The sequence below is a fragment of the uncultured Streptococcus sp. genome, assembly GCF_963536705.1.
Classification (GTDB): Bacteria; Bacillota; Bacilli; order Lactobacillales; family Streptococcaceae; genus Streptococcus.
This window is the reverse complement of record NZ_CAUTAP010000002.1, coordinates 57,672-115,132: the sequence shown is the minus strand read 5'-3', so window position 1 is coordinate 115,132 and position 57,461 is coordinate 57,672. Positions and strand designations below refer to the sequence as shown.

General features: G+C 42.0%; 58 protein-coding genes and 2 riboswitches (2 of these 60 cut by a window edge). Of the genes, 14 read left to right on the top strand and 44 right to left on the bottom strand.

The window, feature by feature from the left end; genetic code table 11:
- On the bottom strand, positions 1 to 163 hold the 5' end (the start) of the coding sequence (locus RWX26_RS01855) for a DNA polymerase III subunit delta' (protein WP_314578609.1). Its footprint begins 728 nt before the window's first position; only the first 163 of its 891 coding nucleotides appear in the window; it begins with the start codon at positions 161 to 163; its stop codon lies off the left edge, out of view.
- Positions 160 to 798 (bottom strand): dTMP kinase, encoded by a 639-nt coding sequence (gene tmk / locus RWX26_RS01850; RefSeq protein ID WP_314578606.1) that lies wholly within the window; start codon positions 796 to 798, stop codon positions 160 to 162. The genes RWX26_RS01855 and tmk overlap by 4 nt, the downstream gene beginning before the upstream one ends.
- Positions 799 to 1,111: 313 nt before the next feature.
- On the opposite strand from tmk, the gene RWX26_RS01845 reads away from it, so the two are divergent.
- A complete protein-coding gene (locus RWX26_RS01845) occupies positions 1,112 to 1,999 on the top strand; it encodes a YitT family protein (RefSeq protein WP_060976684.1) in 888 nt (295 codons plus the stop codon).
- 33 nt (positions 2,000 to 2,032) lie between these two features.
- Here the strand turns inward: RWX26_RS01845 and RWX26_RS01840 are convergent, their stop codons facing one another.
- The 14 genes from RWX26_RS01840 to RWX26_RS01775 form a co-directional block, all read right to left on the bottom strand.
- The gene (locus RWX26_RS01840) at positions 2,033 to 2,689 is read right to left on the bottom strand and encodes a CBS domain-containing protein (RefSeq protein ID WP_314578602.1); all 657 of its coding nucleotides are present in this window, start codon (positions 2,687 to 2,689) and stop codon (positions 2,033 to 2,035) included.
- Positions 2,690 to 3,065: 376 nt separating this feature from the next.
- Entirely contained in the window at positions 3,066 to 3,776 is a 711-nt protein-coding gene (locus RWX26_RS01835) for an ABC transporter ATP-binding protein (RefSeq protein ID WP_002894681.1), read from the bottom strand.
- Positions 3,776 to 4,540 (bottom strand): ABC transporter ATP-binding protein, encoded by a 765-nt coding sequence (locus tag RWX26_RS01830; RefSeq protein WP_314578600.1) that lies wholly within the window; start codon positions 4,538 to 4,540, stop codon positions 3,776 to 3,778. Before RWX26_RS01830 ends, RWX26_RS01835 begins: the two co-directional genes overlap by 1 nt.
- The gene (locus RWX26_RS01825; RefSeq protein ID WP_002913099.1) at positions 4,540 to 5,493 is read right to left on the bottom strand and encodes a branched-chain amino acid ABC transporter permease; all 954 of its coding nucleotides are present in this window, start codon (positions 5,491 to 5,493) and stop codon (positions 4,540 to 4,542) included. Before RWX26_RS01825 ends, RWX26_RS01830 begins: the two co-directional genes overlap by 1 nt.
- A gap of 3 nt (positions 5,494 to 5,496) precedes the next feature.
- Complete coding sequence (locus RWX26_RS01820; RefSeq protein WP_002897070.1) at positions 5,497 to 6,366, bottom strand: branched-chain amino acid ABC transporter permease; 870 nt, start codon at positions 6,364 to 6,366, stop codon at positions 5,497 to 5,499.
- Between the two features lie 245 nt (positions 6,367 to 6,611).
- Positions 6,612 to 7,772, bottom strand: a complete 1,161-nt coding sequence (locus RWX26_RS01815; RefSeq protein ID WP_002894677.1) for an ABC transporter substrate-binding protein — start codon at positions 7,770 to 7,772, stop codon at positions 6,612 to 6,614.
- An 88-nt stretch (positions 7,773 to 7,860) separates the two neighbouring features.
- Positions 7,861 to 8,130, bottom strand: coding sequence for a YlbG family protein (locus RWX26_RS01810; RefSeq protein ID WP_009659102.1), 270 nt, complete (start codon positions 8,128 to 8,130; stop codon positions 7,861 to 7,863).
- Between the two features lie 160 nt (positions 8,131 to 8,290).
- Complete coding sequence (locus RWX26_RS01805) at positions 8,291 to 8,908, bottom strand: ATP-dependent Clp protease proteolytic subunit (protein ID WP_223312420.1); 618 nt, start codon at positions 8,906 to 8,908, stop codon at positions 8,291 to 8,293.
- Positions 8,909 to 8,988: 80 nt separating this feature from the next.
- Positions 8,989 to 9,618 (bottom strand): uracil phosphoribosyltransferase, encoded by a 630-nt coding sequence (gene upp, locus RWX26_RS01800; RefSeq protein WP_002894672.1) that lies wholly within the window; start codon positions 9,616 to 9,618, stop codon positions 8,989 to 8,991.
- A 97-nt stretch (positions 9,619 to 9,715) separates the two neighbouring features.
- Entirely contained in the window at positions 9,716 to 12,376 is a 2,661-nt protein-coding gene (gene mgtA, locus RWX26_RS01795) for a magnesium-translocating P-type ATPase (protein WP_314578592.1), read from the bottom strand.
- A gap of 157 nt (positions 12,377 to 12,533) precedes the next feature.
- A complete protein-coding gene (locus RWX26_RS01790) occupies positions 12,534 to 13,145 on the bottom strand; it encodes a glutathione S-transferase family protein (protein WP_227963839.1) in 612 nt (203 codons plus the stop codon).
- A gap of 150 nt (positions 13,146 to 13,295) precedes the next feature.
- Positions 13,296 to 13,451, bottom strand: a riboswitch (M-box (ykoK) riboswitch).
- A 75-nt stretch (positions 13,452 to 13,526) separates the two neighbouring features.
- Positions 13,527 to 14,702 (bottom strand): MalY/PatB family protein, encoded by a 1,176-nt coding sequence (locus RWX26_RS01785; protein WP_314578587.1) that lies wholly within the window; start codon positions 14,700 to 14,702, stop codon positions 13,527 to 13,529.
- Positions 14,695 to 15,852 (bottom strand): cystathionine gamma-synthase, encoded by a 1,158-nt coding sequence (locus RWX26_RS01780; protein ID WP_111675463.1) that lies wholly within the window; start codon positions 15,850 to 15,852, stop codon positions 14,695 to 14,697. Before RWX26_RS01780 ends, RWX26_RS01785 begins: the two co-directional genes overlap by 8 nt.
- A 96-nt stretch (positions 15,853 to 15,948) precedes the next feature.
- The gene (locus RWX26_RS01775) at positions 15,949 to 17,577 is read right to left on the bottom strand and encodes a polysaccharide biosynthesis protein (protein WP_314578583.1); all 1,629 of its coding nucleotides are present in this window, start codon (positions 17,575 to 17,577) and stop codon (positions 15,949 to 15,951) included.
- Between the two features lie 86 nt (positions 17,578 to 17,663).
- Here RWX26_RS01775 and RWX26_RS01770 point away from each other — a divergent pair, with 86 nt between their 5' ends.
- A complete protein-coding gene (locus RWX26_RS01770; protein WP_002899784.1) occupies positions 17,664 to 19,109 on the top strand; it encodes a UDP-N-acetylmuramoyl-L-alanyl-D-glutamate--L-lysine ligase in 1,446 nt (481 codons plus the stop codon).
- Between the two features lie 45 nt (positions 19,110 to 19,154).
- On the opposite strand, the gene RWX26_RS01765 is transcribed toward RWX26_RS01770, so the two are convergent.
- A complete protein-coding gene (locus tag RWX26_RS01765; RefSeq protein ID WP_231909459.1) occupies positions 19,155 to 19,910 on the bottom strand; it encodes a CPBP family intramembrane glutamic endopeptidase in 756 nt (251 codons plus the stop codon).
- Positions 19,911 to 20,130: 220 nt separating this feature from the next.
- Between RWX26_RS01765 and RWX26_RS01760 the strand changes: the two genes are divergently transcribed.
- The 4 genes from RWX26_RS01760 to RWX26_RS01745 all read left to right on the top strand — a co-directional run bounded on the left by RWX26_RS01760 (position 20,131) and on the right by RWX26_RS01745 (position 24,044).
- On the top strand, positions 20,131 to 20,916 hold the full coding sequence (locus tag RWX26_RS01760) for an ABC transporter ATP-binding protein (RefSeq protein ID WP_111675459.1): 786 nt from the start codon (positions 20,131 to 20,133) through the stop codon (positions 20,914 to 20,916).
- Between the two features lie 79 nt (positions 20,917 to 20,995).
- Positions 20,996 to 21,931, top strand: coding sequence for an iron-hydroxamate ABC transporter substrate-binding protein (locus tag RWX26_RS01755; protein WP_314578573.1), 936 nt, complete (start codon positions 20,996 to 20,998; stop codon positions 21,929 to 21,931).
- 99 nt (positions 21,932 to 22,030) lie between these two features.
- Positions 22,031 to 23,050, top strand: a complete 1,020-nt coding sequence (locus RWX26_RS01750; protein ID WP_314578571.1) for an iron ABC transporter permease — start codon at positions 22,031 to 22,033, stop codon at positions 23,048 to 23,050.
- On the top strand, positions 23,040 to 24,044 hold the full coding sequence (locus RWX26_RS01745) for an iron ABC transporter permease (protein WP_314578568.1): 1,005 nt from the start codon (positions 23,040 to 23,042) through the stop codon (positions 24,042 to 24,044). The genes RWX26_RS01750 and RWX26_RS01745 overlap by 11 nt, the downstream gene beginning before the upstream one ends.
- Positions 24,045 to 24,071: 27 nt before the next feature.
- On the opposite strand, the gene RWX26_RS01740 is transcribed toward RWX26_RS01745, so the two are convergent.
- From RWX26_RS01740 to treP, 8 genes are all read right to left on the bottom strand, one after another.
- Positions 24,072 to 24,266 carry a CsbD family protein gene (locus RWX26_RS01740; protein WP_002894655.1) on the bottom strand — a complete coding sequence of 65 codons (195 nt, stop codon included), beginning with the start codon at positions 24,264 to 24,266 and terminating at the stop codon, positions 24,072 to 24,074.
- Between the two features lie 100 nt (positions 24,267 to 24,366).
- The gene (locus RWX26_RS01735) at positions 24,367 to 25,020 is read right to left on the bottom strand and encodes a DUF1803 domain-containing protein (RefSeq protein ID WP_314578566.1); all 654 of its coding nucleotides are present in this window, start codon (positions 25,018 to 25,020) and stop codon (positions 24,367 to 24,369) included.
- Positions 25,013 to 25,525, bottom strand: a complete 513-nt coding sequence (locus RWX26_RS01730) for a YiiX/YebB-like N1pC/P60 family cysteine hydrolase (RefSeq protein WP_314578563.1) — start codon at positions 25,523 to 25,525, stop codon at positions 25,013 to 25,015. Before RWX26_RS01730 ends, RWX26_RS01735 begins: the two co-directional genes overlap by 8 nt.
- Before the next feature lie 90 nt (positions 25,526 to 25,615).
- Positions 25,616 to 26,551 (bottom strand): manganese-dependent inorganic pyrophosphatase, encoded by a 936-nt coding sequence (locus RWX26_RS01725; protein ID WP_002909135.1) that lies wholly within the window; start codon positions 26,549 to 26,551, stop codon positions 25,616 to 25,618.
- A 139-nt stretch (positions 26,552 to 26,690) separates the two neighbouring features.
- Positions 26,691 to 27,500, bottom strand: a complete 810-nt coding sequence (gene pflA / locus RWX26_RS01720) for a pyruvate formate-lyase-activating protein (protein WP_002905907.1) — start codon at positions 27,498 to 27,500, stop codon at positions 26,691 to 26,693.
- A gap of 246 nt (positions 27,501 to 27,746) precedes the next feature.
- The gene (locus RWX26_RS01715; protein WP_314578559.1) at positions 27,747 to 29,996 is read right to left on the bottom strand and encodes an endonuclease/exonuclease/phosphatase family protein; all 2,250 of its coding nucleotides are present in this window, start codon (positions 29,994 to 29,996) and stop codon (positions 27,747 to 27,749) included.
- Positions 29,997 to 30,183: 187 nt separating this feature from the next.
- A complete protein-coding gene (treC, locus tag RWX26_RS01710) occupies positions 30,184 to 31,815 on the bottom strand; it encodes an alpha,alpha-phosphotrehalase (protein WP_314578556.1) in 1,632 nt (543 codons plus the stop codon).
- A 72-nt stretch (positions 31,816 to 31,887) separates the two neighbouring features.
- Positions 31,888 to 33,885 (bottom strand): PTS system trehalose-specific EIIBC component, encoded by a 1,998-nt coding sequence (gene treP / locus RWX26_RS01705; RefSeq protein ID WP_314578821.1) that lies wholly within the window; start codon positions 33,883 to 33,885, stop codon positions 31,888 to 31,890.
- A gap of 187 nt (positions 33,886 to 34,072) precedes the next feature.
- Here treP and treR point away from each other — a divergent pair, with 187 nt between their 5' ends.
- Entirely contained in the window at positions 34,073 to 34,786 is a 714-nt protein-coding gene (gene treR / locus RWX26_RS01700; protein WP_032911868.1) for a trehalose operon repressor, read from the top strand.
- A gap of 414 nt (positions 34,787 to 35,200) precedes the next feature.
- Here the strand turns inward: treR and RWX26_RS01695 are convergent, their stop codons facing one another.
- From RWX26_RS01695 to RWX26_RS01650, 10 genes are all read right to left on the bottom strand, one after another.
- Positions 35,201 to 35,542 carry a hypothetical protein gene (locus tag RWX26_RS01695; protein ID WP_314578553.1) on the bottom strand — a complete coding sequence of 114 codons (342 nt, stop codon included), beginning with the start codon at positions 35,540 to 35,542 and terminating at the stop codon, positions 35,201 to 35,203.
- Between the two features lie 8 nt (positions 35,543 to 35,550).
- Entirely contained in the window at positions 35,551 to 35,844 is a 294-nt protein-coding gene (locus RWX26_RS01690; RefSeq protein ID WP_002914579.1) for a hypothetical protein, read from the bottom strand.
- Between the two features lie 8 nt (positions 35,845 to 35,852).
- Positions 35,853 to 37,364 (bottom strand): hypothetical protein, encoded by a 1,512-nt coding sequence (locus tag RWX26_RS01685; RefSeq protein ID WP_314578548.1) that lies wholly within the window; start codon positions 37,362 to 37,364, stop codon positions 35,853 to 35,855.
- A complete protein-coding gene (locus tag RWX26_RS01680) occupies positions 37,355 to 37,963 on the bottom strand; it encodes a hypothetical protein (protein ID WP_314578543.1) in 609 nt (202 codons plus the stop codon). Before RWX26_RS01680 ends, RWX26_RS01685 begins: the two co-directional genes overlap by 10 nt.
- A gap of 119 nt (positions 37,964 to 38,082) precedes the next feature.
- Complete coding sequence (locus RWX26_RS01675; protein WP_314578541.1) at positions 38,083 to 38,688, bottom strand: hypothetical protein; 606 nt, start codon at positions 38,686 to 38,688, stop codon at positions 38,083 to 38,085.
- Positions 38,689 to 38,731: 43 nt separating this feature from the next.
- Entirely contained in the window at positions 38,732 to 39,340 is a 609-nt protein-coding gene (locus RWX26_RS01670) for a hypothetical protein (RefSeq protein ID WP_314578539.1), read from the bottom strand.
- A gap of 44 nt (positions 39,341 to 39,384) precedes the next feature.
- Positions 39,385 to 39,993, bottom strand: coding sequence for a hypothetical protein (locus tag RWX26_RS01665; protein ID WP_314578536.1), 609 nt, complete (start codon positions 39,991 to 39,993; stop codon positions 39,385 to 39,387).
- A gap of 44 nt (positions 39,994 to 40,037) precedes the next feature.
- A complete protein-coding gene (locus RWX26_RS01660; protein ID WP_314578533.1) occupies positions 40,038 to 40,646 on the bottom strand; it encodes a hypothetical protein in 609 nt (202 codons plus the stop codon).
- A gap of 181 nt (positions 40,647 to 40,827) precedes the next feature.
- Complete coding sequence (locus RWX26_RS01655) at positions 40,828 to 42,168, bottom strand: hemolysin family protein (protein WP_314578530.1); 1,341 nt, start codon at positions 42,166 to 42,168, stop codon at positions 40,828 to 40,830.
- A gap of 151 nt (positions 42,169 to 42,319) precedes the next feature.
- A complete protein-coding gene (locus RWX26_RS01650) occupies positions 42,320 to 43,444 on the bottom strand; it encodes an AI-2E family transporter (protein WP_002894636.1) in 1,125 nt (374 codons plus the stop codon).
- A gap of 74 nt (positions 43,445 to 43,518) precedes the next feature.
- On the opposite strand from RWX26_RS01650, the gene RWX26_RS01645 reads away from it, so the two are divergent.
- The 5 genes from RWX26_RS01645 (at position 43,519) to RWX26_RS01625 (ending at position 48,749) form a co-directional block, all read left to right on the top strand.
- Positions 43,519 to 44,313: an ABC transporter ATP-binding protein gene (locus tag RWX26_RS01645; RefSeq protein WP_314578528.1), complete on the top strand. Its 795-nt coding sequence runs from the start codon at positions 43,519 to 43,521 to the stop codon at positions 44,311 to 44,313.
- Positions 44,310 to 45,872, top strand: a complete 1,563-nt coding sequence (locus RWX26_RS01640) for a beta-carotene 15,15'-monooxygenase (RefSeq protein ID WP_314578526.1) — start codon at positions 44,310 to 44,312, stop codon at positions 45,870 to 45,872. Before RWX26_RS01645 ends, RWX26_RS01640 begins: the two co-directional genes overlap by 4 nt.
- Positions 45,873 to 45,983: 111 nt before the next feature.
- Positions 45,984 to 46,358, top strand: a complete 375-nt coding sequence (locus tag RWX26_RS01635) for a hypothetical protein (RefSeq protein ID WP_002931360.1) — start codon at positions 45,984 to 45,986, stop codon at positions 46,356 to 46,358.
- Between the two features lie 118 nt (positions 46,359 to 46,476).
- Positions 46,477 to 47,241, top strand: coding sequence for a class I SAM-dependent methyltransferase (locus RWX26_RS01630; protein ID WP_314578524.1), 765 nt, complete (start codon positions 46,477 to 46,479; stop codon positions 47,239 to 47,241).
- Between the two features lie 449 nt (positions 47,242 to 47,690).
- Positions 47,691 to 48,749, top strand: coding sequence for a DMT family transporter (locus RWX26_RS01625; protein WP_002894631.1), 1,059 nt, complete (start codon positions 47,691 to 47,693; stop codon positions 48,747 to 48,749).
- Between the two features lie 367 nt (positions 48,750 to 49,116).
- Here RWX26_RS01625 and RWX26_RS01620 read toward each other — a convergent pair whose 3' ends face one another.
- The 9 genes from RWX26_RS01620 to RWX26_RS01580 all read right to left on the bottom strand — a co-directional run bounded on the left by RWX26_RS01620 (position 49,117) and on the right by RWX26_RS01580 (position 55,725).
- On the bottom strand, positions 49,117 to 49,893 hold the full coding sequence (locus RWX26_RS01620; RefSeq protein WP_314578521.1) for an ABC transporter permease: 777 nt from the start codon (positions 49,891 to 49,893) through the stop codon (positions 49,117 to 49,119).
- Entirely contained in the window at positions 49,880 to 50,833 is a 954-nt protein-coding gene (locus RWX26_RS01615) for an ABC transporter ATP-binding protein (protein ID WP_314578518.1), read from the bottom strand. The genes RWX26_RS01620 and RWX26_RS01615 overlap by 14 nt, the downstream gene beginning before the upstream one ends.
- A complete protein-coding gene (locus RWX26_RS01610; protein ID WP_399558156.1) occupies positions 50,833 to 51,429 on the bottom strand; it encodes a TetR/AcrR family transcriptional regulator in 597 nt (198 codons plus the stop codon). The genes RWX26_RS01615 and RWX26_RS01610 overlap by 1 nt, the downstream gene beginning before the upstream one ends.
- Positions 51,430 to 51,669: 240 nt before the next feature.
- Positions 51,670 to 52,221, bottom strand: a complete 552-nt coding sequence (locus RWX26_RS01605; RefSeq protein WP_314578516.1) for a class I SAM-dependent methyltransferase — start codon at positions 52,219 to 52,221, stop codon at positions 51,670 to 51,672.
- Entirely contained in the window at positions 52,215 to 53,162 is a 948-nt protein-coding gene (locus RWX26_RS01600) for a TIGR01212 family radical SAM protein (protein WP_314578514.1), read from the bottom strand. The genes RWX26_RS01605 and RWX26_RS01600 overlap by 7 nt, the downstream gene beginning before the upstream one ends.
- A 59-nt stretch (positions 53,163 to 53,221) precedes the next feature.
- Entirely contained in the window at positions 53,222 to 53,530 is a 309-nt protein-coding gene (locus RWX26_RS01595) for a methylated-DNA--[protein]-cysteine S-methyltransferase (RefSeq protein WP_314578512.1), read from the bottom strand.
- Positions 53,531 to 53,625: 95 nt separating this feature from the next.
- Positions 53,626 to 54,276, bottom strand: coding sequence for a phosphatase PAP2 family protein (locus tag RWX26_RS01590; RefSeq protein WP_314578510.1), 651 nt, complete (start codon positions 54,274 to 54,276; stop codon positions 53,626 to 53,628).
- On the bottom strand, positions 54,266 to 54,823 hold the full coding sequence (locus tag RWX26_RS01585; RefSeq protein ID WP_314578818.1) for an ECF transporter S component: 558 nt from the start codon (positions 54,821 to 54,823) through the stop codon (positions 54,266 to 54,268). The genes RWX26_RS01590 and RWX26_RS01585 overlap by 11 nt, the downstream gene beginning before the upstream one ends.
- Positions 54,824 to 54,954: 131 nt before the next feature.
- Positions 54,955 to 55,105, bottom strand: a riboswitch (FMN riboswitch).
- A 116-nt stretch (positions 55,106 to 55,221) separates the two neighbouring features.
- Positions 55,222 to 55,725 carry a tRNA (cytidine(34)-2'-O)-methyltransferase gene (locus RWX26_RS01580; protein WP_009659168.1) on the bottom strand — a complete coding sequence of 168 codons (504 nt, stop codon included), beginning with the start codon at positions 55,723 to 55,725 and terminating at the stop codon, positions 55,222 to 55,224.
- A 341-nt stretch (positions 55,726 to 56,066) separates the two neighbouring features.
- Here RWX26_RS01580 and trkA point away from each other — a divergent pair, with 341 nt between their 5' ends.
- Entirely contained in the window at positions 56,067 to 57,416 is a 1,350-nt protein-coding gene (gene trkA, locus RWX26_RS01575) for a Trk system potassium transporter TrkA (RefSeq protein ID WP_002931386.1), read from the top strand.
- A gap of 4 nt (positions 57,417 to 57,420) precedes the next feature.
- Positions 57,421 to 57,461, top strand: partial view of a TrkH family potassium uptake protein gene (locus RWX26_RS01570; RefSeq protein ID WP_002931387.1) — the 5' end (the start) only. It continues 1,399 nt past the right edge of the window; 41 of the gene's 1,440 nt are visible here — the first part of the coding sequence; its start codon is at positions 57,421 to 57,423; its stop codon lies off the right edge, out of view.

Genomic DNA, 57,461 nt, shown 5'->3' with positions numbered 1-57,461 from the left:
GCTTATTCTTGCAAAAGAGACTTTGGGACAGGATTTGGGCCATTTCAAAACTGCCAAAAGCTCCGGTAAACAAGTAGGCATGGCTTAGCCGCCTCTGTTCCAGAATATGCTGAAACTGCTCAAATAAGCTGGGCTGGCTTTGCTGTAAATCTTTTATCTTCATAACGGATTCCCAAATCGTTCCTGAATGATGGCCAAACTATCAGCCACTACCTTATCTAGTGGTTGACTGGCATCCACCTTGACAAAGCGCTCAGGCTCCTTGTCAAGAATCGCCAAATAGCCCTGGCGAACCCGCTGGTGCAAGTCCAAACCTTCCATATCAAGCCGATTCACCTCTCGACTCTCGCTCCTAGCAATCCGCGCCAGCCCTTCTTCCACATCAATATCAAAATAGAGGGTCAAATCAGGCTTGAGTCCATCTGTTGCAAACTGATTGAGCCATTCAATATCTGCCACATCCAGACCCCGTCCGTAGCCCTGATAGGCCACTGAACTATCAATAAAACGGTCCATCAAGACAAGCTTTCCTTGCTCCAAAGCTGGCAAAACCCGCTCAGCCAAGTGCTGACGGCGGCTGGCAATGTACAGCAGAAGCTCAGTCTTAGCATCCATAGCTGTATGACTAGGTTCCAAAATCACTTCGCGAATGGCCTCCGCAATCTGGACGCCGCCCGGCTCCCGCGTCGTAATCAGGCCAGTGCCATAATTTTTCAAAAAAGGAAGCAAGGCTTCCAACACACTCGACTTTCCAGCCCCTTCTGGACCTTCCAGCGAAATCAAAATACCATTTTTCATCTTTACTTTTAATCTCTAACTTCTAATTTCTTAATCTTTATAAGAAAATGCAGATGAGACTTGCTCTAAAACTTGATATAAGCTACTTTTCAGAGTCCGTCCACATTACTGAGCAGCCTGATAAGAGCCGATTCCGTCAACTCATTATTTTCATCCCACTCTTTTTTATCTATTGTTTATTTTACCAAAAAAAAAGCTAAAAGCCCATCATAAGAAAAAACTTTAAATATTTTTTCAAAGTGTTTCATAAAGGCTAGATTTTTGGTAAAATATATTCAGAATAACTTTCTGGAAATAGATTTAGGAGGATGTTATGTTTAAATTAAAAAACGTACTGGCCATCATTTTTGGGGCTGGAATTTTTTCTTTTGGGATTCATTATTTGGTCATTCCTTTTCATTTATATGAAGGTGGTGCGACGGGTCTGACCTTGATTGCCTACTATCTGTTCAAAATCCCTGTCTCGACGACCAACCTGATTATTAACATTCCTCTCTTTATTATTGCTTGGAAGCTACTGGGCTCGCGAACCCTCTATCTCAGCATTCTAGGGACCTTCTCCGTGTCTGCTTGGCTCAAGATTTTTGAAATCCTACCTGCCTCCAAACACTTGCAAAACTATTTTCTCTCAGCTCTGGACGGGGACGTTTTACTAGCCTGTCTTGGAACAGGGATTGTTTTAGGGATTGGACTAGGCATCATCTTCAATGCTGGTGGAACGACGGGCGGTACTGACATTGTAGCCCGCATCTTTAATAAATACACGAGCATTTCCATGGGCAAACTCATGCTGACAGTTGACTTTGTAGTCATTACCTTGGTTCTCCTTGTTTTCAAAGACCTACGCATGGTGTCTTATACCCTAATGTTTGTCTTTATCACCTCGCGCGTCATTGACCTGATTGCAGAAGGAGGCTTTGCCGGCAAGGGATTCCTTATCGTTACCAGCAAACCGGCAGAACTTGCTGAAGCTATCAATAACAAGCTAGATCGTGGAGTGACCTTCCTCAAGGGCCAAGGCTTCTATAGCAAGCAGGATCTCCAGATTGTCTACTGTGTTGTTTCCCGTAATGAAATGCAGCAAATGAAGAAACTCATTAACCAAGTCGATCCATTTGCCTTTACTACTATTACCGAAGCCCATGAGATTTTGGGTGAAGGCTTCACTTTAGATGCCAACAAACAACCTATTGTACGTTAAAAACCTCATCCAATGATGAGGCTTTTTTATCGCTTATAAAGCTTTCGCTGAAGTATGTGTAATCTCAGCCAGCTCAATCGCATGCTCGTCAAATTTTTTCTTGAGAAGGGCCGTATCTATATTACCAGCTAATTGTACTTCAATGACAACTTTGCCATCCTTGCGCGGGATATTGACGGTATTGGATATGTTGAGATTTTCTTCCACCAGAAGACGGATAATCTGCTCAAGAACCCCCACCTTATTCTCAGTGACAAAGCGCAGACGGACTCCCTCTTCACCGTAGCCAGAAACTTCTAAGAAGGCCTTGAAAATATCGCGATCTGTGATAACTCCGTAAATCTGCTCATTGTCCACGACAGGCAGGATGCCAATCTTATTTTTCAGCATCAGATAGGTCGCATCTTCCAGACTGGCAAACTGAGAAATCGTGACCACATCACGAATCATAACATCACCAACCTTGGTTTTGTTGAGAAGATAGTTCATCTCATAAATGGACAGGCTTGTTGCCTTAGATGGACTAGCTTCTGCAATCGTTCCTTCTGTCACCAGTCCCACTAATTGGTCATTCTCAATCACCGGCAGACGGTGGAGTTTCTGCTCACGCATCATATCTGCCGCATGAGCAATCGTTGTATTTGGGCTGATATAAACCACCTTACGCGTCATAAAATCTTTAACTGCCATAAAAGTTCCCTCTACTTCCTATCCATAATTCTTATACTTATTATACTTTATTTTGAAGCTGATTTCAAACGCTTCCAAGGCCTTTGCCTAAGTTTTCAAAATTTAGAAAAATCCCGCGATTGGAAAAATTGAAGATGGACAATGGCTAGATATACTATTTTAAGCATCTAAGAGAAGAAAAAAGGTCCAATGGACCTTTTCTAACTGTTAAGTTAATATCGTAACTTTCTATCAACAACCTAAAAATGTCTCCCAGACATTTTAAAGAAAACTCGCTCTCGCGAGTTCCCATCTGCAACCTGAAACAATCCCCCGGGCATCTTGACGAAAACCTTGTTTTCTTTATCTGCAACTTAAAAAGGTCCATTGGACCTTTTTAACCACCTAGATATGCTTTGCGGACTTCGTCAGAAGCGAGGAGCTCTTGGCCTGTTCCAGACAGAACAATTTTACCTGTTTCAAGGACATAACCACGGTCAGCGATAGAGAGAGCCTTATTTGCATTTTGCTCAATCAAAAGAACTGTTGTACCTTGCCGCTGGATATCTTGGATAATATCGAAGATTTCCTGGATAAAGATTGGCGCCAAGCCCATAGAAGGCTCATCCAAGAGCAACAGCTTAGGCGTAGACATCAGAGCCCGTCCCATAGCCAGCATCTGCTGCTCACCACCTGAAAGGGTAGCAGCATCTTGGTTTTTACGCTCTTCCAAGCGTGGGAAACGAGAGAAGACTTTTTTGAGATTGGCTTGATTTTCTTCGCGATTTGTTTTGAGAAAGGCGCCCATTTCCAAATTCTCCAAAACGGTCAAACCTGGAAAGACATGACGACCTTCTGGTACTTGCGAAAGTCCAGCTGCTACGATTTTTTGAGCAGGAACTTTTTGAATTTCATTGCCGACAAATTCAATTTTACCAGCACTTGGACGAACCAAGCCTGAAATAGTCCGGAGAATGGTCGTTTTCCCAGCGCCATTGGCACCAATCAGGGAAACGACTTCTCCTTCGTTTACTTCAAAGCTGACATCACGGACAGCCTGAATCATGCCATAATGGACAGAGAGATTCTCAACTTTAAGCATGGACATTAGGCTTCACCTCCTAGATATGCTTCAATAACGCGTTTGTCATTCTTGATTTCATCAGGTGTTCCGTGCGCAATCAAGCGGCCGTACTCCAGCACATAGATGCGCTCAGTGACTTCCATTACCAGACTCATATCATGCTCAATTAGCATGATGGTAATGTTAAATTCGTTTTTAATCCGTCGAATCAATGCAGTCAACTCTGCTGTCTCCTGAGGGTTCATTCCTGCAGCTGGCTCATCCAAGAAGAGGATCTTTGGCTCCGTTGCCAAGGCCCGAACAATCTCCAAGCGGCGCTGCTGACCATAAGCTAAGTTCTTAGCCAAGGTTTCTGCTTCCTTATCCAAGTCAAAAATTTTCAGCAACTCCAAAGCCTTAGCTTTGAATTCTTCTTCGTTTTTGTAGTAAGCTGGCAGGCGGAGGAAAGAAGCCAACACATGAGCCTTATGATGATTACCAAAGGCGATCAGAACATTATCCAAAACACTAAGGTCCTTAAAGAGCCGGATGTTCTGGAAGGTCCGCCCTAGCCCTAAAGAAGCAATCTTGTAAGGTACCTTACCATTGAGCAAATGACCATCTAGTGTCACTGTCCCTTCACTAGGCTCATAAACACCGGTTAGGAGGTTGAAAAGAGTCGTTTTTCCTGCACCATTAGGGCCAATCAGACCAACCAGCTCGCCCTCGTTGAGTTCCAAGGTCACATCGCTAACAGCAGTCAAGCCACCAAAGTTTTTAGTTAGATTTTTCACATCAAGAAGTGCCATTATTCTTTGACCTCCTTATTCTTTTTGAAGAGCTTAGACAAGCTCAGCTCCCAAGTTCCTAAGAGTCCGCCTGGACGGAAAATCATGACCAAGATTAAAGCCAAAGAATAGACAATCATCCGAATGCTGGATACATCCTGCAGCAACATATTGAGAACTCCCAATACCACTGCAGCTACAATGGTTCCAGTCATAGAGCCTAGGCCACCAAAAACGACAATAATCAAGATATTGATAGTGTTGGTAAATGAATAGTCCTTAGGAACGACTGATCCAACAAAGCCAGCTTGAAGAGAACCAGCAATAGAAGCCGTGATAGCTCCCAAGACAAAGGCTGTCACTTTGATTCTAGTAGTATTAACCCCAACAGACTCGGCAGCAATCTCATCCTCACGGACTGACAGAGTACTGCGGCCAATAGGACTGCGCAGGAAATTCAAGGTCAAAATAGTTGTGATAACAACAAAGACATAGACCATCTGCCAAGAGGTAAAGGGCGGAATGGATAGGATACCAGCTGCGCCATTCGTCAAAGTACCGCCATTAATAATCAGAATCCGGATAATCTCTGAGACACCAAGAGTCGCAATCGCGAGATAGTCTCCTTTAAGACGAAGCGTTGGCAAACCGACTGCCAAAGCCACAATACCAGCAATGATAGCTCCAGCCAACATAGCAATAAAGAAAGCTCCATAAGTTGGCGATTTAGAGCCAATAATGGCTACTGCGTAGGCACCGATTGCCATAAAACCAGCATGGCCAAGAGAGAATTGACCTGAGAATCCGACAATGAGATTGAGCCCGACCGCCAGAATAATATTAATCCCAATCTGTTCTAAGATTTGAATGTAAAAAGCATTAAGAACACCGGCACTAACCAATACTGTCATCAGCAAGTAGCCGATTAAGACAAGGCCAAGCCAGAAAATATTTACCTTTAAATTCTTTTTCATACCTTACACCTTCTCTTTCACATTTTTACCGAGGATACCAGCTGGACGGATCAGAAGAATGACAATCAAAATCGCATAGACAATGGCATCACGGAAATCAGATAGTCCAAGCGCTGTCGCAAAAGTTTCCAAAAGACCGATAACAAAGCCACCAAGCGCGGCACCAGGAATGATTCCAATACCACCGAGAACGGCTGCTACAAAGGATTTAATCCCTGGAGTCATTCCCATCAGAGGCTCCAATGAATTATAGTAAAGGGCAATTAGAACACCAGCAGCTCCTGCAAGAGCTGACCCCAAAGCAAAGGTGAAGCTGATTGTTCGATTGACATTGATTCCCATCAGCTGAGCAGCATCACTGTCTACGGACACAGCACGCATAGCCTTGCCCATCTTTGTCTTCTGCACGATGAACTGCAAAGCCACCATGAGGAAAATCGAAATTCCCAAAATCAGCAACTGAATATTTGAAATAGAAATCGGCCCTAAGTTAAAGCGTACTGTTTTAATAACCTGTGGGAAGGAACGAGTATTGGCACCGACAAAGAAAATCATGCCATACTCGAGGAGAAAGGAGACCCCAATGGCTGTAATCAAAGCCGCAATCCGAGTCGAATTACGCAGAGGACGATAGGCTAAAAACTCAATAACCACACCGAGAATCGCTGTCCCAATCATCGCTAAAATGAGAGAAAGGAAGAAATTAAACTTCAAGATATTAATCAAGTAATAACCCATAAAGGCACCAATCATATAGATATCGCCATGAGCAAAGTTAATCAGCTTAATAATCCCATAAACCATGGTATAACCCAAAGCCAGAAGCGCATAAACACTACCCAGGATTAGACCGTTGACTAATTGTTGGAGCATTAGACACCACTCTTTCTATAATAAAATAAGGAATGGGAGAAAAATCAGCAGACTAGGTCGTGATTTTATCATCCCACTCCCAAAATACGAATAATAGTTGATTGAGAAACGAAGAAGAATAGATTATAAAACAATACTCTTTCAAATCCGTAGATTTATAAAGAAAGAAATCATCTACTAACTTGCTCAAGCAACTAGAAATAGAAAACAAGTCAAAGACTGGGATAGCCCCAGCCTCATAACTCTTATTCCGCTTTAACTGTTTCTACAGTATCTACTTGACCGTCTTTCAAGCCAATCATCAGAGCTGTTTTCACTGGATTGTGGTCTTTATCAATAGTGATTGAACCAGTTACTCCATCGAAATCTTTAAGCTTAGCCAAGTTGTCTTTGATATCTACAGAAGTTTTAGCACCTTTGGCTGCTTCTGCTGCCATATAAACAGAGTCATATGCCAGAGCTGCAAACATAGAAGGCTCTTCTTTGTACTTAGCTTTGTATGCTTCAATAAACTTCTTAGCTTTTTCTGACATTTCACCAGAAGTTGTAAAGCCAGATACATAGTAAACATTTGTAGCTGCAGCTGGAGTTGCTTGCTCAACAAACTTAGCATCACCAAAGCCATCAGGACCAACGATTGTTTGGTCGATACCCAAACCACGCGCTTGATTGACAATTTTACCAGCTTCTGTATAGTAACCTGGAACAACCAGAGCGTCAAATTCTTTACCCTTAATCTTTGTCAAAGCAGCTTGGAAGTCTGTATCCTTGGATTGGAAAGTTTCTGTTGCTACAATCTCACCCTTGAATTCCTTCTTGAAGGCATCCGCCATTCCTTTAGCGTAGTCACTAGATTGGTCGTAGTAAAGAACGACTTTCTTAGCTTTCAAGTTATCAGTAACATACTTAGAAATGATTTTACCTTGGTAGCTATCAATGAAAGTTGCACGGTAAAGATAATCTTGCTTGTTGGTCAGATCATCCTGTGTCGCACTTGGTGTAATGATTGGTACACCTGCTTTAGCAGCATTTGCAGTAGCTGAAGCTGTAGCTCCAGAAGTCGCAGGGCCAATGATTGCATTTACCTTGCTTTGGGTAACCAAGCTAGTAGTGATGGTAGATGCTTCAGCTGTTTCTGATTTGTTATCCTTATCAGTAACTTCAATCTTCTTGCCATCCACACCGCCAGCAGCGTTGATTTCATCAACTGCCAACTGAGCACCATGTTGTTCAGCTGTACCGTAGGCTGCTACTTCACCTGATTCTTCAAAGTTAAAACCAAATTTAATCGTATCGCCAATTTCTGTACCAGTTGCTGTTGAGTTGTTATTGGATACTTCTCCACAAGCTGCGAGAAGGGCCGCACTAGCAAAAGCTACTAGGGATAGTGCAAATTTTTTCTTCATTAGGAAATCTCCTTAAGTGATTTGATTGATGATATAGTAAGAATATATCGAATTATCTGACAATTGTCAACCCTTTATAGAAATTTTATCAAATGATAACGTTTTCTTGCTCTCTATACAGGCTTCCAACAAAGTTTTGATCCAGTTCTTTTATGTGAGAAATCCGAACTTGCTTAACATAGCGCTCCTTGGGCAGATTCTCATGTAGGTTCTGGGCGTCCTCTTGATTGACATAGAGATGCAAATAACGATGCTTCTTAGAATGATAAATAATATCCCCAAAGTTTGCCAGCTTTTTGGCATCTCGATTATAGTAAAGATAGACAATCAAGCCCACTCTTTCTTCTCTTTCTATCATAAAACTCCTTTCCGGTTCATGTAGTTCTTAGTTGATTATAGCAAAGATAGGATAAAAAAACTAGCCCTGAAAAGCTTTATCATTAGCTTAAAACACTTAGTGTTGACAGACTAACAAATTTAAAACAGCAAAAAAGGAACCGCTTTTGGCTCCTCTTGTGTTAGTTCAGATTGCTATTTTCCATGATTTCGTCAATAAAGCCGTATTCCAAGGTTTCCTGAGCACTCATCCAGTAATCGCGTTCCGCATCCTTATGGATTTGCTCAACGGACTTGCCAGAGTTTTCTGCCAAGATTTTTTCCAAGGTATTCCGAGTTCTAAGCAAGTGTTCAGCTACAATGGCCATATCCGTTTGCTGAGTACCACTTCCAGCTCCTCCCATTGGCTGGTGAATCAGATATTCTGCATTTGGCAGCATGAAGCGTTTGCCTTTGGCACCACTGGAAGCAATGATCGTTCCCATGCTGGCAGCTACACCCATAACAATGGTTTGAACATCAGACTTGATGAAGTTCATAGTGTCCACAATGGCCAAACCTGCTGAGACAGATCCACCCGGCGTATTTACATAGAGGTAAATATCTTTAGTATTGTCCTGCGCATCCAAGAAAAGGAGCTGAGCAATGACAGAATTAGCCATATTGTCCTCTACTGGACCAGTCAGCATGATAATACGGTCTTTTAATAGCCGAGAGTATATGTCATAGGAGCGTTCTCCTCGGCTGGTTTGTTCAATAACTACAGGAATCATAGTTTTCTCTCTTTCTCTTTTTAAAATTTTCTATCAAACTAGGGAATAGAATTTCAAATTACGAGACTATTATATCCTTTTGGTCAAAAAAGGTCAAATAGAAACTTTTACTTGGTCCCGAAAAGACGATCTCCTGCATCTCCTAGTCCTGGTACGATATAACCATGGTCATTGAGATGGTCATCCAGAGCCGCTGTAAAAATATCAACATCTGGATGAGCTTCTTGCAAGGCTTTTACTCCTTCAGGTGCAGAAACCAAACACACAAATGTAATATGGCTAGCACCACGTTTCTTCAGAGAATCCACAGCCAAGATAGCAGAACCACCCGTAGCCAACATTGGATCTACAACGAAAATCTGACGTTGGTCAATATCTTCTGGTAACTTGACCAAATATTCAACCGGCTTCAGGGTTTCTTCATCACGGTACATGCCGATATGCCCAACTTTAGCTGCTGGAACCAAGCTCAGAAGTCCATCCACCATGCCAATACCAGCCCGCAGGATGGGTACAATAGCTAATTTTTTCCCTGCAATCTGCTTTTGAACTGTTTTCGTAATCGGTGTTTCAATTTCTACATCTTCAAGTGGTAAATCGCGCAAAACTTCATATCCCATGAGCATTGCGATTTCATCAACTAATTCACGAAAAGCCTTGGTAGAGGTATCTGTACGACGCAAGATAGACAATTTATGTTGAATTAGTGGATGAGCGATAACTTCAAGTTTTCCCATGATTGGATTTCCTTCTTTCAATTTATTCTTCTTATTATATCAAAAAAAGAGTGAAAAGGCTTGCCATAAGCAAGCCTTTTCAAAGATTTTCTTCACCTCACAGCCATTCTCTATAGCGCTTGATATAAAGGTGTTTAACAAGAGTTACACTAACCATATAAAGCACAATAATCAAGAAAAGAAAAAGGAAATAAGTGCCGTTCAGCGGAGCCGTCTTCAGAACTGACGCAAAGAGGCTGTATGGCAAGGAAGTAACAAAGAGTGCTGCTGCCATAGTGGTAACAATGACAGACAAAGCAGGACGGCTCTGCACAAATGGCAGCTTAGGTGAGCGTAGCATGTAGATAACCATGGTCTGGGTCCACATGGACTCAATGAACCAGCCTGTTTGAAAAAGAGTGATAAAGGTCTCTGCCTGTCCACTACCTGCTTGATAGCTACCTCCTGTTATCATAGGCACAATAATAAAGTAGAGCACCAGATAGGTCAAAACATCAAAAACGGATGAAATCGGTCCAATCCAAGCCATAAATCGGGTAATGGAACTGGCTGACCAGATATGAGGTCTCTTGAGAAATTCACTATCCACATTATCAAAGGGCAGAGCGATACAAGACAAGTCATAAACTAGATTGAGGACAATCAGATGAACTGGTGCCATAGGCAGAAAAGGCAGAAAGATACTGGCAAAGAGGAGAGAAAAGATATTCCCAAAATTGGAACTGACTGTCATCTTGATATACTTGGTCATATTGGCATAGACCTTGCGTCCTTCTACCAGACCTTTCTCTAGAACCATGAGGTCCTTGTCAAGCAGAATGACATCTGCTGTTTCCTTAGCAATATCGACAGCTGAATCAACAGAAATACCAACATCTGCTACCTTCATAGAAGGTGCATCATTGATACCATCACCCATGTAGCCAACCTTGTGGCCATTGGCCTTGAGTTGGAGAATGATCCGAGCTTTTTGGTCAGGTGAGAGCTTGGCAAAAACCGTTGTATGCTCTACTGCTTGGCTCAATTCCTCATCTGATAAAGCATCTACCTCTACACCCAGCAAGATATTGTCTACATTTAACCCAACCTTTTCACAGACTGCCTGGGTTACCTTATCATTATCACCCGTCAAAATCTTAGTGGCAACTCCGTACTCAGCCAAGGTTTCAATAGCTGGAGCCGCAGATGACTTAGGAGGATCTAGAAAGGCCAGATAGCCCGTCAAAACCATGTCGGACTCATCCTTCACTTCATAGTCGTAATCTTCTTCTAAGTCTGACTTGTAGCTAACACCAAGCACGCGCAGCCCTTGCTCATTGAGTTGAGCCACTTCCGCAAGGATTTCCTGACGAATCTCCTCAGTCAATTCCGTAATGCGTTTCTTGTATTCTACATGGCTAGAGATAGCCAGCATTTCCTCCAAGGCCCCCTTGGTCACCATGCTGATAACATCCTCATCATCCTTAACGATAACGCTCATACGACGACGCTCGAAATCAAAGGGCAGTTCATCAATTTTCTTAAAGGTTTGGTCTAGATTACGGACAATCTCATGCTTTTCTGCTTCTTTCTCCGTCCGGTTGATAATAGCTCGATCCATGAGGTTTTTGAGACCAGTTTGATAGTAGGAATTGAGAAAGGCACGACGGAGCACTGCTAAGTCCAAATCACCATGAATATCCAGCGGGTATTCTAACACAATCTCGTCTTGAGTCAGTGTGCCTGTCTTATCCGTACAAAGGATATCAATAGCTCCTAGGTCCTGAATAGCGTTCAGCTTCTTAATCACGACCTTTTCCTGAGCCATAATAATGGAACCTTTAGCCAGGCTCGCTGTGATAATCATAGGCAGCATTTCTGGAGTCAGGCCGACCCCAACGCTGAGGGCAAAGACACCTGCTTCCAGCCAGTCGCCATCTGTCAAACCGTTGATGAAGAACACGACCGGCACCATGACGAGCATCAGACGAATCAAGAGCCAGGAAATGCTATTCATCTCGCGCTCAAAAGAGGTTGGCTCATCGTAGGTGTTCAGTGTCTGCTCAATGGCTCCCATCATGGTCTCATCACCAACCACCAGCACTAGAGCCGTAGCTCTTCCGGAAATAACATTGGTTCCCATAAAGGCTAGCGACTCTGTTTCTAAAAGGCTATCGAGATTTTGTTCATCTGACTTGGCCAAACAGACCTTTTCTACTGCATCACTTTCCCCTGTCAGGCCGGACTGCTGAACAAAGAAATCACGCGAATCCAGTAGCAGCACATCTGCAGGAATCATGTCTCCGGCACTAAGCTTGATGATATCTCCTACAACAAGCTCATCAATCGGCAGTTCCTGCTCTGCTCCTTCACGGATAACCGTAGCAGTGTTGACAATCAACCGAGACAGATTGCTAGCAGCGCGGTCACTCCGCAATTCCTGAACAAAACGAATGCCTCCAGAAATCAGCACCAGAACAACAATGATGATGGAAGTCGTCGGATCTTCCTCACCAGGCTTAGCCAGCCAAACATTGGTCACTAAGGACACGAGGGCAATCACCAATAGGATGACTGTAAAGGGGTTAATGATAGACTCGTAAATTTTCTTTAGAATAGAGTCTTCCTGACCCTTTGTGATGATATTTTCACCATAGAGGTCACGATTTTCTTCGACCTGCTCTTCTGTCAGGCCACGAAAGGAACTCTTGTAAAATGCCAGAGTTTCTGTTACAGGAAGCTGCAGGGCAGCAACTAATCTTTCTTTTACTGTTTTCATTGGTTTCTCCTTGATGTATGATTGTTAAATTTCATACACAGGGACCAATCACTTTATGAGGACAGAACGACACAAATCAGCGATTGGCTGTGTATGTGCGGTTCCGGATAATCGTCAATTTGCATCGCATGTCTCCTTTCTTAATTTATAAAAACAATTAAAAGTCCCAAGATGCCTGCAAGACGTCAAAAGTGGCATTCATCTTCTGTGTCCAATCTTGCAATTCTGGAAAATTTTCTTTTAAAGATAATCCAATAACTTCTTCACGTAAATTCCACCAATCTACAAGAGCAACTACTTGGATTGTTGCAATATTTAAAGAGAGCCCTTGCTCAGTAGCCAGTTTCTCTAACAAAGACAAACTCCGTATATTTCTCTCTTCAATTTGCTGATGTCTGTCTTTCCACCAATGTTCTTTTTCATGGAAAAATTTTTCCGCAACAATCGGCATTGTATTTTCCAAAATTCCTTCAGCAATGGACAGTATATTTAAAACATGCCATTTATCCATTCCATTGGGGAAAAGTGAGATTTCCTGACCTAGTTCGTCTAAATATTGAGAAATTAAATCACTACCATATAACCATTCTCCACTGGAAGCTTGAAAAGCAGGAATTCTACCTAAAGGATTATCTTGATTGTGCGGTGAATTTCTATCAAAAGCCACCTGAACTTTCTGAATATCCACTTGCTCCTCTAAATGATGATGTAAAATTGTAACATATACTTTACGCGCAAAAGGACTGGTACTAGAATACCAAAATTTCATCACTATTCCTCCTTCTTTTTTCTTGAGAGGCAAGCAATCAACTATTTACTCTCTTGAAATATTTTCAGCAAAAAAGAATACCCTGCCAATTTCTCAGCAGGGTTGTTTGCATGTCAGGTTATTCGCTTCATTGTTTTAAGCACAGATAAAGCAAGCATTCACCGTTCAAGCTTTAACTCCATAAGGCGATGAAATGAGCTTAGTCTTGACCTTGGCGATCAGGACTGTTAACCAACGAGTAGTGTCTCCACTGCTTTGCGGTAGTCATCCGTATCCTTATGGTAGCCTCACCTACCGATTTTCCACTATTACTATACTCCTCTTTCAAAGGATTGTCAATCATTTTTTCTCGCTTGAGACAAATTTCAAAAAATTCTTGATTTATTTTGGCAATACCTCTGCAATACGGGAGCAGATTTCTTCAATCATCGTCTCTGGAGCAGCAACATTTAGGCGGGCATGGCCTTTGCCTTCTTGACCAAAATCACTTCCTCTATTCAGCACAACCTTAGCCTCTTCTCGCAGAAGCTGGAAGAGCTGGTCATCTGTTAGGCCATAATCTGAAAAGTCCAGCCAAATCAGATAAGTCCCTTGAGGCTTCATGACCCGCAGGCGCGGTGCCTCTTTGGCAAAATAAGCAACTACAAAATTCACATTCTTCTCAAGAACTTCCTTGAGCTCCATCAACCAAGTCCAACCGTAACGATAGGCTGCTTCTGTCGCTAAAAAACCAAGGCCAGGAATTTCATGCTGGTTGTTGGCCAGCTGGCGTTTTTTAAACTGATGTCGTAAGCTTGGATTCTCAATCACAGCATAGGAATTTTTAGTCCCAGCAATATTAAAGGTCTTAGTTGCACTGGCTAAAATCAAGCTAAAGTCCTTAAAGTCAGGCGAAACAGTATTGAAAGACTGATGTTCATGGCCAAACAGCGTCAAGTCTTGGTGGATTTCGTCTGAGACCAGGAGGACGCCGTACTTTTGGCAGAGGCGGCCAATTTTCTCTAACACTTCCCGTTCCCAAACTCGACCTCCGGGATTATGCGGATTGCACAGAACATAAATCTTGACTTCATTATCTGCAATGTCCCGCTCTAGCTGATCAAAGTCAATCTGAAAGAGACCGTCCTGCTCTATCAGAGAATTGGTAATAAGCTGACGATTATTGAGCTTGACACTGCGGGCAAAAGGTGGGTAAACAGGAGTGTTTATTAGAACGGCATCACCTTCCTTGGTATAGGCTTGGATAGCCGTCGAAATAGCAGGGACAACTCCTTCTATAAATACCAAGGCATCCCGATCAAAGGTATAGTCGTGCTCATCCCGCTCCCAATCTAGAACGGCATTGATTAGCTCTTCACTGGCATAGGTATAGCCATAGACTAACTGATTAGCGTAGTCATGAACGGTTTGCTGGATTTCAGGCAGGACTTCAAAATCCATGTCTGCAATCCAGGCTGGCAGAACTTCTTTGTCCTTCTCCACTTCTTTCCATTTATAAGTATGATGCCCTACACGACAGGGGGCTTTTTCAAAATTATATCTTCCCATATTATTCATTCTCCAAGGCTGCACGTAAATCGTCTACCAAATCTCGGCTATCCTCAATTCCAATCGACAGGCGCAGCAAATCATCAGTTAAGCCATAAGAATGACGCACTTCAACTGGAATGTCAGCGTGAGTCTGGGTAGTCGGATAGGTAATCAAGCTCTCTACTCCACCCAAACTTTCCGCAAAGGTAAAGACTTTCAGGCTATTTAGGAGATGAGGAATCTTCCCTTCGTCCACAACTTTAAAGGAAATCATACCACCCTTTCCTGGATAGAGAACTTCCTTTACCGCAGAAGATTTTTTCAGAAAAGCGACTACTTCTTGTGCATTCTGAGTAGAGCGCTCCATACGGAGAGCCAGTGTCTTGAGACCGCGCAAAAGCAGATAGCTGTCAAAAGGAGACAGGACTGGCCCAGTTGTATTGAGGTTATAGAATAGCTTGTCATAAATAGCAGCATCATTAGTCATGATGGCTCCAGCCAAGACATCATTGTGCCCGCCCAGATACTTGGTTGCAGAGTGCAGAACAATATCAGCTCCATCCTCCAGCGGTCTTTGATAAATGGGACTGTAGAAGGTATTGTCCACAATGACAGCTGCTCCTCGCTCATGAGCCGCTTGGGAAATGCGGGCAATGTCAAACTCTACCATAAGAGGATTGGTCGGTGTCTCGATATAGACAATATCTATATCCTCTGTTAGACTATTCAGAAGTTCTTCTTCTGTATTGGCATAGCTAAAGGCAAAACGCCCTTCTGCTTCAGCTTGGGCAAACCAACGGAAAGATCCGCCATAGAGATCCCGAACAGCCAAAACCTTGCTGCCGACCGGAAAGGCACTAAAGGCCAGCACAATAGCCGACATACCAGAACTAGTCGCTAGAGCATAATTTGCACTTTCGATAGCAGCCAGAGTCTCTTCCAAGCTAACCCGCGTTGGATTCTTGGTTCGAGTATAGTCATAACCTGTTGACTGGCCAAACTCAGGGTGCTGGTAGGTCGTTGAAAAATGCAGGGGTGTTGTTAAAGCACCAGTTGTTTCATCTTTTTTAACCCCAGCCTGAGCCAGTAGTGTATTTAATTTTACGTCCTTACTCATATTAACCTTCCAATCCTTCGCTAATATTTCACCCTCTATTGTAACATCTTTTGAAAACATTTTTCTTTTTTCTTTTCAAGAGCTAGCTATAGTTTGAAACTATAATGTTAAAGTTTTAGAAAAACAAATCTAAAAATTAAAAAGCCCTGCGGCTTTTTAATAGATATGAAAGCGTCGGCGCAGACTAGCCGCTTTTGAACCGATAAAGCGATCCATAAGGCGAACTTTGAGCGCCAGACCGCCATAGACAGCAAGACCGATACCGCCAATCAGAGCTATATAGACAAAGCTGGAAACTCGGCCGCTAGGATGAAGGAAGAGACCGATAAGAAGCTCTGCTACCAAGACAAAGATAGTCATCAGAACCGTCAGAATCACTGACAGGAGACTCCGTTTAAAGAGGTTCTTAGGATTCAGACCAGTTACCTGACGGATTTCCCGATACATGAGCAGGATTGGGATAATCAGACCAATCGTCGTCGCAAGAAGAGGTCCATAAGCTTTGAAAATATAAATCAAGGGTACTTGCAGCACCAGCTTGACTCCTACTCCATACAGGAAGTAAATAATCGCCTTTCTATTCTGGAAGAGGGCCTGAATCATCGGAGCCAACACCGTATATAGACTGAGGATAATGGTCTGCAGCATAGCAAAGATGAAAAGTCCCAGTGCTAAGCCGTCTGGCTTACCATAGAAAACGGTATATAGAGGTTCCGCTACCAAAACAGCACCAATGGTTGCTGGCAAGATAAAGAAAATCAGCATGCTGAGATTGTCCTGCACCAAGCGTGCAGCCGATCGGAAATCACCTTTGACATAGTTCTCGGTCAAGAGAGGAATCCCAACACCACCGATAGAAGTAGCCACTGCAATTAAAATCATGGTAATTTTATTAGGATTTGCTGAGAAGTAGGCAAACTGAACCAGCAGCTCGGACTTGCTGTACTTGCTGATCCAGCCCATGACATGGATAAAGGTATTTTGGTCAATAATCTGAAAAAGCTGAATGGCAGATCCTGTGATAATGAAAGGAATGGCTTCTCGGATTGTATCCCAGAGGAGGGCACGGCTATTGATCTCCCCTGCATTGGCAGACTTATGAAGGATAGAAGTCAGCATACCTGTCTTCCAGAGATAGAAGGCTAAGACAGCCATGCTAGCCAGCATACCGATAAATGCTGCAAATGTTGACTGTGTAACCGCTTCTACATAGTTGCCAGAACCGATTTTCATGATGAAAAAGGCTGTCAGCAGCATCCAGATAACCCGAATGACCTGCTCCGCAATCTGACTGATGGCATAAGGCTTGAGATTGTTAAAACCTTGGAAAAAACCTCGGATAACACTCATGGATGGGAATATCAAAACGGCCAGAGACAGACTCTGCATGACTGGCACCAAGTCTGAACCACCGCCAGACATAGAAGCGAAAACTGGTGAGAGCAGGTACATCATCACTGCAAAGACAGCTCCCAAAAGCAGCATAAACTTGAGAAACTCTCGGATGAGAGTGAAACTGTGCTCTTCCTTGTCAATTGTATTGTACTTAGCTACCTGTTTGGCTACTGCCACTGGCACGCCGGCTGTAGAAATCAGTAAAAACCAGGCATAGATATTGTAGCCCATAGTAAAAAGGCCGTTGGCCTCGGCGCCGTGCTTGCCCATCCAAATATACCAAGGAATGATATAGATGGCACCCAGAAGACGACTGATAAAATTGCTGGCAGTTAGCCAGGCAGTTCCCCGCAGCATCTGCTGCTGCTGGCTTGTTGTTTCTTGGCTCATAGAAAACCTCTTCTATTTATTCTTCTTTTATTATAAACTTTTCCTTGCCTCTTGTAAAACCCAGCCATAAGGTTTACAATAGATTTATGATTAAAATTGAAACCGTATTAAATATTTTAAAAGAAGACCATAATTTTCGTGATATTGTCAAAGACGGAGAATACTTTTTCTCCTACAGCGGCTTGACTTTCGATAGTATCAGTTATGACAGCAGGGAAGCGGATGCCTCTACCCTCTTTTTTGTCAAGGGTGAGGCTTTTAAGAAAGAATTTCTAGAAAAAGCCGTCTCAGCTGGCCTGCGCTTTTATATCAGCGAGACAGACTTTCAAGTGGGCATTCCGGTCCTCTTGGTCAACGATGTCAAGCAAGCCATGAGTCTCTTAGCCATGGAATTTTACGGCCATCCTGAGAAAAAGCTCAAACTACTTGCCTTTACTGGAACCAAGGGCAAGACAACTACAGCTTATTTTGCCTATCAAACCCTTTCTCAAAGTCATCGTCCTGCCCTACTCTCGACTATGAACACTACTTTGGATGGCGAGACTTTCTTCAAGTCAACTCTGACCACACCAGAGAGTCTGGATCTTATCAAAATGATGGCCCAAGCCCTTGCTAATAATCGGACTCATCTCATCATGGAAGTTTCCAGTCAGGCTTATCTCAAGAAAAGAGTCTACGGCCTAACCTTTGATGTGGGTGTCTTTCTTAATATCAGCCCAGACCATATCGGCCCTATCGAGCATCCGACTTTTGAGGATTACTTCTACAATAAACGGCTTTTGATGGATAATAGCCGAGCAGTTATCGTAAATAGCGATATGGATCATTTCCAAATCGTGAAAGAGCAAGTCGCTTCTATGGAACATGATTTCTATGGAGCAGGCTCAAGCAATACCATCATAGATTCTCAGGCCTTCAGCTTTGAAGTTGCTGGTAAGTTAGCTGGCCGCTACGATATCCAGCTCATCGGCCACTTCAATCAGGAAAATGCAGTAGCTGCTGGTCTTGCCTGTCTGCGACTGGGTGCTAGCCTCGAAGACATCAAAAAAGGAATTGCCGCAACCCGAGTCCCAGGCCGTATGGAAGTCCTGACTCAAAAAAACGGCGCCAAGGTCTTCGTTGACTACGCTCACAATGGCGTCAGCCTAAGCAACCTGCTTTCTGTGGTAGAGGAACACCAAAAGGGCAAGATTATTCTCCTCTTGGGTGCTACAGGCAACAAGGGTGAAAGCCGCCGCAAAGACTTCGGTCTCTTACTCAATCAGCATCCTGAGCTGACTGTTATCTTAACTGCTGACGACCCTAACTATGAAGATCCTCTAGCCATTGCGGAGGAAATCGCATCCTACATCTCCTATCCAGTGGAAAAAATAGCCGACCGAGAAGAAGCCATCAAAAAAGCTCTCAGTCTGACAGACCGAGAGGGAGATGCCGTCATTCTGGCCGGTAAAGGAGCAGATGCTTACCAAATCATAGAAGGAGAAAAAGTAGCCTATTCAGGAGACTATGCCTTAGCAGAAAAGTATTTATAAGAAAAAAGGCGAGAATATCGCCTTTTTATTCTTGTTTAGTAGAGATTAACGCCATTTAATCAGAACGTACATCAAGCTGGAGCCAAACATATCCGCCAAGGCGTGCATGAGAAAGAAAGGCAAGAGGTTCTTGACCTTGTACTTGTAAAGGAAATAGTAAAAGAGACCGTACACCACTCCGATAACCAAGGCCCACAGCATGCCCTGATAGGTGTGGAAAGAAATCCGAATGATAGTAGAGTAGGCCAGAGCCCACCACTTATACTTATCCCTAACAGAGGTCATAAGCCCCAGAAAGAAGAATTCCTCATAGAAACCATTGAGAAGTCCGTAGAGGATGGCCATAGGTGTCAGTTCAGCAAATTTCCGGAAGATTTCCAGAACATCTACATAAGACCAGAGAGTTGGATCAAAGTAATTATACTCGCCGCTCAGTGTCGTCACAATGTCACCAAAGAACCCTACTGCTACAAAAATAAGTGGAGTCCAGAGGAGAACCGACCAGCTCATACGGATGGGAAGCTGCTTAAAGTCAAAGCGCCGAAGCAATAGATAAAGAATGGTCAAGACCAGCATCAGTAGCTGAAAATTGAAATTGCTAGAAAAAGCTGCTCCCTCGCTGGCTGTATTGGTCACCGTTTCAGTCGCTCCTGAGCTGGAAGCTGGCGCAAAGCTAGCTAAATAAAGCTCCGTTGAGCGGTAAATAAACTGCCCAAACATGAGCAGAGTAATCACAGCAATATCAAACCACCTCAGCTCTTTCAAAGGCTTAGAGGGGCGTAGGTTTGTCAATAATTTCATCATTTTTCCTTTCACCACCTGTAAATTCATATCATCATTGCAGGTCCTTTTTAATATTTCTATCTTAGCATGAAAAGCTTAAATTTTTATTATTTACAATTTTATAAAACTTTTTTATTTTATTTTTATTAAATTGTCAGAAAACTCTTTTTTTAGAAAAATTTTTATGGTATAATAAAAGGCGTAATTCTGATAGAAGAATCAGCCAGAAAGGAAGTCTATGTCCACTATCTCTGCAGCAAGTATCCAGGTCGCCTACGATCAAAAGGTTATTATTGACGGACTGGACTGCCAACTCGCCGAGGGAAAGATTACAACTATTATCGGTAGCAATGGCTGCGGTAAATCCACTCTTCTCAAGGCTTTTACTCGTATTTTGCCGACAAAAGCCGGCAGTATAACCCTGGATGGACAGTCCATCGCCCTACTGCCGACCAAGGAGGTGGCGCAAAAGATTGCCTTGCTGCCCCAAACCATGGAGGCGACCGATGGCATCACTGTCTATGATCTGGTTTCTTATGGCCGCTTTCCGCATCAAACTGGCTTGGGCAGGCTCAGTACAGAAGACCGGGAAAAAATCTGCTGGGCTATGGAAGCAACTCAGGTCAGCGAATTTTCGGACTGGCAGGTGGATGATTTGTCTGGAGGTCAGCGCCAGCGCGTCTGGATTGCTATGGCTTTAGCTCAAGATACAGAGACTATTTTTCTGGACGAGCCGACCACCTATCTGGATATGAATCATCAGCTGGAAATCTTGGAGTTGCTGAATGACCTCAACCAACTCAGCGGAAAAACCATTATCATGGTTCTGCATGACATCAACCTAGCTGCCCGCTTTTCCCATCAGTTGATTGCTATGAAAAATGGGCATATCCGGTATCAAGGAAGTGTTGAGCAGATCATGACTTCGGATATTCTGAGAGACATTTTTCAGATTGAAGCCCAGATTATTCGAGATCCTATTCAGGATAAGCCGCTCTGCCTCAGCTATCAGCTCGTTAAATAAGTTATGTATTCATAGATAAGTTTCCCATATCTTCTTCATGGATACAGCTTCTAAACTTTTTATAGAATTGGAGGAAAAAATGAAAAAGTTTTTATCATTTGCCACCCTTACTGTCACCATCTTCCTTTTAGTTGCCTGCGGCAGCTCATCTAAATCTGAAAACTCTGCCTCTTCAGACAAGGTCGAGCTATCCAGCAAGCCAAAAATTGACGGATTCCACTACTACGGCGATATCCCCAAAAATCCAAAACGCATCGCCAGCCTCTCCTCTACCTACACCGGCTATCTGCTACAACTAGGCTTCGATCCTGTCATTGTAACATCCTATGATGCTAAAAATCCTGTCCTCAAGGAAAAAGTCAAAAATGCCAAGGTCCTGATGCCAGAAGATTTGGAATCAATCGCTAAGCAAAAGCCAGACCTTATCGTGGTAGATGCCAGTGACAAAAATATCGATGAACTAAAGAAAATCGCTCCAACTATTGCCATTGATTATGGAAAAAATGACTATTTAGAAATCCTGAATCGCTTTGGCCAAATCTTTGGTAAGGAAAAAGAAGCTGATCAATGGATTGCCGATTGGAAAAGCAAAACAGCTGATATTGGCAAGCAGTTAAAAGAAAAGCTGGGACAAAATGTCACTTTCACTGTTGTTGGGCTATATGAAAAGGAAATCTACCTCTTCGGTAACAACTGGGGACGAGGCGGAGAAGTTATCTACAAATCTCTGGGATTTGATGCCCCGCAAAAAGTGAAGGATGAAGTATTCCCAAGTGGCTACTTGCAAGTCAGCCAAGAAACGGTGAGTGAGTACATTGGCGATTATGTCCTGGTTGCAGCTGAAGATGATAAAACAGGCAGTGCTCTTTACGAAAGCGATGTTTGGAAATCTATTCCCGCTGTCCAACAGAACCACATCTTAAAAGTAGATGCCAACGCCTTTTATTTCAACGATCCATTGACACTTGAATACGAACTCAAAACTATTCAAGATGGCCTTGAAAAAATGAACTAGGGCATTCCTTGCAGGAACTCAGACTAGTGAAAAAACATTGCTAGTAAGCGATATATCTCATGACAGCTATTTTATTTTCGACAATATAAAGGATACCAGATGACGCTTCATTCACTCTTCACTCAAAAAAATAGGCCAAATATTTTTTGGCTTGTTTTTTTCGCCCTCATTCTCCTGCTGATTGGCGGACTCTATCTCTACCTGCGCTTTGGCATTCCCAGCTACTCCCATCGGCAACTGATAGAAACGCTGAGCCATCCTTTCAAGGAAAGTCCAGCCCAGAACATCATCATAGATCTGCGCTTACCTAGAGGAATTGCAGCTCTGCTAGTCGGAGCTAGCTTGGCCGTTTCAGGAGCCATCATGCAGGGAATTACCCGCAATGCCATTGCTGACCCAGGACTTTTGGGGATCAACTCTGGAGCTGGCCTAGCGCTCATCTGCGGTTATGCCTTTTCTAAGAGTATACACTACAGTAGCATCCTCCTGCTCTCACTTGCAGGAGCCTGTCTAGCCAGTATTCTGGTTTTTAGCCTCTCCTACCATCCTAGAAAAGGTTTTGAGCAACTACGTCTTGTCTTATCCGGTGCCATGGTAACAACACTCCTGACCGCTATCGGACAAGGCTTGACCATTTATCTCAACCTGACCAATGCTGTCATCGGTTGGCAGGCTGGAGGACTTCTAGGAACCAATTGGAAAATGCTGCAAATCATTGCTCCCTTTATCTTTTTAGGCCTCTTACTGGCTCAGCTATTTTCTCACCAACTAACCATTCTCAGCCTCAATGAAACAGTAGCCAAGGGCTTAGGCCAGCGAACGACTCAGATAACCCTGTTCTTTCTGAGTATTGTTCTACTGTTATCAGCGGCAGCCGTTGCCCTAGTAGGAAGCCTGGCTCTTGTCGGACTGATTATTCCACACTTTGTCAAAACCATCAGCGGAAAGAATTACCAAAAAATCTTGCCACTGACGATGCTAACAGGAGCGCTCTTTCTATTGATCTGTGATTTCGCTGCGAGTCATATGGTCGGTCTGCCTCTTAGCTCTATTATCAGTCTCGTTACGCTGCCAGTCTTCCTATGGCTGATGAGAAAGGGGGCCTTCTATGAGAGATAAAAAACGAATTCTTTTGGTTCTAGTAAGTCTCAGCCTCCTGACTTTCCTAATTTTCCTACTGTCTCTATCATCAGGCGATCAGGAATTTAATATCGGTGAAGCTTTTCGATATCTGCTGGGGCAAGGAGATGATGGCAGCACCTTTATCATGGAGCAGATCCGCCTGCCTCGAATTCTGGTCTGCCTTCTAGCAGGAGCTTCGCTAGGGATGAGCGGTGTACTGCTGCAGACCTTTACTCGAAACCCACTTGCCGATTCAGGAACCTTGGGAATCAATGCCGGAGCTGGTGTTATCATTACTCTTGCTATCAGCAAGCTAGAAGTGACTGATCCTTTCTATATCCGCTATCTTCCCTTTATCGCAACCTTTGGCGGTATGCTGACTGTAGCCCTTATTTACCTGATCTCACATCAAAAAGGCCAAGCTATCAGCCCCGTCAAGCTCATTATCGCTGGTGTAACCTTGTCAACCATTCTGTCTTCCAGTATGATTGCCATCACCGGCCGTGTCAATCAGAACAAACTGACCTATGTAGTTAGCTGGCTAGCTGGTAAGATTACGGGTAATAACTGGGAAAGTCTAGCTATTGCTGGCCCCTTCTTGCTTTTATTCTGGTTGCTGACCTATCTGCGCTCCCACAAGCTCAATATCCTCAGCCTAAATGATGAAACAGCTCTAGGCCTAGGGCTTCATCTAAAAAGAGAGCGTCAGATAACCTTGTTATTAGCCAGTGCTCTCGTCGCTTTTAGTCTATCCCTAGCTGGAAATATTGTCTTTATCGGTATGTTGGCTAGCCATATCAGCAAACGATTCCTGCCTAGCGATCATCGCTTACTCTTTCCAGCCGCCATGCTGCTAGGTGCCTTTATCATGACAGGGGCAGATACGATCACAAGAACCTTCCTCATCGGAAGCTCCGTCCCGACAGGCATTTTGATTTCCATTATTGGAGCCCCCTACTTCCTCTACCTTATGTATCAGCAAAAAAAATAATCAGCCGAATAATCGACTGATTGTTTTTTATTTATCCAAGCTGTTTTTGATTCCTTCTACAGCACCTTCTACAGCTTCTTTAGCATCTTCAGCAACTTCTTTGGCTTTAGCAACTGTTTTTTCTACAAAGCCTTCTGCTTCTGTCTTGTTATCTCCTGTAACTTTGCCCACGCCTTCTTTAACAGCGCCTTTAGCTTGATCAAATTTATTTTCTAGTGACATATGATTGCCTCCGTTCTTTTTTACAGTATTTGATACCGTTTACAGTAGTATAAGTTTTTTCTTTTCAAAGGTCAAATATTCTGCTCATTCTATGGGAAAATCAGTCCAGCTGGAAAGTCAATCTCTCCTTATCAAAGCTAGCCTGCAACTCATACTTGCCTGCTTCGTTTTGCCGGATATAGCCCAAGATTACTAGGCTATCGACAAAAATGTCCCGCCGCTTCTGCATGAGCTCAGCCTTGCGGACATACTTGAGAAGAAAGGTCGTCATATACTTGAGTGCATACTCTGGATTGACATCGCCCAAGACAGCATAGAGGGGCTTTTGTGCATCAGACAGGGGATATTGGCGCTGCATCTTGTAAAAATAATTTGCCAAGGTCAGCTTATCCCGCAGAAAATCTGTCTCTTCCAGCAAAACAGCCGCATTGGTCTGATTGGACAGCTGGGTCTTAAAACGCAGCTCCAACAGTTCCTGATAGAGCGGACTGTCATCACGGATAAAGACTTCTTGATCCAAACGCAAGTCCTCCAAACTTTCCAAAAGAGGCAGCGTCAGATAATATCGCTTGTTCTCCCGCCGGATGTAACCTGCCTTGATATAGTCCTCTATCGAGCGGTCAATATTAGCCACACCTGCAAACTCTCGCTTAATCTCACGTAGAATCACAGCCTCATGCTGATCCAAATAATCAATCAGCTCCTGAAAAAAGGGCTGGCGCGTCAAACGGCTGGGATTGATAATTTTAATCATGGAGTTCTCCTTTGTAGATGAGTTTTCTTGACTGAGCCAACTGGCTAGGATTCGTCCCAGGCTGATCAATGGGAACCGCTAAGCCCAAGTCCCGATAATATTCCTGCCAAAAATCAGAAATCTGATTTTCCTCATCGCCAAACTGCATAGGAATCGTATCAAAAATCGGCAAAATTTCCGCAATATACTCCGAACAGTAAAAACCATCGGACTGAGGATAAAAGCTGAAATTGTATGACTTTCCTAGATGTAATTTGGCCCTTTTAAAGACAGCTTCTGCTTCAATAGCTGGATAGCGATACACGTCATAAACATCCTCATCCTGCCAAAAATCAGACAATTCTTGATTGACAACACCATTCTCATGGGTTGCATGAAAAATCTCACCATTAAAAAAGATGGCCACATGACTGTATGAACCAGTTGCTGACCGAATGGCTGCTGCAATTTCTGAAGATCCGACTGTAAAAATCAAATCTCCATCTTGTAAATCTTGAATCTTCATTTTTCTCACCTATCAAAAAAGGAGTCAAGACTCCTTTTAGGTATGAGGGGAATAGCCCCTTCTAGTAACTTATTTCCTCAAATGAGCTCTTTAAGCATTAAAACTTTCTGTCAGTTGAGGCACCACTTGTTTCTTACGAGAAACAGCGCCTGCAAGGAAAGCATGGTTGTTTTCAAGAACAAAGTTGAAGGCTGCTTCGACCTTGTCCATATTGCTTCCGATAGCCAAAATTTCTGAGTTTGAGTTAATAATATCTGTAATCATCAAGACAAAGTCAGAGTAGCCATTATCAGCGATTGCTTTTTCAATAGCCGCTTCGATTTCTGCTTGACGCTCCAAAACTTCAGCGATATCAACTGTGTTGACCTGTGCCACACGCACATTATTTCCATTCAGCTCAAATGTTTTCGCATCGATGTCAATCAATTCTTCTGCAGACTTGCTAGCCAAGTTTGTACCTGCCTTAAGCATTGCCAAACCATACTCTTCCAAGTTGACACCAGCCAGCTCAGCCAATTCTGGTGCAATGACCTTGTCAGTCGGATGAGTTGTTGGTGATTTGAGCAAGAGAGTATCAGAGATCAAACCAGACAGCATCAATCCTGCAATTTCTTTTGGAACTTCTACGCCGTGCTCCTTGAACATGCGGTAAACAATAGAGGAAGCAGATCCCACTGGCTCCAAGCGCATGTAAAGGGGACTAGCTGTTTCAAAGTTAGCAACACGGTGGTGGTCCACTACGCCATAAACTTCAACTTCAGCGATATCAGCCACAGACTGTTGGAATTCATTGTGGTCTGTCAGAATAACCTGCTCAGCACCCTCTGCCTTTGCAGATGTAATCACGCGCGGTGCCGCCACGCCAAAGTAATCCAAAACAAAGGCTGTTTCTTCATTAGGCTCACCCAGAGCAACAGCTTCTGTATCCAAGCCATAAGCTTCACGAGCCAAGTAAGCAAAAGCATAAGATGAACCAATGGCATCTGAGTCAGGATTTTGGTGACCGAAAACTAAAATTTTAGACATGATAGACCTCTTCTTTTATATAATGTTTATTGCATTTATTTTACCACAATTACAGACATTTCACAAAAGCAGAAGGGCATTTTCTTAAGAAAAATGGACTGGTCAACCCACCAGCCCATTTATTCATACTCAAAATAGATTAGCTATTATGCACCCGATTCATATACTCTGTATAGGACTCCGTCTGCATGAGTTCCTTGGCATTCTTGACCCGATCAGCTGTCGGAGGCTTAACCCCTTCCAGCTTGTAAGGGATGCCCAGCTCCCGCCATTTGAATTCTCCCATAGTATGGTAAGGTAGAATTTCAAACTTATCAACATTCTTCAGCGTCTTTACAAATTTACCTAGCTCAATCAAGTCATCATCACGGTCGGTCAATCCTGGCACCAAGACATGGCGGATCCAGACTGGCTTTCCAATGTCAGACAGGTACTTGGCACAGGCCAAGATATTCTTGTTGGTCTGGCTGGTCACGATTTTGTGCTGTTCTTCGTTAATCTCTTTAATATCCAGTAGGACAAGGTCAGTGACTGCCATAAGCTTGTCAAATTTTTTCAGATAGCGAGGCGTATTTCTAAAAGGCAGGGCACAGGTATCCAATGTACAGTGGATGCCCAGCTCCTTAGCCTTGGTAAAGAGGGCAATCAGAAAATCAATCTGTAGCAAGGCTTCTCCTCCGCTGACGGTGATGCCCCCTTTATTCCCCCAGAAACCCTTATAACGGAGAGCTTCTTGCAAGACATCATCCACTGTCCGCAGCTGAGATTTGTTAGTCTCCATCTCCCATGTGTCCGGATTATGGCAGTACTGGCAGCGCATGTGGCATCCCTGCAAAAAAACAATAAAACGGATACCCGGTCCATCAACAGCTCCAAAACTTTCGGTGGAGTGGACCATGCCCGTTACCTTTCCATAATCAACTGCTTCTTCAATTTTCTCTTCAACCATCGCGCAACCTCTTAACTCTGAAAACGTTTTATAACTAACTACATTATAACATGATTAAAGCAAAAATAGACTTAATTTGCCTATTTTTTAGAAAACAAACTGTTTTTCAGTTTCATTTTCAGTGTTTTACAACAGATGAAATTTTAGGGCGAAAGCGGGAACAGACTTGCTCTTAGATGCTGGCAAATAAAAAATCAGGGTAGGTTCTTTAGTCCACCCTGATTTCACTTTTTAAATTGATTTTAGTCAACTTCTGCTTCTCTTTTTGAGAGTAAAAGCAAACATCAGCAAGGTCAATCCCAAGACTGCCCAGCCGCTGTTATTTTGGCCGGTCTGAGGGAGTCCCTTCTTCTTGCTGCCAGCAGTCTGACCTTGTCCAGTTTGATTGGACGATGGAGAATTGGTCTGAGAAGGAACTCCTTGAGCTACTGCTACAGAAGATTGTCCACTTGATTGAGACGGTTGGGAGCTGTCAGAAGACGAAGCTGCAACATCCTTAGAAAAGTCCAGCTGCACCACTACTGGATCATGGTCTGAAGCTCTGCCATGTTCCTCCATGAAAGAGGCATTGATATGGACAGGCGCAAAGACTGCCTTGCCTGCCAGGTTCTTCGAAATGAAAATGTTATCCAAGCTTTGGTTACTGCCACGGTAGAAGTAAGAATAGCGGTCAGCCGCATCATGTTCCTGCATGAGGTTAATGAGTTCATTTCCTGCAATAGCTTTAGCAGTTTCAGAGAATTCAAAGTCATTGAAATCCCCAGTCAGAACAAACTTAAGATTTGGATTTTGCCTCAGTCCTTCCTGAACAAAGCTATTTAAAATTTTAGCCTGTTCTATCCGGGCTGCCTGCGTATGCTGAACCGCTGGCTGAGCGGAACCATAAACGGCATCATCCCCAATCTTAGACTTCAAATGATTGGCGATAACGACGATATGCTGTCCCTTGAATTCAAACTCAGCTGCCAAGGATTTACGAACCTTAGTAAAGGCTGGATTTGTTGGAGAAATCCGGGCAGGATTCTTAACTAGATGGCCACCGGAGAAGCTAGCAGCTTCGTCACTCGTACCAGCTTCTCTTTCAACTAACTTCACTCGATTTGGATCGTAGAGAAAGGCCACGCGGATATTAGAGCCAGGCTTGCCGCCATCTTGACCGTCAAGTGGTGCAACTTCAGTGTACTTGTAAGTTTTACCTCCCAGTTCTTTGATGCGAGCCGCTAGTTTCTCGCCACTTTTGACACCGCTGGTCGTTCCGTCATTAACGCTGCCATTCTCATCTTGAACCTCGATGAGCGTGATGATATCTGGACTGTGGATTTCATTAATGAAGGAATTAGCGATTCTAGTCACTTTTTCCTCAGGCGTTTCACCTTTTTTAGCATTAGCAGAAAAATTCTCGATATTGTAGGAAGCAATAGTCAGCTTGTCCTCACTTGGATAGATAGGAGAGACCTGTCTCTGCAAGCCCCCGTCCACCAAATCAGGCAGCTGAGTTGGCTCCAACTTATAAATCTTCCCACGATAGGTCACGACTCCGACCACATCACCATTGAAATAATCCTTGGCCTTGGCAATGAATTTATTGCCAACATAGACTGGAATGGTTGCGGTATTTTGAGCGTTTGGACGAAGATTTAGGCCACCGATATTGTTTAATGGTTGGGCTTGGTAGCCTTCAGGTAAGACATAAATGTCTCCACGGTACTGCGGGCCTAAAACGCGGGGCCTCTTCACCGTCGTCAACATTCCTTCCAAACTTTCCCAGTAGTCCAACGCTTCACTTTGAGGCTGATAATTATTAATATCGTTATCGACCGTATCCTGAGGCATATTAGCCACGATGTCAACTGGATCAGGTAAATCAACTTTCCCTTCCTTGGTCACTTTAGAAGCCATCAGCATGGTGACAGTCAAGCTATCGCTTGGCTTGTTGAAAGTTTGCCCCTGACGAACGCTGAGCTCTTCCATGTAGCCTTCTTTGACGCGTCCTTCAAGACTAAGTTTGTCTCCGACATCGACTTTTTCTTTAGAAACAACATAAAGAGCATCAGAAGTCCTGCTATTTCCATCAGGAGTCACGTCTTGAACATAAAAACCATAGCGGTCTGTTTTCGTCACAACTACATTGGAAACTTGAACCTCTTTGTCCTCATAGGGAGAGGCTTGTGATTCTCCCTGAATGGTTCCCACATTGGGCACAGCTTCTGGTCCGCTAGCTGCAGCTTGTGCTGTAGCAGGAGCTTGGCCTTCCTTTTCCACTGTCTCTGTAGAAGCTGCCTTTGACTCTCCTGATTCTGCTGATGCACTCTCTGCTTGACTGGCAACCGACGCATCACTTACAGCCGGATTCTCTGTAAGAGCAGCCGCCTCAGAAGTCGACGAACTTACCGCTTCTTCTGCTCCGACTGGTTGGACAGAAAAAAGCAGAGACAGAAAAGCAGCTAGCAAGACCGCTATGGGAAAGAGCTGCCTGTAAGAAACTTGTTTTTTCATGAACTTCTCCTTTTCTGTATAAATGTATATTATCCTATTTAATTTTTATTATAAAGAAAAGAATCAAATTTTGCAAAGGCTTTCTTAAAATTCTGTATTAGTTTCTCTCTCTTCACAAAAATACTTGTCTAGGCTGGCCCAACACATAAAAAAGAATCTGAAATTTTTTCCAGATTCTTTCGAGACTTTAGTTTTCACCTACTAAAATTGCCATGGTTTCGTATGGCTGCAGGGTCATCACATGGTCAATCTGAGTCTTGCCGTAATTGGATAGGAGAACCTGACCATTTTGATAGTCCGTCAGGATGTCCACGGTAATTGGGTCAGCATAGAAGTTGTTAAGGACTAAAAGTTTTTGTCCTTGCCACTCCCGCTCAAAGGCATAGACCTGAGGACTGTCCTCATAGGCTGGCTGATAGCTGCCCTCTGCGATGATAGGTAGTTCCTTACGCAAGCCAATCAATTTCTGATAAAAGGTAAAAATCGGGCCCTTGATTTCATTTTCCACATTGATGAGAGGATAGGATTTGCCCGCCTTCAGCCATGGAGTTCCTGTTGTAAAACCTGCATTGGCTGAATCATCCCACTGCATAGGCGTCCGAGAATTATCACGAGATTTAGCCTTGATGATCCTGAAGGCTGCTTCTGGCGATTGACCTTCAGCAAGCAGACTCTGGTAAGCATTGAGAGACTCGACATCCACATAATCTTCCATGGAGTCGTAGTCAGGATCCACCATCCCAATCTCCTCACCCATGTAGATATAAGGCGTCCCTCGCGACAGATGAATACTGGCTGCCAACATGGTCGCCCCTTCATTGCGGAAATCCTCTACATCGACAAAGCGATTGAGAGCTCGCGGCTGATCATGGTTGTTCCAAAAGAGGGCTGACCAGCCATCGTGATCACTCATTTCCTTGCCCCAAGTATGGAAGAGGCGTTTTAATTTTTCAAAGTCAAAAGCCTTAAGCGTCCACTTTTGTCCAGCTTCATAGTCCACCTTGAGATGATGGAAATTAAAGGCCATAGATAGCTCCTGCCGGTCTGGTGCCGTGTAAAGAATGCAATTTTCAATCGTCGTAGCACTCATTTCACCAACCGTCATAAAGGAATCGTCCTGACCAAAGGTTGCTTCATTCATCATACGCAGATAGTCATGCACAATTGGCTTATCAGTATAGGCAGGCTTGCCCTCCTGCTCAGGACAGTCCGTCAGCACCTCATCTTTTCCGATAACATTGATGACATCAAAGCGGAAGCCTTTGACGCCTTTATCCCTCCAAAAATTCACCACCTTGAAGAGTTCTTTACGAACATTGGGATTGCGCCAGTTAAGATCGGCTTGAGTCACATCATAAAGATGCAGATAATATTTGCCCGTATCGCCAAATGGCGCCCAGGCACTGCCGCCAAACTTGGACAGCCAGTCCGTCGGCTCATCCCGCAGGATAAAGAAGTCCTGGTAGTAGGAATCCCCAGCCAGTGCCTTTTGGAACCACTCATGTTCAATCGAGCAATGGTTAAGAACCATGTCTAGCATAAAGTCAATACCATGCTGCTGGCCAACCTTGACCATCTCTTCAAAATCTGCCATATCTCCAAAGATAGGGTCAACTGCAGTATAGTCAGAAATATCATAACCATTGTCCCGCTGCGGACTCGGATAGAATGGATTGAGCCAGATCATGTCCACTCCCAGCTCTTTCAAGTAGGGAAGTTTTTCAATAATCCCTCGAAAATCTCCCAAACCATTGCCAGTTGTGTCTTTAAAAGATTTTGGATAAATTTGGTAGACAACCTTTGTTTTATCAAGTGTCATATTTTCTCCTTTTTTGAGAAAAGGGACAGATTTTAAAGCACCGTCCCTTTCTATAAGTCATTTCATTTTTCTTTAAAGTGGCTTAACGTTCATCAACTGACTGCCTCGCTCAACTACCCGAGGAAGTTGTTCAAGCACCTCCACCTGATACTTGTCTGAGTTCGTAATGATGACTGGTGTTTCTGTCACATAGCCCGCTTTCTTGATCATGTCTATATCAAAGGAAATGAGCTTGTCGCCAACCTTAACCTTATCTCCCTGAGACACATAGCCTTCAAAGCCTTTGCCTTCCAGATTAACAGTGTCCATTCCGATATGCATCAGGATTTCAACACCTTCATCTGACAAGATGCCGATGGCATGCTTGGTTGGGAAGAAGACGGTTACTGTACCATTGACTGGCGAAACCAACTCACCTTGGCTAGGAACAATGACAACTCCGCGCCCCATCAAACCTTGTGCAAAGACAGGATCTGTTGCCTGACTCAATTCTTTGACTTCTCCTGCCAGCGGACTAGTAATCGTTACAGGAGCTGATGAATCAGCTGCTTTCACCTCTGGAGATGACTCGGCTTTGGATGGCCCGGCAAATTCAGCCTCTTCCTGAGCTGCAAACTCTGCCTGCAATTCTGGATCTTCCTCTGTCTTCGTCAAGAAGCCTGTCTTGTGGAAAAAGAAAGTCAGGAACATTGGTACAAGGATTGCTACAAGCATAACTCCTGCAAATGGAATCATATATTTTGCCTGGATAGAAAGGATACCTGGTAAACCACCAATACCAATGGCATTTGCTGTTATATTAAAGGTTACAGAAAGCAGACCCGCAATAGACGAACCAATCATTCCCGCAACAAATGGATAAACGTACTTGACATTGACCCCGAAGAGAGCAGGCTCAGTAACACCAAGGTAAGCTGAAATGGTTGCAGGCAGGGAAATTTGCGCTTCCCGCTCATCATGGCGTTTCATAAGGTAATATGCAAATACAGCTGAACCCTGAGCGATATTGGACAGAGCAATCATTGGCCAAAGACCAGTACCACCGGCATCAGCTACCAACTGAGTATCAATGGCATTGGTCATATGGTGAAGACCTGTGATCACAAATGGAGCATAAAGAGCACCAAATACTGCGCCAAAGAGCCATTTAACTGGACCAGTTAAACCTGCAAGAACAACTGTTGAAAGCCCCTGACCGATTGTCCAACCGATAGGACCCAAGACAGTATGAGCCAGAATCAGAGCAGGAATCAATGATAAGAATGGCACAAAAATCATAGACACTACTTCTGGAATATGTTTACGCCAAAAGATTTCCAGATAAGATAGAGATAAACCTGCTAAAAGGGCTGGAATAACCTGAGCTTGGTAACCAACACGATTGACAGTGAAGAAACCGAAATCCCAAACCCAGTCCTTAGCGATTTCAGCTGCTGGTGTCGATGCTACCGAATAAGCATTGAGCAATTGTGGGGACACCAAACAGATTCCCAAGACAATCCCAAGAATTTGGCTAGTTCCCATTTTACGAGAAACAGACCAAGTGATTCCAACTGGCAGGAATTGGAAAATTGCTTCTCCCGGAAGCCACAAGAAATGGTTAATTCCAGACCAGAATTTGGATACCTCTGTGATTGTTTTCCCATCCAACATAGACCAATGCACGCCCTCAAGGACATTTCGGAAGCCAAGGATTAACCCTCCGACAATCAAAGCTGGAATGATCGGGGTGAAAATTTCCGCCAGAGTGGCCATAACCCGCTGAAGGGGATTTTGCTTGCTCTTGGCAGCAGACTTGGCTGCTTCTTTTGATACTCCCTCAATACCTGATACAGCAGTGAAGTCATTGTAAAAGATTGGCACATCATTTCCAATGATGACTTGGAATTGCCCAGCATTTGTAAAAGTTCCCTTGACCACTGGGATTGTCTCAATGGCCTTGACATTGGCCTTTTTATCGTCGCCAAGTACAAAGCGCATCCGCGTTGCACAATGGCTAACTGCTGTGACATTCTCTTTGCCGCCGATTGCATCTAGCAGATCTTTAGCTTCCTTCTCAAATTTTCCCATTTGACTAATGGCTGAATGAGAATCCAGCACTCTCCTTATATTTTTTACGAGTCGGTTTTTCAACACATCTCTACAAATTATTGTAATCGATTCCAAAGATGTATGCAAGTTGTTTGTTGAAAAAAGCCCACTTTTTTGATAAAATTTTCTGGGTTGTATGTAAAAAAGAAAACAAGTGGAGTTTATGATGAAGAAATATAAACAATTATTCAAACAAATTGAGAAAGATATTTTAGACGAGCGTTATGCAGTCGGGGACTTCTTGCCCAGCGAACACCAGCTGACAGAAGACTACCAGGTCAGCCGCGACACTGTTCGCAAGGCTCTGGCGCTGCTGCAAGAAGAAGGATTGATTGAAAAAGTCCGCGGACAGGGTTCCAAAGTCATCAAGCATGAACAGTTTGACTTTCCTGTGTCTAAGCTGACCAGCTATCAAGAAGTAGTCAAGCAGAATAATATGCAGTCCAAAACCAATGTTGTCAGCTTGGAAAAGATTACCGTAGATCAGAAACTGTCCGACATCACTGGTTTCCCTCCCTACCGACTGGTTTGGCGAATCGTCCGTCAGCGCGTTGTAGACCAAGTCGCCTCTGTCTTAGATATTGACTATTTAGACAAGGGAATCGTCCCTGACTTGACAAGGGAAATCGCTGAGCAGTCCATTTATGCCTATTTGGAAAATGACTTAAAACTTAACATTGCCTATGCCAAAAAGGAATTTACCATTGACCACGCCAATGACCGAGACAAGATTCTCATGGACCTAGGCAAGGATCAGCAGGTCGTCTCTGTCAAATCCCAGGTCTATCTGGCAGACGGCCGCCAGTTTCAATATACCGAGAGCCGTCACAAGCTAGACAAATTTCGCTTTGTGGATTTCGCTAAGCGTCAGAAAGAATAACCTTGAGTTCCATCCAGACCACAAAACCACCTCTGCCTTCCAGTTGGCAGAGGTGGTTTCTTTTATGAGTAGTCTAAGGCTGCTTTGTTTTGGAGCGACAAAGAGCCTCAAAATTTCTTTTTACTTGTTTTAGGAGATTTATATGAAAAAATTAGTTAAGGGCTTCTGCTGCTTTTTAAACGTTACTGATTCTTATTACTTCCTTTCTTACTTTTGCGCCTGAGAGAATGTCAATACTTGCTTATCATATAGGCTAACTTTAGATGTCATTGGACTGTCCTCATTTCTATTTTGATGGTATTAGTATAATCCCAGAAACTTAAGACAGACTTATAAAAAACTTGAAGGAAACTTAAAAGGCTGACATTAAATATCACTTTTTCATACTGCATTGATATATGATATTTTTACAGTCTATACTTGAGAATTCTCAGCTTTCCTTCTTTTATAATATTCATCCTCCAATCGGTCTAAGTCTTTCCGATATTTAGCGGTTATTTCTTCCCTCTCTTCACTAAGTTCGTCAAAAAATTTTCTGAAAGACAAATCAAATTGTTCCATATTGTCATTCATCTTACTAACTGCCCGATATATCTCATCAGTTGAATGATTTCTAGAATAGTAAAGCAATTGTTCACTCAATAAATCCGTCTTTCTCCGAGCATCTAATCTCATAGAATCCAGTACTTCTTCAACTTGCTCTATTTTCTTTAATTCTTGCTTATATTTCTCTTCTAGTCTGAATATCTGTTCCATAGCAGACCTCATTTAATAGGGTTTTGCAGATTTGGTTGTGGGATATTTGTTAGATAATTTGTCGCAGCTGTCGCAGCATTCCCAGAAAATCCACCCTTTAGACTGTTATTGAGAGTAGCAGTAGCAAAATCAGACATCTGTAGCTTTTGCTCAGCCAACCAAGCAGCTAAAAGACTAGACTGCGCTGTAACCTTAGATTTCTCCGATTGAATCAGAGCATCGATCATCTCCCGTTCTTGAGCCTTCATTAGTTCAACAAGATTATTATTCGCTGTTAATTCTATTCTTCTGAGATTTACCATAGTTCCTCCTACTTGCTACTAAACTGTATACTTCCTTGACGATCCACTTCTTCGAGTCTATCAGCTGCTTGGCGTATATTAGAACCAAAAATATCCAATTTTTGTTTGTAAGAAGCCGCCTCACTTAGCGTTGCTTCTTCAACCCCACTATCCCAACAAGTCTCCAATGTAAATTGGGACAAGATCGATTCCAACTCATCATCCGATAAATAGATTCTGCTACCATAAGCTATCAATCGGAGTGATGTCACCATGTTTTCAATATTTTGCTTATATTCACTCAATTTTTGCTTGATTAGCTCTTCAAACTCTGCTCCTTGCTGTTCAGCTAAATCCGCAACTGCAGTCACAAGATCTTTTCGCAGATAAACCAGCTGGCTCCCACTAACGCTTGAAAAACCAGACTGAGCCGAAGAAATTGTCTCAATCGCACGATTAATAGCCAATAAGCGCTTATATCTAGCCTCAGATATAAACTCACCGTATATCTTTTTATACTCTTTAACATAGTATTCTTCATCGTGTTTGTCCCAGAAAGGTGACTGTTCGGCTTTAATTTTAGCTGCTTTACGCACCTGCTTCTCCGTCATACCAACAAAGAATTCACCTTTTTTTGCATACCAGTCTAAATCCAGCATATTACCAATCTTGGGCGGAAACTTTTCATAGTATTCTCGAATGAAGTAAGCTTCATCGTGTTTGTCCCAGATAGGGGTTCGCTCAGCTTTGATTTTAGCAGCTGCACGTACCTGATCTGGAGTCATCCCTGATACAAACTCACCCCTCTTAGCATACTTTTCTGTATCAAGTCTATTGCCAACAATATAGAATGCTGCAGGGTTGTGATCTTCTGCAGGGGAATGCAGTCCTTGCGTTCCTTCACGGGAAATAATATTAGCATAAGGAATCCGTCCACCGCTACTATCCATTATGGTCGTATCTTTCGTATTAGCATCATAGGTCGTAACATGTCGATTGATATATGCTAAATCACTGGCAGTAAAATTCCCCTTATCAAGAGCAGCCTGAGCACCCCAGTCTGTATAATTGACGACCATAGGGACGTTATGTTCCGCTGCTATCTTGACAACTGGAGTTGCCGATTGACTAAAGCCACTCATGGCATAAATTCTGACCGGCTGGTTTAGCTTCTTGTCACCTACTTCTGTAATCTTCTGGACACGCTGATAAAAAGCTTCAATATCCTCATACTGAGCTGTCATTCCATCCCCATAAGCACCCCCAAATGCATTGCTGGTTGATGCCCAATGGTCTGAACTGATAGGGTTGGCAAAAACTGGCTGGGTTCCTGCGACTGTCACAATAGTCTGGGAAACAATGGGCTCCCCATTAGCATCCAAGGGAGCTACTGCAATAGCCTGAGTCACCCCCTCCATTCGGTCAATGATTTGAAAATTTTGGCCTGTAGCTTTGTTTTCAATTATCTTTTCTGATGGATTTGTTGCGTAAAATTTTGTATCAGATTGTATACGCTGAATATCCTGGTGGGTTACTCCCATTTACCTACCTCCCGTACATCTACTCGTCTGATTTCTAAATTATAGATAATCTCAGCCTTGGGACTACCTTGGCTATTTTTTTCTACTCCTTTTAGCGATCCTTTTTGTGAATAAGCAGTAATTATAGCATCAGTACTCTTATACGTCTTCAATTTTAGGTGTTCTGGGAGATGTTGATATTGTCCTACTTCAATAGATTCATTTTTTTCATTATATAAATATATAATTTCTGAACCATCATTGACATTAAAATCCAACTCAATTCCAGAAGTCAAAACATAATTAGGAACTAAAGTATCAATAGTTCCATCATTTCTAAGATAGACTTTATTACCATAAGTATCATAAACTACTGGAATTATACGAGCGTGGACAAACCCTTCCCCTCTTCCTCCACTTTTAAAAATAGGAGAAAATTCGATTTTGCTGATACCGCTGTAATGCTCTTTTAGGTAGGTTGCGATTTGTTCTTCATAGAGCTGAAAACCATGCCGGTAGAGATTATCCACTTTCATTCGATCCATATAAAATTTACCTCCTATTACTAGTACAAAAAAACAAAGCAAAGATAAAAGAATAGATTTTGTTCGTTTAGACATACAAACCTCCTTTTCTTTATATATTAATTTTACCACAAAAAAGAAGAACGAATGAAAAGAACTCAATTAATCATATGGAAAATTCTTCGTATGTATCTTTTCCTAAATAAATTAGTGTGTTACTGCCATTCGAAAGCCTCTCTTCCCTGCACTCGCCTAATTTCCAAATTATAGATAATCTCAGCCTTGGGACTGCCTTGACTATTTTTTTCAACTCCTTTTAGAAGTCCTTCATTCACATAGGCCGTCATAACTTCATCCATGATATCATCCTTCTTTAACTTTAATTCTGGAGGCAGGTGCTGATACTGATCAGCTTGTATATATTCTTTCTCATCATTTAACAAATGAATAAACTCGGAGCCACCGTACGCAAAATCTAATTCTAGACCGGAAAATGTTCCATAACGAGGTACTCCAATATCTAGGGGTCTGCCATTTTGGAGATAGGCTTTATTGCCATAATTATCATAAATCACAGGTATAACCCGAGAATGAACGAAGCTTTCTCCCTTTCCTCCACTAATAAAAATCGGAGAAAATTCGATTTTATTGATACCGCTGTAATGCTCTTTTAGGTAGGTTGCGATTTGTTCCTCATAAAGTTGAAAGCCGTGACGATAGAGATTGTCTACTTTCATTCGATCCATATAAAACTTGCCGCCTATCACAAGAACAACAAAAACTATAAAAGAAAAAAGAATAGATTTTGTTCGTTTAGACATTTAAAACTCTCCTCATTCTATCTCAACTTACTAAATTAATCGGTTACTTCCATTTATCCAAGTCCCTTTCATCAATTCGTTGAATTTCTAAATTATAACTAATCTCAACTTTGGGACTACCTTGGTCATTCTTTTCTACATCTTTAAGATATCCCTCATGAGAAAAAGCTTCCATCGATTCATCTGTTGTCTCGTGGTCTACCCATTTCAAATTTTCAGGTAGAGGTTGCCCCCAAATAACACTATTGTGTCTTCTTTTATCATCTCTTAGATTAATAATTTCCGAGCCATCATTAACATTAAAATCCAAATCAGTCCCAAATACCATCTTATAATCCACAAGAACCTTCTCAACAAAACCATCATTTCTGAGATAGACTTTATTTCCATAACTATCATAAACCACTGGAACTACACGGCCTTGTAAAAAACTTTCCCCATTTCCTCCTGTAATAAAAATAGGGGAAAACTCTATTTTACTGATACCGCTGTAATGTTCCTTTAGATAAGTCGCGATTTGTTCCTCATAAAGCTGAAAACCATGCCGGTAAAGATTGTCTATTTTCATTCTATCCATATAAAACTTACCTCCTATTACAAGTACGAAAATGCAAAGCAAAGATAAAAGAATATATTTTACTCGTATAGTCATACAAACCTCCTTTTCTTTCTAGTCCAACTTACTAAATTGGTGGGTTACTTCCATTTGCCTATCTCCCGTACATCTACTCGTCTGATTTCTAAATTATAGACAATCTCAGCCTTGGGACTGCCTTGACTATTTTTTTCAACTGCCTTTAGATGACCCTCACGGGAAAAAGCAGCCATCACTTCATCCGTAAATTCCTCTTTTTGTAATTTTAACTGTTCTGGAAGGTGTTGATATATTTCTGAGCTTACAGACTCGCGTTCATTATTTCGCAGATAGATAATCTCTGACCCGTCATTGACATTAAAGCTTAAGTCAAGACCAGCAAGGGTTCCATAATCTGGCACTGCCATATCTAGCACTCCATCATTTCGTAGATAGACTTTATTTCCATAACTATCATAAACAACTGGGACTATTCGAGCGTTTACAAAACTTTCTCCTCCTCCCCCACTTTTAAAAATCGGAGAAAATTCGATTTTACTGATACCGCTATAATGCTCCTTTAGATAAGTCGCGATTTGTTCCTCATAAAGCTGAAAACCGTGCCGGTAGAGATTGTCCACTTTCATTCGATCCATATAAAACTTACCTCCTATTACAAGTACGAAAATGCAAAGCAAAGATAAAAGAATTGACTTTATTCGTTTTGACATATAATTTTCCTCTTCTTTCTATCCAAACTTACCAAATTCGTGCGTTACTTCCATTCATAAAACTCCCTTCCCTGTATGCGTCTAATTTCTAAATTATAGACAATCTCAGCTTTGGGACTACCTAAGCTATTTTTTTCTACTCCTTTTAAATACCCTTCACGTGAAAAAGCCTCCATCTTTTCATCAGTAATTTCATCCTTATTCAATTTTAATTTATCTGGTAGATTCTGGTAACTTTCTACACTAATAGACTCTTTCTGATTATTACGCAAATATATTATTTCCGAACCGTCATTGACATTAAAGTCTAAATCAATTCCGGCTGTCATTTCATAATCTGCCACACCCATCTTTAAAACACCATCATTGCGCAAATATACTTTATTACCATATGTATCATAAACAACTGGGACTATACGAGCATAGACAAAACCTTCTCCACTTCCTCCACTTTTAAAAATTGGAGAAAATTCGATTTTACTGATACCGCTGTAATGCTCTTTTAGGTAGGTTGCGATTTGTTCTTCATAGAGCTGAAAACCATGCCGGTAGAGATTATCCACTTTCATTCGATCCATATAAAATTTACCTCCTATTACAAGTACGAAAATGCAAAGCAGAGATAAAAGAATAGATTTTAATCGTTTAGTCATACAAAATACCGTGTCTTTCTAAATGTAGTTTACCATAAAAATTGTGTAATCGGAATCTTAAAACCTTTTCTGCAATTTTACTATTGGATCATCTCTAACTCAATGAAACAAACCGCCTTATTACAGCAATCAAAAACAGACCTTCTTTATAAGAAAGCCTGTTTGATTTATAAAGAGTCAACTATTTATTAGCTTCCTCATCTATTTCCACTTGTTCCGAAATTTTAACCTTAACCTTCGTGACACGGCCATTTTTAACCTTGTCATTGGTCAAAATGAGCTGCTTATTCTGACTTTCGACTTCGTAGCTAATGCGTTCCTTCGGATCTGGAATAGTCCCTACACAAGTCAAGTAATAACCAGCAATCGTATCCACATCGTCACTTTCAATTTCAACTTCAAAGTATTCATTAAAGTCATTGAGGGTCATGGTTCCTAAGACAATGTAGGTATTCTCACCGATTTCATGGACTTCGATTTCAGCCTTGTCTGTCTCATCGTCAATCTCACCGACAATCTCCTCCAAGAGGTCTTCCAGTGTAACCAGACCAGCCATACCGCCATACTCATCCAAGAGAATTGCCATTTGATTTTGCGTGTTGCGTAACTCCTTGAGCAAATCATCGACAAACATGGTTTCCGGTACAAAGAGCGGCTCCTGCAGAATCTTGCGCAGAACGATATTATCAAAACCATTGATGAATCCTTCATTGAGCAGTCGCTTGGTATGAATCAGACCGATGACATTGTCCTTATCCCCATCATAGACAGGAATCCGCGAGAAGCTCTGTTTGAGAATGCTTTCGATGATTTCCTTGGTATCGCCCTGAATGTCCACCATAAAAGCATCCGTCCGCGGCACCATTAGTTCACGCGCCATCAGCTCATCCAGAGAGAAAATCCCCTGCAGCATCTCAATCTCGTCCGCATCCAAGGTCTCTTCGCTCTTAGTCAGCATATACTCAATCTCGTCCCGGGTCATCTTTTCGTCTGCATCATCAAACTTCATCGGCGTTATTCGACTCAGCAGGTTGGTTGAAGCTGACAGCAACCAGACGAAGGGGCTGACAATCTTACCAAGAAAAATAATGACTGGTGCAGCCCGTACAGCTAGATTGTCTTTCAGGTTCATGGCAATGCGCTTAGGATAAAGCTCCCCCAAAACAATGGAAATATATGTCAATAAAATCAGGGCTAAGAAAGTTCCGATAGCACGTGCAGTTTCGGAATTTCCCATCCAAGAAGAGAAAAGTTTCCCCAGATTATCCGCAAAGCTGGCCCCAGACAGGATATTGATAACCGTAATCCCAACCTGAATAGTTGATAAGAAGTTATTGGGGCTTTCCAAGACAGCTAAGAGCCGGATATACTTGAGGTCGCCCTCTTCAGCCTTTTGCTCCACACGCGCCCGATTGAGCGATACCATTGCCATCTCAGCAGCTGAGAAAAAGGCATTTAACAAAGTCAATATAAACAGTAGTAAGGCTTGCCATAAAATATTCTGACTGCCAGGGTCTTCCATTGATTCTTTCTCCTCGAAAAGTATAGGTAAATCTGATTATATCATATTTTTAAATTTAGTGCACAGGAAATGAAAATAAGACGGAAGGCCTTCCTTCCGTCTTATTTTCTGGTATCGAGACTCTGGAATTAATCAATTCCGAAACTCATCCTTATTTATTAATAATCCCAAACTCTTCGTTCTTCTTCTGCTGCTGGGCTTCCTTGTGATTATCGTAGAGATTAGCCAAGAACTTAGCGATTTCCTTGAGGATAGAATAGGTCGGGATTGCCACAATCATCCCCAGCACGCCATAGATATTGCTGGATAAGAGCAAGAGCACCATGATGGTAATAGGATGGACCTTCATCACACCACCAACGATTCGGGGATAAAGGATATTGCCATCGACCTGCTGGATAATCAGCATGTAAATCAAGGCCGCCACCATCTTCTGAGGATCCGTAAATGCATAAGTGATGACCATGGGAATCAAGCCGATACTCGGTCCCACATAAGGAATCAGATTAGCCAGACTGGAGAAAATAGCAAAGACCAAAGCATACTTGAGCCCAATCACGCTATAGCCAATATAGGCCAGAGCACCGATAATCAGGGCATCGATTGAAATTCCACTGATATAGCGGGCAACAGTAGCATTGAGATTGGTCAGTAAACTAGAGATATTGAGCTTATCCCGCTTGAGGACTGTCCGCTCCAGCATGGGCAAAAGCTTATGGCCGTCCATGAGGAAGTAAACCAAGAAAATCGGCGTCATAATCAAAATCATCAGCGTATTGACAACTGCTGACAGAACACTTCCCAGACTATTGGTCACACTGTTAAGGATATTTTGCAGAATGTCCACATAAGACAGGTTGAGCTGCTGGATGGTGGACTGGATATTCAGATTCCGAAAGAGCGGATTTTTAGATAATTGATTGACAAAACTTTGAATTTCCCAATAAAGGCCTTGCGTTGAATTAATCAAGCTGCTCAGCTGATTAATCAAAATCGGCAAGAGATAAATAACACCCAAAGCAATCAAACCAAATAAAAGGCTGAGCGTAATCAGAATCCCAATCATTCGGTTGATTTTGAGCTTGTCCTGGAGAAATTTTACCAGTGGATTCGTAATATAGTAAAGAAATCCTCCCACAAGAAAGGGAATCAAGATTGTATTCACAACGCTAACAATCGGGGTTATCATATCCCCCATCTGGCGCCAGATAAAGAAGATAATCGTTAGCAAAAGGACCTCACTGGTCCAAAACATCAGCTTACTTTTATGAAACATTTGACTCCTCCTATCAGTTATTTTACCATAAATTTTGTTATAATAAAGGAGATTTAACGAAAGAAAGAGTAAAAATGGAAAAGATTATCAAACTGGAAAATGTAAGCTTGGATAAACAAGGCCGAACCATCTTAAAAGATCTCAACTGGCAAGTGAAAAAGGGAGAACATTGGGCTATTCTCGGTCTCAACGGTTCTGGAAAGTCTACTCTTCTGCGCCTGCTCATGGCTGAACATTGGAAGACCCAGGGTAAGGTAACAGTTCTCGGTACTGAATTTGGTGCCGACGACATTCCTCAGCTGCGAACTAAGATTGGAGTAGTCGGCTCCTTCATTGCTGAACGCCTGCCCAGCCATCTCACTGCCGAAGAAGTCGTCCTGACAGGCAAGTATAAAAGCAGTATTCTTTACTCTCCTTACGGACAAGCAGAACTGGATCAAGCTAGGGAAATGCTGGCCTCCATTGGCGGGCAAGATTTAATTGGCCGGAGCTACATCAGTCTATCTCAAGGGGAAAAGCAGCTCTTGCTGATTGCGCGCAGTATCATGGAAAAGCCAGAACTGCTTATCTTAGACGAAGCGACCAGTGGTCTAGATCTCTTTGCTCGCGAGCGCCTGCTGGATCAGATTGGTAAGATTACACAGATGGACCAGGCTCCAACCATCCTCTATGTCACCCACCATGTAGAGGAAATCACTGCTGCTATGGATCATGTCCTTCTCCTAAAAGAAGGAGAAATTATAGCCCAAGGTCCTAAAGAAGACATACTTCAAAAAGAGGTCATGGATCGATTTTATCCCCAGCCAGTCGAGCTGATTGAGCTGGGAGAAGATCGCTATTTCGCCAAGGTGGAGGTCAGGTCCTCATGAAGCAATTTTCTAATACCATCTTCAACCTGGGCTACTTCCTGATTCTGACCATGACTGCGATTGCCTTGCTTTTCCTGTCTGGGCAGATTCTGCTGTCCCATACTTACATACCTTTGAGGATTGCTGAAGGGGTACAATTCGTCAGTAATCCTTGGTATTTCTACCCTATACTCTTACTTTTTCTCCTCAGCCTCTTTTTAATCCGGCCCCTATTGGAAAAGGTTCAGACCAAGCATCTTTTTTGGATTCTGTCCCTCATCTTTATAGCAGCAGCGATTTTTCTGATAACGGCCTACGATGGCCGCATCCGAGCTGACGCCAAGCACGTTTTCAATGCAGCGCTGGCCTTTAATCGAGGAGATTACAGCTCGCTGACAACCGTCGGAAGCTACATGTACCGCAATCCCCATCAGCTAGGACTGATGACTCTGGAGCGACTTTATGCTTTTATTTCTCCGACGACTCAGTTTGCCTTTAGCATGAATGTCGGCTGGACTTTACTCAGTCATTTCTTGATTTACAAGATTACTGCCCTGCTCAATGCTAGAGAAATGATTCAGAAATACACGATTCTGCTGACCTTTCTCTTTCTACCACAACTCTTTTTCGTTTTCTTTGTCTACGGTACCATTCCTGGGCTCTTCTTCTGTCTGCTCAGTCTCTATGCTTTTATCAAGCTGGACCAGACAGGAAACCTGCTTTATGCCTTGCTGGGAGCTGCCAGCATCAGTCTGGCCTGCCTCCTGCGCAACAACTACATTATCTTTGCCATTATGCTGATCGGCGTCTACTTCCTGTCCATTTTTTATAAATGGTCTTGGAAGAAACCACTAGTCATCATTCTGATTTTAGCCGGCATCGTTCTTTCAAACAAGGCTCTGACGGCCTACTATGAGCAGATGATTGGGGGCAAGATTGGTGTCGGTACCCCAAAAATTGCCTATATCACTATGGGCCTGCGGGATGATCCCAATCGGCAGACCTTGGGAGGCTGGTACGATGCCTACAATACCAAGATTCTCAAGCGCAACAAGTACGATGAAAATTTGGCAACAGAAATGGCCACTCGGGATTTGAAGGATATCCTGATTCACTTCAGCAAGCATCCTGCTTATGCGCTGAAATTCTTCTACGAAAAGGTCAAGTCTACCTGGACTGAACCGACCTTTCAGTCTATCTGGACTGGACCGCAGATTGAGCGCCAGCAATACATGAAGCCAACTGTCTTGCGCAGCATTTATGAGGAAAGAAAGGGTTATCAGATTGTTAATTTCCTGCTCTTGACCCTGCTAGCCAGTATCTATCTGCTCGCCTGTTTCTTTATTCTACATAAATTTTTCGTCGCCGAGGAAAAGCTGACGCCTTTTGACCTCTATCCCTTCATCTTTCTCTTGGGGGGCGGCCTCTTCCACTTCTTCTGGGAAACCAAGAGCCAGTATGTCTATATCTATGTTCTCCTTCTCATCCCTTCCGCCGCTCAATCCTTAGTCGACCTGAGCGATTGGTGGAAGAACAAAGGAAAAGGGAAATCAACAGACCAGCTTGAGAAAAACCTATAAAACTTGAACACTTGCTAAGAATTTGTTATAATTTTATAGGAACATTAAGTGAGACAAAGTTGAATTTGTAATTAAAATTTTTTGTATTTTGCGAAGGGAGAATAGCGATTTATGTTTTCAATATTAGGTGCAGTATTATTTGGAGTTATAGCAATTATGACAGTTCTTGTTGCTTGCGGTCTGCCTTTGGGCGAATATACAATGGGTGGACAACATAAAATCTTACCTAAAAAATTTAGACTTGCGGCAGTCATTTCGGTGGCTATCCAAATTTTTGCCATGATCATTATTTTGCAAGCTGGAGGTTTGCTTCCTTTGTGGCTGTCTTTTAAGGTGACTAAATATATTTGTTTCTTCTTTGCCGCTTACCTATCCTTGAATACGATTATGAACATGATTTCAAAAAGTAAGAAAGAAAAATATGTTATGACTCCGATTTCACTTGTAGCCGGAATATGTTTTTGGATAACAGCATTTCAGATGTAGTATGTAAGCGAGGAACATCTACAGTGCGTCAAATTGGAATTTGTAGAGGTGAGAAAAATGTAATGGCAACATATTCAACTTAAATCGAAATAGTATAAAATTACGAGGAGATTATAAGATGAACAATTATATAAAATTAAATGAAGATAGATGGAATAATGTAAAAAATGACTATACTGAGCCATTGACACATGAAGAATTAGAAGAAGTTAGAAAACATCCAATTTCTGTTGCATTAACTGTCGGGAAAAAAGTTCCAAAAGAATGGTTTGAAAAAGCAAACGGAAAAAAGATATTAGGTTTAGCTTGTGGTGGTGGACAGCAGGGGCCAGTTTTTGCTATAAAAGGTTATGATGTAACCATAATGGATTTTTCTAAATCACAATTACAAAGAGATGATATGGTTGCTAAAAGAGAAGGCTTAAAAATCAACACAGTTCAAGGCGATATGACAAAACCATTTCCATTTGAAAATGAAACTTTTGATATTATTTTTAATCCGGTTTCAAATGTATATATAGAAGATTTAGAAAACATGTATAAAGAAGCCTCTCGAGTATTGAAAAAGGGTGGACTATTAATGGTCGGATTTATGAACCCTTGGATATACATGTACGATGCTGACATTGTATGGGACAAACCCGATGAAGAATTACTTTTAAAGTTTTCAATACCTTTTAATTCAAAAGAGCTTGAAGAGGAAGGCAAAATAACCATAAATCCAGAATATGGATATGAATTTAGCCATACCTTAGAAACTCAGATTAGAGGACAACTTAAAAATGGTCTCGCTATGATAGATTTTTATGAATCATGTGATAAAAGACATAGATTATCACGTTATGGAAATGACTATATAGCTACACTCTGCATCAAACTATAATATTATAGAAAACACTTAAGGAGAATAGCCCATTTTATTTTCCTTAAGGCTTAAAATCTAAAAATCCCAGTTTGTCTAATTGAATCAAAGAATGTTTAAAACAGTAAATCAAAAAGTTTTACTGTTTTTTGCTCATTTTTCCAAAATAAAAGAGTCAGTAATTTTTGAATCAAGAAAATCGCAATAACTGGAATAAAGCAACCCTAACAAGCATTTTGAAAAGGCAAGAGTATTGATGAGATGTAGTCAACTTCAAAACCGAAATTCTATATTAAATGGAAAGAGCTAAAAGTGTTAGAAATTGTTTAGAGACACTAGTAAAAGAAAATAGAAGACCAACACAGGTTAAGAAGCAAGAGCTAGGGCTCTAACATTAAGTAAATATATGATATAATAGTAAAAATGTTTAGGGAAGCGAATTAGAATGTACAGAGCAAAGGGGATGACAAATGTTGAAGCAGAAAACAAAGACGAGCGCAGTTATATTAGCACTGTTAGCAGCTGGATTTTATGCAATTAACACGCCATTTTCAAAAGTTCTTTTGAATAATGTTACACCAACTTTTATTGCCGCTTTTCTTTATCTTGGTGCTGGTCTTGGCGTTGGAATAATGTATTTATTTCACATAAAAAAAGAGAAAAAATCAGAGAGACTTACAAAGCAGGATTTACCCTATACAATCGGAATGATTGGATTAGATATAGCCGCCCCTATATTTTTAATGATAGGTATAAAAATGGGAACAGCATCTAATGCGTCACTCCTTGGTAATTTTGAAATTGTGGCGACTGCGTTAATGGCGTTACTGTTTTTCAAGGAGAAGGTATCAAGAAAGCTGTGGATTGCCATTGGATTTATTACGCTATCTAGTATTGTTTTGTCATTTGAGGGAAGTGATAGTTTCCAGTTTTCTATAGGTTCTTTTTTTGTGATACTGGCAACCTGTTGCTGGGGACTTGAGAATAACTGTACAAGAAAGATGTCAGATAAAAGCACATATGAGATTGTTTTGCTAAAAGGCATTTTTTCTGGCGGAGGTGCATTTACTATTGCATTGGTACTTGGCGAAAAGATTCCAGAAATGAAATACATTGCCGAAGTTATGCTATTAGGATTTGTAGCATACGGATTAAGTATTTTTCTTTATATAAGAGCGCAAAGAGACTTAGGTGCAGCTAAGACAAGTTCTTTTTATGCTGTAGCACCGTTTGTGGGATCATTTTTAGCCTTTGCAGTAAATGGAGAAAAATTGGCTCTAGAATATTTTATAGGGCTGGCTCTGATGTTGCTAGGAACGGTATTTGTAGTATATGACACTATGGTAAAGCATCATCTTCATGAGCATAAGCATACGATTGTTCATACACATAACGGCGTGACTCATACTCATGTAATCACTCATGAACATGAGCATAAGCACTTCGGTAATGAGGAGAGACATAATCACAAACACGAAGATTATATAAATAGCCAGGAACATAAATTGGCTCATGCGAATGGATTATAAATACCAGTTTGTCTAATTGAATAGAAGAATTTTTAAAGCAGTAAATCACAAAGGTTTACTGCTTTTTTGCTCATTTTGAGAAGTCATAACCACCCGTGAAAACGGGATTTCACCTTGTTCTAAAACTGCCATCTGAGAACGGTTTGACACTTAACTTATCAAAGACAAGGTCATTTTTTCCCAATCACGTATATTAGAAACTATCTTTTCATTTAGGCCAACGATATTCACATAGTCCCCTCTCCCCCAAAACTTTCGATTGTCATAATATAACCCCTCTTGTTTTTCAATCTGAACAGGAGGGGTTGTTTTGAATGGAAATGAATAAGACTTAGTTTCGTGTTATTAGCATTTTCATCACTTCATTTTAATCGTAATCAGCATACCTCCACCAAGCTATTGTTGCGATAAGACCTAGAATACTTGCCCCAAATAAACTGACAATGCTACCAAAATTCAATAATGCTTTTCCTGCAATACCACTTGCGAGTGCAGGAATCGCCCATGGAATATACTTCCCAAAGTTAAGAGCAGAACCAAGCTGAGAAAAAATAATAGTAAAAATGATAAATGCCAATGGAGACAAATAGCCCCGGCCTAAACAAGCAAAAAAAGCTACTGGAGTAGAGAGTATGATCGTAAGAGTAGTACAAAAACCAAAAGTAAGTATACCTTTGAAAATCACCGTTAAGTTCCCACCATCAAGTCCAATCAGATTGCCAGCTAATAATCCCAATAAAAGTGCAAAAATTGATAGAATATAGCTCCATAGAGCGATAACGATAAACTTGGATAATACGATTGTATCTCTTCTTATCGGGAGTGCTAATAGGTCTATCATAGTTTTATCAGAATATTCTCTACCAAAAACCCAAGATGCTGTAAATCCAAAAATGAGCAATCCCCCAACAGAAATGACTTGTGATATGGTCATTAAGTATGACGACCAGTCTGTTATCTTCATCATTTCCATTTTTGCAGAAATCAAACCAAGATTTTTGAAATTCTCTGGATATTTCATCATAGTTGCAAACAACCCAACAATAAAAGGAACTAAACAGATAGAACAAGCAGTTACGATGGAAAGTTTTGATTTTATTAACTTTCTCCATTCAATTAAAATACAGGAACTAAGCTTTTTCATTCGAAACACCTCTATTATAGTCATTCAGTATCCTTAAGAAATAATGCTCTAAATCTTCTTTCTCAACAGTCAGCGATTTGGGCGGATAACCTGCATTAACCAGCAATGTAGCAATTTCTTCCGGATATTCCACAGATTTTTTATCAATTAGTTCTAAGAAATCGATATTATTTTCTGTGTCTGATTGAATGTTCACCTGATAGCCATGGTTAGATAATACTTCTTTCATGGCCTTATTATTAGAGCCACTTACTAGTAACTTCTTTTCTAAGTACTGTTCTAATTCATTACTTTCAACTTCTCTTATAAGTCTGCCCTCATGTATAATGACTATTCTAGTAGCAATTTTAGATATTTCTTCCAGATTATGACTTGAAATAAGAACAGTTGTACCTAGATTATTCGCCAATTCCTTTAATAGCTCTCTCACTTCAATAACTCCAAAAGGATCTAATCCATTTGTTGGCTCATCAAGAATTAGGATTTTAGGTTTATGAATAATCGCTTTTGCAATTCCTAAACGCGCAACATTTCCTAAAGAAAGATGCTTCTCCTGTTTATGTTCATATTGCTTTAGTTTTAATTTTTCAATTACCCAGTCAATATTATCTCTATTAACCCCTCTTAATTTACTAACGATTTCTAAATTTTCTCTCACAGTTAAGTCTGGATAAGAATAAGGTGTCTCAATAATATAACCTATTTCATTTCGAAGTTCTAAATTATTCAGATCTAACTTTTTTCCTTGGATATAACATTCTCCTGATGTAGATTTTATCAATCCTAACATCATTCTCATCGTTGTTGTTTTCCCTGCACCATTCAGTCCTAAAAAACCTACTATTTCACCACTTTTTATTGATAGATTCAAGTTGTTGACAACATTTTTTGTTCCATATCTTTTAGAAAGGTTTGCAGTTCTAATTGCTTCTTTCACCATTACCTATCCTCCTTAGTAATTTGCTCAACAATTCCTTGTATGACTAACTTCAATGTAGTATCAAATTGTTCTTCACCGATTTCCTCGATGTGTAATATAGTCATAGCAATCGTTCTAAATAAAGCAGAGACGATTTCTACCGATACATTTTCTCTAATATTGATTCGGGATACAATTTTTTTAACCATCCTATCATCTATCAGATGATGATTTGTTATCGCCTCTTTTGGCAATTTTCTTACGAGTAATTCCATTTCATGATTTTTGAATATGGTATACATAAATGAATAGCGAAAATCTTGATAAAAATCATAAAGTAACTGTACCAGACGATTTGTATCTATCTTGACTTCCATACCTAATTGTTCTGTCAGGCGATCCATAACACCTATTTGATATTCTTCTAAGACCGCAAAAAATAACATTTCTTTTGAGGAATAAAAATTATAAAAAGAACCTTTGGAAATATCTACCATTGCTGCCATCTGGTCAACTGTGGTTTTCTTAACCCCATATCTTTGAAGGCATTCCTTTGCAACTTTATGTAATTTCTTTCTAATTACTTCTTTTTCTTCAGCAGTAAAAGCAGTAGCCATAACTTCCTCCTAAAAACACTGTGACGTTTTTTGTTTTTACAGTCATAGATTATCATATAAACTGAAAAATGTCAAAAGTCTTATATCTTCTTTGTAAGAAAATATAAGACTTTAAATTTACACACATCATAATTCTCTTATTTTAGACCTAATTATTCGATTTTCACGATTTAAAAAAATAAAGATACAGTACTGAAAGCTCCTATTATCTGGCTTTTCTCTCTGTATCCTTATTGTATCTCAACTTCCTTCTCTCAATTTCTCAATCATGACCAAGAAAGGCGGATTATTGATCTGGTTGATGGTCTTGTAGAGGGCAACGGTGAAGTCCTGCTGGGGTAGCTGAGTGACAAAGTCAAGCACCGCATCTTTTTCAACTTCGCCACCTTCATGCCCATAGTAAATCATGATAGCTGCACGGCCGCCTTTTTCTAAGCCTCGGCAGACCTTTTCCAAAGCTTCCAGCGTCGTATCAGGTCGAGTAATGACAGACTTGTCCGCCGAAGGCAGGTAGCCAAGATTAAAAATAGCTGCCTTGAAATGGTCCGTGTATTGGTCCATAGTCTCATGCCCAGACAAGATTAGCTGAACATTGTCCAAGCCAGCTTCTGCCAAGCGCTGGCGAGTCTTTTCCACAGCCTGCTTCTGAATGTCAAAAGCATAGACCTGCTTGGCCAATTGAGCCAGAAAGAGGGTGTCATGTCCGTTGCCCATAGTAGCATCCACAGCAACATCTTCCTTGGTCACGACCTCTGCCAAAAAGGCATGGGCCATCTGTAAGGGTCTTAACATACGAATCTCTGCTCCTTTGCTTTACAGCCTTGCTTGCTGCCACGACGACGCATTTCTGCCTCGATGGCATTGAGAACTTCCCATTTATTGAGGCTCCACATAGGGCCAATCAACATATCTCGCGGGGCATCCCCTGTGATGCGGTGGATGACGATATGCTCGGGGATAATCTCCAGTTGGTCGCAGACGATGGAGATATATTCCTTCTGACTGAGCAGCTGTAGTCGCCCTTCATGGTAATCCCGCTGCATACGGGTATTAGTCATCAAGTGAAGCAAGTGGAGCTTAATCCCCTGAATGTCATTATCCGTCACACAGCGGCGGACATTCTCTAGCATCATCTCATGGGTTTCACCCGGCAGGCCGTTAATCAAGTGAGAGACAATCTCCGCCTTGGGAGCCAGCTTTCGGACTCGCTGGACCGTCTCCACATAGAGCTCATAAGAATGGGCACGATTGATGAGGTCCGAGGTCTCCTCATAGGTAGTCTGAAGGCCCAGCTCCACGGTCACATGCATGCGCTCAGAGAGATCAGCCAAGTAGGCGATGGTCTCATCTGGCAAACAGTCCGGTCGAGTCCCGATATTGAGTCCAACGACACCTGGTTCGTTAATGGCCTGCTCATAACGCTCACGAATCACTTCAAGCTTCTCATGAGTATTAGTGAAGTTCTGGAAATAGACCAGATACTTGCGAACATCTGGCCACTTGCGGTGCATAAAGTCAATTTCCTTATAGAACTGCTCGCGAATGGGCGCATCTGGTGCCACAATGGCATCACCCGAGCCCGAAACGGTACAAAAGGTACAGCCTCCATGCGCCACGGTACCGTCCCTATTGGGACAGTCAAAGCCCGCATCAATAGGCACCTTAAAAGTCTTTTCTCCAAAAAGTTTGCGATAATAATCATTCAAAGAATTGTAAGATTTCATACCTTTCATTCTACCACAAAAAAGTGTATAGAAACAAACATTCCCTCTTTCACAAGGAAAGAAGGAAATCATCGCTCCCACTGATAACGCTTGAGGTCCACACAGCCATTAGCCTTCAAGTCCACTCCCTCCGCCCAGAGCAAGTGTCTCTGGTCTTCCCAGCCAGGTGTGAGGCGCCCTGCTGCATTGACTACCCGATGGCAAGGATGTATACCGCCATAAAGTTCCGACTGACTGAGAATCTTTCCAACCAAGCGGGCGTTTTTAGGCCGCCCAATCAAACGGGCAATCTGGCCATAAGTCGCCACGCTCCCAGAGGGAATACTATCAACAAGAGCTAAAACTGACTGTATGATTTCTTGATTCAAATTGGACATTCTGACCTCCAAATCTTGTTTGCTCCTATCTTAAAGAAAGAGATTTTCTTTGTCAAGACAAAAAGGCCAGCAAAACCAACCTTTCTCATCTATATTTATTTCTGCTTTCCCTTGAAACGCCACTGAAAACGCAGCTTATCATAAAAGGGAAATTCGATATTGAGAATGGAAAAGCCCATCAAGGCTCCTCCGATAACATCTGTCGGATAGTGCACGCCCAGATATACTCTGGAGGCCATAACAGTGAAGATATAGACCAGGAGCAGGCCTTGTACCAAGCGCTTTATTTTTTGGTTTTGAATCCGTTGCTGGACGATAATAATCAAGCTTCCTACAACAAGGGCTGTCGCCATGGAATGTCCACTCGGGAAAGAGTAACCGCCCTCTTCGACCAAATGCAGGATACTAGGGCGACTTCTGTGGTAAACGAGTTTAATCAGCTTAATCAAAATCCCATGCAAGACCAAATTTCCAGCTAGCAAGGCAGCTTCTAGCTTCCATTTTTTATACAGGAAAAACAGGACAAGAGCTGAAACCCAGATGATAATCCCCATCGGATCAATCGCACTGGTCACTAGTTTGAAAAATGTCGTCACAGCTGCAGGCAAATCTCCCCGCAGCCAGGTCTGAATCGGGGTGTCAAAGTGGGTCAGCTGGTCAGGATAAAATTTGACCATATAGCCTAATATGACGAAAAGTAAAAGGGCAAAAGAGCCCTTTGTTAGATAAGATTGTTTATTTTTCATAGCGTTTTAGGACGGGCTGCAAGAGCGTGTAAATTAGCCAAAAGACGAGAGCCCAGATTACTCCTTCTAATAGGTTAAAGGGGACAATCATGGTCAGCAGATACTTGGAAAGACCAAATACTTTATTGATATCAAAACCAGCAAACCTCGCATAGAGAGGCACTGCGTAGATAAAATTTAGAACAATCATAGTGATCGTAAGACCAAGCGTTGCTGCCAAGGAAGCCTTCACATAGCTAGATAAGCTCTTTCTTTTTTTCCATAAGAGGGAAAAAGCACAGACAAAGACAGCTACCGCCAGCATATTCATGGGGAGACCGATAAGAGTGTCTACGCCATGATTATTCAAAGCCAGCTTTAAGACAGAGCGAATAAAGAGCACTGCCAGAGAGCTTTTTAAATCCAAGACCACCAAAGCCAGTAAAATCGGAATAATTGAAAAATCCAACTTTAGAAATTCGGTTATCAAGGGAATCTCATAAAGCATGAGTAGAAATGATAGTGCAGATAAAACTGCTACAATCGCCAACTTACGAGTATTTGTCATCACAGGTTCCTCCAATTTATAAAAATTAGAGAAGCCGGAAAGGCCACTGAAAAAAGCTTGTCAGCTAATGATTATTTAGTATAAGGCTCAGCCCTTAAATAAAGATTAAACGGCAAGAATGCTTCACTGCCTCTCGTCTTCTCCCATCCAGACTATACTGTCGGTTGTGGAATCTCACCACATCAGCTTGCGCTCGCGGACTTGATTTAGCATTGAGAAAAAAACATTTTCCAGCTAAAAATTACCGCCGGTCGGGAATCTCACCCTGCCCTGAAGACATCATTATCATAACAAAAAAAGCCTGCCAGAGCAAGCAATTTGATTGATGTAATCAAAAATGTTTCAACATTAGTGTTCTATCAATCAGGAAAATTAACTGCTTAGATACATTCATTCCGCTACTTCAGCTTGTCCGCTTCATACTCGTGTACCAAATCTAAGCCAGCAAAATTCTGCTGGCGCAGGGCTTCATAAACAATCATACAGACTGTGTTTGAAACATTGAGGCTGCGAACATGCTGATCATTCATGGGAATACGCAGTGCCTTCTCTGGATGACGACGCATAAATTCCTCTGGCAATCCCTTGTCCTCACGACCAAACATAAAATAGTGCGAACCTTCTGCTGCAAAATTTTCCTCAGAATAGACCTTCTCTGCAAACTTAGAAATCAGATAAAGACGGCCATCCATCTGCTCCATAAAATCGTCTAAACTCTCATAATAGGTGATGTCCAGCTTATCCCAATAGTCCAGCCCAGCCCGCTTCATCTTGCGATCATCAATGGGAAAACCCATGGGCTTGATGATGTGAAGCGGTGAATTAGTCGCGGCGCAAGTACGGGCAATATTGCCGGTATTCTGCGGAATCTGAGGCTCAAAAAGAACAATATGATTTTTCATAATAAGAATATTTTTCCTAGTATTTTTCTTTAGATAAAAAAATAGCCACACTGCCCGGAGTCAAGCTCAGCAAACAGCGTGGTTAAGGCTTCATTAACTTACATCACAACAGGTTTGAGGTAAACCAATGAAGGTACTCATTTAGTATAACACTTTCAGCCTACAAGTCAATAAAAACGGCTCAAAAAATTCTAGTTTTTTTTAAATTTTCATAGGAAGACACCATTTTTGTAAAAAAATATTCGGAATTCTATAAATAACTAGACTATTCTGTATTATATAGATGAAATTTAAATGAAAAAAGAGTATGATAGATACATACTTTGGAGGAATCTAAACTTATGAAAATTATCGTTGTTGGCGGCGGGAAGGTCGGAACGGCCCTCTGTCGCTCCTTAGTGGCTGAAAAACATGATGTTATCCTAATTGAGCAGGATGAGGCTGTTCTCAACCAGATTACCAAGCGCTATGATATTATCGGTATTTCTGGCAATGGAGCCAACTTCAAAATCCTAGAACAGGCAGATGTTGGGCACTGTGACATTTTCATCTCTATGACCGAGCATGATGAGGTCAACATGGTTTCAGCGGTCCTAGCCAAGCGGATGGGGGCTAAGGAAACTATCGTCCGAGTGCGCAATCCTGAGTATTCCAACCCTTACTTTAAGGAGAAGAACATCCTGGGCTTCTCGCTAGTGGTCAATCCTGAGCTCCTAACTGCTCGCTATATTGCTAACATCATTGACTTTCCTAATGCCCTGTCAGTAGAGCACTTTGCCAATGGCCGGGTGGCACTGATGGAGTTCAAACTCAAGGAAGACAGCAATCTCTGCCAGATGAATATTTCCCAGTTCCGTAAGAAATTTGGAAATATCATTGTCTGTGCTATTGAGAGAAAAGGGCACTTGGAAATTCCTGATGGTGACTTCACTTTGGAGGCCGGGGACAAGTTCTATGTAACAGGTAACCGCCTAGACATCGTTCAATTCCACAATATGGTACGCCCTAGAGTGGTTAAGAGCCTGATGATTATCGGGGCAGGCAAGATTGCCTATTACCTGCTCAATATTCTCAAAAACAGTAAAATTGAGCTCAAAATCATTGAATCCAACCGCGAGCGGGCAAACTTTTTCAGTCAGGAATTTCCTGATCTCTATGTCGTCCATGGTGATGGTACTGCCAAGGACATCCTGCTGGAGGAACGCGCTAATAACTTTGATGCCATCGCTACCCTGACTGGTGTAGATGAAGAAAATATCATCACTTCTATGTTCCTTAATAATCTAGGTGTACAGAAAAACATCACCAAGATTAACCGGACCAGTTTGTTGGAAATCATTGATAACCAAGATTTTGCCAGCATCGTGACACCTAAAGGTATCGCTGTTGATACCATTATGCACTTTATCCGTGGTCGCTACAATGCTCAATTCTCTAACCTAGAAGCTCTGCACCATGTAGCCAATGGCCAAATTGAAACCCTGCAATTCCAAATCAAGGAAGAAAACAAGATGACTGGTATTCCTCTGTCTCAGCTTCATCTGAAGAAAGATGTCCTGATTGCGGCCATTATCCGTCAAGGCAAAGCCATCTTCCCTACCGGTGATGACGACCTGCAAGTTGGAGATAAGATTATCGTTACCACTCTGCTGCAAAATATCACGCAGATTTACGATCTGTTAGCGAGGTAGGCCCATGAATAGATCTATGATTCGCTACCTGCTGGCAAAATTACT

Coding starts and splice junctions, on each gene's coding strand:
- tmk (WP_314578606.1), bottom strand. CDS start 798: ATGAAAAATGGTATTTTGATTTCGCTGGAAGGTCCAGAAGGGGCTGGA.
- RWX26_RS01845 (WP_060976684.1), top strand. CDS start 1,112: ATGTTTAAATTAAAAAACGTACTGGCCATCATTTTTGGGGCTGGAATT.
- RWX26_RS01840 (WP_314578602.1), bottom strand. CDS start 2,689: ATGGCAGTTAAAGATTTTATGACGCGTAAGGTGGTTTATATCAGCCCA.
- RWX26_RS01835 (WP_002894681.1), bottom strand. CDS start 3,776: ATGTCCATGCTTAAAGTTGAGAATCTCTCTGTCCATTATGGCATGATT.
- RWX26_RS01830 (WP_314578600.1), bottom strand. CDS start 4,540: ATGGCACTTCTTGATGTGAAAAATCTAACTAAAAACTTTGGTGGCTTG.
- RWX26_RS01825 (WP_002913099.1), bottom strand. CDS start 5,493: ATGAAAAAGAATTTAAAGGTAAATATTTTCTGGCTTGGCCTTGTCTTA.
- RWX26_RS01820 (WP_002897070.1), bottom strand. CDS start 6,366: ATGCTCCAACAATTAGTCAACGGTCTAATCCTGGGTAGTGTTTATGCG.
- RWX26_RS01815 (WP_002894677.1), bottom strand. CDS start 7,772: ATGAAGAAAAAATTTGCACTATCCCTAGTAGCTTTTGCTAGTGCGGCC.
- RWX26_RS01810 (WP_009659102.1), bottom strand. CDS start 8,130: ATGATAGAAAGAGAAGAAAGAGTGGGCTTGATTGTCTATCTTTACTAT.
- upp (WP_002894672.1), bottom strand. CDS start 9,618: ATGGGAAAACTTGAAGTTATCGCTCATCCACTAATTCAACATAAATTG.
- mgtA (WP_314578592.1), bottom strand. CDS start 12,376: ATGAAAACAGTAAAAGAAAGATTAGTTGCTGCCCTGCAGCTTCCTGTA.
- RWX26_RS01790 (WP_227963839.1), bottom strand. CDS start 13,145: ATGAAATTTTGGTATTCTAGTACCAGTCCTTTTGCGCGTAAAGTATAT.
- RWX26_RS01785 (WP_314578587.1), bottom strand. CDS start 14,702: ATGAATAATATGGGAAGATATAATTTTGAAAAAGCCCCCTGTCGTGTA.
- RWX26_RS01780 (WP_111675463.1), bottom strand. CDS start 15,852: ATGTTTTCAAAAGATGTTACAATAGAGGGTGAAATATTAGCGAAGGAT.
- RWX26_RS01775 (WP_314578583.1), bottom strand. CDS start 17,577: ATGAGCCAAGAAACAACAAGCCAGCAGCAGCAGATGCTGCGGGGAACT.
- RWX26_RS01770 (WP_002899784.1), top strand. CDS start 17,664: ATGATTAAAATTGAAACCGTATTAAATATTTTAAAAGAAGACCATAAT.
- RWX26_RS01765 (WP_231909459.1), bottom strand. CDS start 19,910: ATGAAATTATTGACAAACCTACGCCCCTCTAAGCCTTTGAAAGAGCTG.
- RWX26_RS01760 (WP_111675459.1), top strand. CDS start 20,131: ATGTCCACTATCTCTGCAGCAAGTATCCAGGTCGCCTACGATCAAAAG.
- RWX26_RS01755 (WP_314578573.1), top strand. CDS start 20,996: ATGAAAAAGTTTTTATCATTTGCCACCCTTACTGTCACCATCTTCCTT.
- RWX26_RS01750 (WP_314578571.1), top strand. CDS start 22,031: ATGACGCTTCATTCACTCTTCACTCAAAAAAATAGGCCAAATATTTTT.
- RWX26_RS01745 (WP_314578568.1), top strand. CDS start 23,040: ATGAGAGATAAAAAACGAATTCTTTTGGTTCTAGTAAGTCTCAGCCTC.
- RWX26_RS01740 (WP_002894655.1), bottom strand. CDS start 24,266: ATGTCACTAGAAAATAAATTTGATCAAGCTAAAGGCGCTGTTAAAGAA.
- RWX26_RS01735 (WP_314578566.1), bottom strand. CDS start 25,020: ATGATTAAAATTATCAATCCCAGCCGTTTGACGCGCCAGCCCTTTTTT.
- RWX26_RS01730 (WP_314578563.1), bottom strand. CDS start 25,525: ATGAAGATTCAAGATTTACAAGATGGAGATTTGATTTTTACAGTCGGA.
- RWX26_RS01725 (WP_002909135.1), bottom strand. CDS start 26,551: ATGTCTAAAATTTTAGTTTTCGGTCACCAAAATCCTGACTCAGATGCC.
- pflA (WP_002905907.1), bottom strand. CDS start 27,500: ATGGTTGAAGAGAAAATTGAAGAAGCAGTTGATTATGGAAAGGTAACG.
- RWX26_RS01715 (WP_314578559.1), bottom strand. CDS start 29,996: ATGAAAAAACAAGTTTCTTACAGGCAGCTCTTTCCCATAGCGGTCTTG.
- treC (WP_314578556.1), bottom strand. CDS start 31,815: ATGACACTTGATAAAACAAAGGTTGTCTACCAAATTTATCCAAAATCT.
- treP (WP_314578821.1), bottom strand. CDS start 33,885: ATGGGAAAATTTGAGAAGGAAGCTAAAGATCTGCTAGATGCAATCGGC.
- treR (WP_032911868.1), top strand. CDS start 34,073: ATGAAGAAATATAAACAATTATTCAAACAAATTGAGAAAGATATTTTA.
- RWX26_RS01695 (WP_314578553.1), bottom strand. CDS start 35,542: ATGGAACAGATATTCAGACTAGAAGAGAAATATAAGCAAGAATTAAAG.
- RWX26_RS01690 (WP_002914579.1), bottom strand. CDS start 35,844: ATGGTAAATCTCAGAAGAATAGAATTAACAGCGAATAATAATCTTGTT.
- RWX26_RS01685 (WP_314578548.1), bottom strand. CDS start 37,364: ATGGGAGTAACCCACCAGGATATTCAGCGTATACAATCTGATACAAAA.
- RWX26_RS01680 (WP_314578543.1), bottom strand. CDS start 37,963: ATGTCTAAACGAACAAAATCTATTCTTTTATCTTTGCTTTGTTTTTTT.
- RWX26_RS01675 (WP_314578541.1), bottom strand. CDS start 38,688: ATGTCTAAACGAACAAAATCTATTCTTTTTTCTTTTATAGTTTTTGTT.
- RWX26_RS01670 (WP_314578539.1), bottom strand. CDS start 39,340: ATGACTATACGAGTAAAATATATTCTTTTATCTTTGCTTTGCATTTTC.
- RWX26_RS01665 (WP_314578536.1), bottom strand. CDS start 39,993: ATGTCAAAACGAATAAAGTCAATTCTTTTATCTTTGCTTTGCATTTTC.
- RWX26_RS01660 (WP_314578533.1), bottom strand. CDS start 40,646: ATGACTAAACGATTAAAATCTATTCTTTTATCTCTGCTTTGCATTTTC.
- RWX26_RS01655 (WP_314578530.1), bottom strand. CDS start 42,168: ATGGAAGACCCTGGCAGTCAGAATATTTTATGGCAAGCCTTACTACTG.
- RWX26_RS01650 (WP_002894636.1), bottom strand. CDS start 43,444: ATGTTTCATAAAAGTAAGCTGATGTTTTGGACCAGTGAGGTCCTTTTG.
- RWX26_RS01645 (WP_314578528.1), top strand. CDS start 43,519: ATGGAAAAGATTATCAAACTGGAAAATGTAAGCTTGGATAAACAAGGC.
- RWX26_RS01640 (WP_314578526.1), top strand. CDS start 44,310: ATGAAGCAATTTTCTAATACCATCTTCAACCTGGGCTACTTCCTGATT.
- RWX26_RS01635 (WP_002931360.1), top strand. CDS start 45,984: ATGTTTTCAATATTAGGTGCAGTATTATTTGGAGTTATAGCAATTATG.
- RWX26_RS01630 (WP_314578524.1), top strand. CDS start 46,477: ATGAACAATTATATAAAATTAAATGAAGATAGATGGAATAATGTAAAA.
- RWX26_RS01625 (WP_002894631.1), top strand. CDS start 47,691: ATGTTGAAGCAGAAAACAAAGACGAGCGCAGTTATATTAGCACTGTTA.
- RWX26_RS01620 (WP_314578521.1), bottom strand. CDS start 49,893: ATGAAAAAGCTTAGTTCCTGTATTTTAATTGAATGGAGAAAGTTAATA.
- RWX26_RS01615 (WP_314578518.1), bottom strand. CDS start 50,833: ATGGTGAAAGAAGCAATTAGAACTGCAAACCTTTCTAAAAGATATGGA.
- RWX26_RS01610 (WP_399558156.1), bottom strand. CDS start 51,429: ATGGCTACTGCTTTTACTGCTGAAGAAAAAGAAGTAATTAGAAAGAAA.
- RWX26_RS01605 (WP_314578516.1), bottom strand. CDS start 52,221: ATGTTAAGACCCTTACAGATGGCCCATGCCTTTTTGGCAGAGGTCGTG.
- RWX26_RS01600 (WP_314578514.1), bottom strand. CDS start 53,162: ATGAAAGGTATGAAATCTTACAATTCTTTGAATGATTATTATCGCAAA.
- RWX26_RS01595 (WP_314578512.1), bottom strand. CDS start 53,530: ATGTCCAATTTGAATCAAGAAATCATACAGTCAGTTTTAGCTCTTGTT.
- RWX26_RS01590 (WP_314578510.1), bottom strand. CDS start 54,276: ATGAAAAATAAACAATCTTATCTAACAAAGGGCTCTTTTGCCCTTTTA.
- RWX26_RS01585 (WP_314578818.1), bottom strand. CDS start 54,823: ATGACAAATACTCGTAAGTTGGCGATTGTAGCAGTTTTATCTGCACTA.
- RWX26_RS01580 (WP_009659168.1), bottom strand. CDS start 55,725: ATGAAAAATCATATTGTTCTTTTTGAGCCTCAGATTCCGCAGAATACC.
- trkA (WP_002931386.1), top strand. CDS start 56,067: ATGAAAATTATCGTTGTTGGCGGCGGGAAGGTCGGAACGGCCCTCTGT.